Source organism: Streptomyces sp. NPDC055140 (assembly GCF_053607285.1).
The window spans coordinates 56,653-114,323 of the sequence record NZ_JBSGTG010000026.1 but is presented as its reverse complement, the minus strand read 5'-3'; the positions used below and the strand labels follow the sequence as shown (position 1 = coordinate 114,323).

The 57,671-nt window shown below is 69.8% G+C and carries 47 protein-coding genes (2 of these 47 only partly in view); 18 read left to right on the top strand and 29 right to left on the bottom strand.

Features of this window, described 5'->3' with window-relative positions; all coding sequences use genetic code 11:
* The 3 genes from ACWFR4_RS36645 to eccD all read right to left on the bottom strand — a co-directional run.
* Positions 1-1,187, bottom strand: partial view of a polyribonucleotide nucleotidyltransferase gene (locus tag ACWFR4_RS36645; protein WP_453468360.1) — the 5' portion only. Its footprint begins 1,030 nt before the window's first position; the window shows 1,187 of its 2,217 coding nt (coding positions 1-1,187); the start codon lies at positions 1,185-1,187; its stop codon lies beyond the left edge, outside the window.
* Between the two features lie 377 nt (positions 1,188-1,564).
* Positions 1,565-1,852 carry a 30S ribosomal protein S15 gene (gene rpsO, locus ACWFR4_RS36640; RefSeq protein ID WP_100595166.1) on the bottom strand — a complete coding sequence of 96 codons (288 nt, stop codon included), beginning with the start codon at positions 1,850-1,852 and terminating at the stop codon, positions 1,565-1,567.
* A 192-nt stretch (positions 1,853-2,044) separates the two neighbouring features.
* Positions 2,045-3,559: a type VII secretion integral membrane protein EccD gene (gene eccD, locus ACWFR4_RS36635; protein ID WP_453656155.1), complete on the bottom strand. Its 1,515-nt coding sequence runs from the start codon at positions 3,557-3,559 to the stop codon at positions 2,045-2,047.
* A gap of 314 nt (positions 3,560-3,873) precedes the next feature.
* Between eccD and eccCa the strand changes: the two genes are divergently transcribed.
* The 5 genes from eccCa to ACWFR4_RS36610 all read left to right on the top strand — a co-directional run bounded on the left by eccCa (position 3,874) and on the right by ACWFR4_RS36610 (position 11,545).
* A complete protein-coding gene (eccCa, locus tag ACWFR4_RS36630) occupies positions 3,874-7,842 on the top strand; it encodes a type VII secretion protein EccCa (protein WP_453656154.1) in 3,969 nt (1,322 codons plus the stop codon).
* Positions 7,843-7,991: 149 nt separating this feature from the next.
* Positions 7,992-8,441, top strand: a complete 450-nt coding sequence (locus tag ACWFR4_RS36625) for a hypothetical protein (RefSeq protein WP_453465939.1) — start codon at positions 7,992-7,994, stop codon at positions 8,439-8,441.
* Positions 8,441-10,510 carry a hypothetical protein gene (locus ACWFR4_RS36620; RefSeq protein ID WP_453465937.1) on the top strand — a complete coding sequence of 690 codons (2,070 nt, stop codon included), beginning with the start codon at positions 8,441-8,443 and terminating at the stop codon, positions 10,508-10,510. Before ACWFR4_RS36625 ends, ACWFR4_RS36620 begins: the two co-directional genes overlap by 1 nt.
* 122 nt (positions 10,511-10,632) lie before the next feature.
* Positions 10,633-11,046: a hypothetical protein gene (locus tag ACWFR4_RS36615; protein ID WP_453465936.1), complete on the top strand. Its 414-nt coding sequence runs from the start codon at positions 10,633-10,635 to the stop codon at positions 11,044-11,046.
* A 157-nt stretch (positions 11,047-11,203) separates the two neighbouring features.
* Positions 11,204-11,545 (top strand): DUF397 domain-containing protein, encoded by a 342-nt coding sequence (locus ACWFR4_RS36610; protein ID WP_453465934.1) that lies wholly within the window; start codon positions 11,204-11,206, stop codon positions 11,543-11,545.
* A gap of 67 nt (positions 11,546-11,612) precedes the next feature.
* On the opposite strand, the gene ACWFR4_RS36605 is transcribed toward ACWFR4_RS36610, so the two are convergent.
* The 10 genes from ACWFR4_RS36605 to ACWFR4_RS36560 all read right to left on the bottom strand — a co-directional run bounded on the left by ACWFR4_RS36605 (position 11,613) and on the right by ACWFR4_RS36560 (position 23,807).
* Positions 11,613-13,721 carry a protein kinase domain-containing protein gene (locus ACWFR4_RS36605; protein ID WP_453656153.1) on the bottom strand — a complete coding sequence of 703 codons (2,109 nt, stop codon included), beginning with the start codon at positions 13,719-13,721 and terminating at the stop codon, positions 11,613-11,615.
* A 124-nt stretch (positions 13,722-13,845) separates the two neighbouring features.
* Positions 13,846-16,017 carry a protein kinase domain-containing protein gene (locus ACWFR4_RS36600; protein WP_453656152.1) on the bottom strand — a complete coding sequence of 724 codons (2,172 nt, stop codon included), beginning with the start codon at positions 16,015-16,017 and terminating at the stop codon, positions 13,846-13,848.
* A gap of 7 nt (positions 16,018-16,024) precedes the next feature.
* On the bottom strand, positions 16,025-16,981 hold the full coding sequence (locus tag ACWFR4_RS36595; protein ID WP_453656151.1) for a serine/threonine protein kinase: 957 nt from the start codon (positions 16,979-16,981) through the stop codon (positions 16,025-16,027).
* Positions 16,982-17,042: 61 nt separating this feature from the next.
* Positions 17,043-18,533, bottom strand: a complete 1,491-nt coding sequence (locus tag ACWFR4_RS36590; protein ID WP_453656150.1) for an outer membrane protein assembly factor BamB family protein — start codon at positions 18,531-18,533, stop codon at positions 17,043-17,045.
* A 110-nt stretch (positions 18,534-18,643) separates the two neighbouring features.
* Entirely contained in the window at positions 18,644-18,937 is a 294-nt protein-coding gene (locus tag ACWFR4_RS36585; protein ID WP_453465926.1) for a WXG100 family type VII secretion target, read from the bottom strand.
* 55 nt (positions 18,938-18,992) lie between these two features.
* Positions 18,993-19,331 carry a WXG100 family type VII secretion target gene (locus tag ACWFR4_RS36580; RefSeq protein ID WP_382758841.1) on the bottom strand — a complete coding sequence of 113 codons (339 nt, stop codon included), beginning with the start codon at positions 19,329-19,331 and terminating at the stop codon, positions 18,993-18,995.
* 106 nt (positions 19,332-19,437) lie between these two features.
* On the bottom strand, positions 19,438-20,610 hold the full coding sequence (locus ACWFR4_RS36575; RefSeq protein WP_453465924.1) for a S8 family serine peptidase: 1,173 nt from the start codon (positions 20,608-20,610) through the stop codon (positions 19,438-19,440).
* A gap of 136 nt (positions 20,611-20,746) precedes the next feature.
* Positions 20,747-22,462, bottom strand: coding sequence for a WXG100 family type VII secretion target (locus ACWFR4_RS36570; protein WP_453656149.1), 1,716 nt, complete (start codon positions 22,460-22,462; stop codon positions 20,747-20,749).
* Positions 22,459-22,935: a hypothetical protein gene (locus tag ACWFR4_RS36565; protein WP_453465920.1), complete on the bottom strand. Its 477-nt coding sequence runs from the start codon at positions 22,933-22,935 to the stop codon at positions 22,459-22,461. The genes ACWFR4_RS36570 and ACWFR4_RS36565 overlap by 4 nt, the downstream gene beginning before the upstream one ends.
* 344 nt (positions 22,936-23,279) lie before the next feature.
* The gene (locus ACWFR4_RS36560; protein WP_453656148.1) at positions 23,280-23,807 is read right to left on the bottom strand and encodes a hypothetical protein; all 528 of its coding nucleotides are present in this window, start codon (positions 23,805-23,807) and stop codon (positions 23,280-23,282) included.
* A gap of 333 nt (positions 23,808-24,140) precedes the next feature.
* Between ACWFR4_RS36560 and ACWFR4_RS36555 the strand changes: the two genes are divergently transcribed.
* Complete coding sequence (locus tag ACWFR4_RS36555) at positions 24,141-24,743, top strand: hypothetical protein (RefSeq protein ID WP_453656147.1); 603 nt, start codon at positions 24,141-24,143, stop codon at positions 24,741-24,743.
* A gap of 273 nt (positions 24,744-25,016) precedes the next feature.
* Here the strand turns inward: ACWFR4_RS36555 and ACWFR4_RS36550 are convergent, their stop codons facing one another.
* The gene (locus ACWFR4_RS36550; RefSeq protein ID WP_453656146.1) at positions 25,017-25,370 is read right to left on the bottom strand and encodes a DUF4333 domain-containing protein; all 354 of its coding nucleotides are present in this window, start codon (positions 25,368-25,370) and stop codon (positions 25,017-25,019) included.
* A 257-nt stretch (positions 25,371-25,627) separates the two neighbouring features.
* Between ACWFR4_RS36550 and ACWFR4_RS36545 the strand changes: the two genes are divergently transcribed.
* Positions 25,628-26,347 (top strand): hypothetical protein, encoded by a 720-nt coding sequence (locus tag ACWFR4_RS36545; RefSeq protein ID WP_453465912.1) that lies wholly within the window; start codon positions 25,628-25,630, stop codon positions 26,345-26,347.
* 72 nt (positions 26,348-26,419) lie between these two features.
* Here the strand turns inward: ACWFR4_RS36545 and ACWFR4_RS36540 are convergent, their stop codons facing one another.
* Genes ACWFR4_RS36540 through ACWFR4_RS36530 form a run of 3 tightly spaced genes read right to left on the bottom strand, consistent with a single transcriptional unit; the run spans position 26,420 to position 28,641 of the window.
* A complete protein-coding gene (locus ACWFR4_RS36540; protein WP_453467367.1) occupies positions 26,420-26,947 on the bottom strand; it encodes a hypothetical protein in 528 nt (175 codons plus the stop codon).
* A gap of 35 nt (positions 26,948-26,982) precedes the next feature.
* Positions 26,983-28,278, bottom strand: coding sequence for a putative T7SS-secreted protein (locus ACWFR4_RS36535; protein ID WP_453656145.1), 1,296 nt, complete (start codon positions 28,276-28,278; stop codon positions 26,983-26,985).
* A gap of 57 nt (positions 28,279-28,335) precedes the next feature.
* The gene (locus ACWFR4_RS36530; RefSeq protein ID WP_453467371.1) at positions 28,336-28,641 is read right to left on the bottom strand and encodes a hypothetical protein; all 306 of its coding nucleotides are present in this window, start codon (positions 28,639-28,641) and stop codon (positions 28,336-28,338) included.
* A gap of 540 nt (positions 28,642-29,181) precedes the next feature.
* On the opposite strand from ACWFR4_RS36530, the gene ACWFR4_RS36525 reads away from it, so the two are divergent.
* On the top strand, positions 29,182-29,412 hold the full coding sequence (locus ACWFR4_RS36525) for a hypothetical protein (protein ID WP_453467373.1): 231 nt from the start codon (positions 29,182-29,184) through the stop codon (positions 29,410-29,412).
* Positions 29,413-29,425: 13 nt separating this feature from the next.
* Here the strand turns inward: ACWFR4_RS36525 and ACWFR4_RS36520 are convergent, their stop codons facing one another.
* Genes ACWFR4_RS36520 through eccB form a run of 3 tightly spaced genes read right to left on the bottom strand, consistent with a single transcriptional unit; the run spans position 29,426 to position 32,842 of the window.
* On the bottom strand, positions 29,426-30,010 hold the full coding sequence (locus ACWFR4_RS36520; RefSeq protein WP_453656144.1) for a hypothetical protein: 585 nt from the start codon (positions 30,008-30,010) through the stop codon (positions 29,426-29,428).
* A complete protein-coding gene (gene mycP / locus ACWFR4_RS36515; RefSeq protein ID WP_453656143.1) occupies positions 30,007-31,290 on the bottom strand; it encodes a type VII secretion-associated serine protease mycosin in 1,284 nt (427 codons plus the stop codon). Before mycP ends, ACWFR4_RS36520 begins: the two co-directional genes overlap by 4 nt.
* A 13-nt stretch (positions 31,291-31,303) precedes the next feature.
* Positions 31,304-32,842: a type VII secretion protein EccB gene (gene eccB / locus ACWFR4_RS36510; protein WP_453467378.1), complete on the bottom strand. Its 1,539-nt coding sequence runs from the start codon at positions 32,840-32,842 to the stop codon at positions 31,304-31,306.
* 179 nt (positions 32,843-33,021) lie between these two features.
* Here eccB and eccE point away from each other — a divergent pair, with 179 nt between their 5' ends.
* The 8 genes from eccE to ACWFR4_RS36470 all read left to right on the top strand — a co-directional run bounded on the left by eccE (position 33,022) and on the right by ACWFR4_RS36470 (position 44,832).
* Positions 33,022-34,383, top strand: coding sequence for a type VII secretion protein EccE (eccE, locus tag ACWFR4_RS36505; RefSeq protein ID WP_453467380.1), 1,362 nt, complete (start codon positions 33,022-33,024; stop codon positions 34,381-34,383).
* On the top strand, positions 34,383-35,195 hold the full coding sequence (locus ACWFR4_RS36500; RefSeq protein WP_453467382.1) for a hypothetical protein: 813 nt from the start codon (positions 34,383-34,385) through the stop codon (positions 35,193-35,195). Before eccE ends, ACWFR4_RS36500 begins: the two co-directional genes overlap by 1 nt.
* Before the next feature lie 335 nt (positions 35,196-35,530).
* Entirely contained in the window at positions 35,531-38,509 is a 2,979-nt protein-coding gene (locus tag ACWFR4_RS36495; protein ID WP_453656142.1) for an SCO5717 family growth-regulating ATPase, read from the top strand.
* 330 nt (positions 38,510-38,839) lie between these two features.
* On the top strand, positions 38,840-40,744 hold the full coding sequence (locus ACWFR4_RS36490) for an ABC transporter substrate-binding protein (RefSeq protein WP_453467386.1): 1,905 nt from the start codon (positions 38,840-38,842) through the stop codon (positions 40,742-40,744).
* Positions 40,745-40,821: 77 nt separating this feature from the next.
* Entirely contained in the window at positions 40,822-41,898 is a 1,077-nt protein-coding gene (locus tag ACWFR4_RS36485; RefSeq protein WP_100595140.1) for an ABC transporter permease, read from the top strand.
* Positions 41,895-42,839, top strand: a complete 945-nt coding sequence (locus ACWFR4_RS36480; RefSeq protein WP_453463630.1) for an ABC transporter permease — start codon at positions 41,895-41,897, stop codon at positions 42,837-42,839. Before ACWFR4_RS36485 ends, ACWFR4_RS36480 begins: the two co-directional genes overlap by 4 nt.
* On the top strand, positions 42,836-43,837 hold the full coding sequence (locus ACWFR4_RS36475; RefSeq protein WP_453656141.1) for an ABC transporter ATP-binding protein: 1,002 nt from the start codon (positions 42,836-42,838) through the stop codon (positions 43,835-43,837). Before ACWFR4_RS36480 ends, ACWFR4_RS36475 begins: the two co-directional genes overlap by 4 nt.
* Positions 43,834-44,832, top strand: a complete 999-nt coding sequence (locus ACWFR4_RS36470) for an oligopeptide/dipeptide ABC transporter ATP-binding protein (protein ID WP_453463624.1) — start codon at positions 43,834-43,836, stop codon at positions 44,830-44,832. Before ACWFR4_RS36475 ends, ACWFR4_RS36470 begins: the two co-directional genes overlap by 4 nt.
* A 48-nt stretch (positions 44,833-44,880) precedes the next feature.
* Here the strand turns inward: ACWFR4_RS36470 and ACWFR4_RS36465 are convergent, their stop codons facing one another.
* From ACWFR4_RS36465 to rimP, 9 genes are all read right to left on the bottom strand, one after another.
* Positions 44,881-45,834, bottom strand: a complete 954-nt coding sequence (locus tag ACWFR4_RS36465) for a bifunctional riboflavin kinase/FAD synthetase (RefSeq protein ID WP_116509230.1) — start codon at positions 45,832-45,834, stop codon at positions 44,881-44,883.
* A 123-nt stretch (positions 45,835-45,957) separates the two neighbouring features.
* On the bottom strand, positions 45,958-49,410 hold the full coding sequence (locus ACWFR4_RS36460) for a serine protease (RefSeq protein ID WP_453656140.1): 3,453 nt from the start codon (positions 49,408-49,410) through the stop codon (positions 45,958-45,960).
* A 226-nt stretch (positions 49,411-49,636) separates the two neighbouring features.
* Complete coding sequence (gene truB, locus ACWFR4_RS36455; RefSeq protein WP_453463619.1) at positions 49,637-50,545, bottom strand: tRNA pseudouridine(55) synthase TruB; 909 nt, start codon at positions 50,543-50,545, stop codon at positions 49,637-49,639.
* Positions 50,542-51,003 carry a 30S ribosome-binding factor RbfA gene (rbfA, locus tag ACWFR4_RS36450; protein WP_453463616.1) on the bottom strand — a complete coding sequence of 154 codons (462 nt, stop codon included), beginning with the start codon at positions 51,001-51,003 and terminating at the stop codon, positions 50,542-50,544. The genes truB and rbfA overlap by 4 nt, the downstream gene beginning before the upstream one ends.
* Positions 51,004-51,037: 34 nt before the next feature.
* A complete protein-coding gene (locus tag ACWFR4_RS36445) occupies positions 51,038-51,331 on the bottom strand; it encodes a DUF503 domain-containing protein (protein WP_362908661.1) in 294 nt (97 codons plus the stop codon).
* A gap of 141 nt (positions 51,332-51,472) precedes the next feature.
* The gene (gene infB / locus ACWFR4_RS36440) at positions 51,473-54,598 is read right to left on the bottom strand and encodes a translation initiation factor IF-2 (protein ID WP_453656139.1); all 3,126 of its coding nucleotides are present in this window, start codon (positions 54,596-54,598) and stop codon (positions 51,473-51,475) included.
* Positions 54,599-54,744: 146 nt separating this feature from the next.
* Positions 54,745-55,023 carry a YlxR family protein gene (locus tag ACWFR4_RS36435; protein ID WP_266674728.1) on the bottom strand — a complete coding sequence of 93 codons (279 nt, stop codon included), beginning with the start codon at positions 55,021-55,023 and terminating at the stop codon, positions 54,745-54,747.
* A 79-nt stretch (positions 55,024-55,102) separates the two neighbouring features.
* Positions 55,103-56,092 (bottom strand): transcription termination factor NusA, encoded by a 990-nt coding sequence (gene nusA / locus ACWFR4_RS36430; RefSeq protein WP_453463611.1) that lies wholly within the window; start codon positions 56,090-56,092, stop codon positions 55,103-55,105.
* A 2-nt stretch (positions 56,093-56,094) separates the two neighbouring features.
* Entirely contained in the window at positions 56,095-56,607 is a 513-nt protein-coding gene (gene rimP / locus ACWFR4_RS36425; protein ID WP_266559431.1) for a ribosome maturation factor RimP, read from the bottom strand.
* A 183-nt stretch (positions 56,608-56,790) separates the two neighbouring features.
* On the opposite strand from rimP, the gene ACWFR4_RS36420 reads away from it, so the two are divergent.
* Both ACWFR4_RS36420 and ACWFR4_RS36415 read left to right on the top strand, forming a co-directional pair.
* Positions 56,791-57,303 (top strand): hypothetical protein, encoded by a 513-nt coding sequence (locus ACWFR4_RS36420; RefSeq protein ID WP_453656138.1) that lies wholly within the window; start codon positions 56,791-56,793, stop codon positions 57,301-57,303.
* 1 nt (position 57,304) lies between these two features.
* On the top strand, positions 57,305-57,671 hold the 5' portion of the coding sequence (locus ACWFR4_RS36415; protein ID WP_453463606.1) for a ferritin-like domain-containing protein. It continues 116 nt past the right edge of the window; the window shows 367 of its 483 coding nt (coding positions 1-367); the start codon lies at positions 57,305-57,307; its stop codon lies off the right edge, out of view.

Genomic DNA, 57,671 nt, shown 5'->3' with positions numbered 1-57,671 from the left:
GTCACCGGGGAAAGGGTGTCCAGCTGCTGCTCCATACGGAGCATGTTGAGGGTGGTGACGCCCAGGATCTGGGTCTCGCCACGCTCGAAGAGCGCCGAGCCGTGCACGCGCGGGATGGCCTCGACCTCGGCGGCGAGCGTACGGATGTCCGTGACGCCACGGCCGTCGATGCGGACCTTGTCCTTGATGACGCGCTCGCGGACCAGCTTCTTGGTCAGCGCGCGGTACGCAGCGGAGATCTCCTTCTCGCGGCCCTCGAACTGCGGGAGCAGCTTCTCGGCGGCGATCTCCTTGACGCGGTCCAGCTCGGCCTCGCGGTCCTGCTTGCCGGCGATGGTGAGCGCCTGGGCGAGCTCGCTCGTGACCGCGGCGGTCAGGGCCTCGAAGACGTCGTCCTGGTAGTCCAGGAAGATCGGGAACTCGCCGGTCGGCTTGGCGGCCTTGGCGGCCAGCTCCGACTGGGCCTTGCAAAGCACCTTGATGAAGGGCTTCGCGGCCTCGAGACCGGCGGCGACGACCTCCTCGGTCGGCGCCTGGGCGCCGCCCTTGACGAGCTCGATGGTCTTCTCGGTGGCCTCGGCCTCGACCATCATGATCGCGACGTCGCCGTCCTCGAGAACGCGACCGGCGACGACCATGTCGAAGACGGCGTCCTCGAGCTCGGTGTGCGTCGGGAACGCGACCCACTGGCCCTTGATCAGCGCGACACGGGTGCCGCCGACCGGGCCGGAGAAGGGCAGGCCGGCCAGCTGCGTGGAGCAGGAGGCGGCGTTGATGGCGACCACGTCGTACAGGTGGTCGGGGTTGAGCGCCATGATGGTCTCGACGACCTGGATCTCGTTGCGAAGGCCCTTCTTGAAGGACGGACGCAGCGGGCGGTCGATGAGGCGGCAGGTTAGGACCGCGTCCTCGGAGGGACGGCCCTCACGGCGGAAGAAGGAGCCGGGGATCTTGCCGGCCGAGTACATCCGCTCCTCGACGTCCACCGTCAGGGGGAAGAAGTCGAGCTGGTCCTTGGGCTTCTTCGAAGCGGTCGTGGCCGACAGCACCATGGTGTCGTCGTCCAGGTACGCCACGGCGGAGCCGGCGGCCTGACGGGCCAGACGGCCCGTCTCGAAGCGGATGGTGCGGGTGCCGAAGGTGCCGTTGTCAATGACGGCCTCGGCGTAGTGGGTCTCGTTCTCCACTAGCGTTTTCTCCGTTACTTTTCGTCTTTTGTCCCGTTCCGCCCGTGTGGCGGAGGGACGGGGCCGGAGAAGCGCGCCTTGTGTGCGGGCCGGTCTTCGATCGAAGCACCCGGGGTGGACGGGATCCGTCTCCCGGGGGCCACTACCGAGGACCGGCGGCGGCGAGGGTGCGCTTCTCCTCGTGCGGTGATGCGTCGCGGTGATGCGGTGCAACTGGGTGCGGTGCATCGAAGCGGTGCATGCATGTGGTGATGCGTGCGTGGTGCGTGCGGTGGTGCTTTTGTCGTGCGTCCAGACTACAAAGCGTCTATGACACTTCGCACGTACAGCAAAGGGAGCGGCCCCCTGTCAGTGGGAACCGCTCCCTTCACGGCGTCTTAGCGGGCGCCGGCCGCACCGCGGCGGATGCCGAGGCGCTCGACCAGCGCACGGAAGCGCTGAATGTCCTTCTTGGCCAGGTACTGCAGAAGGCGGCGACGCTGGCCGACCAGGATCAGCAGACCACGACGGGAGTGGTGGTCGTGCTTGTGCGTCTTGAGGTGCTCGGTCAGGTCCGAGATCCGGCGGGACAGCATGGCGACCTGGACCTCGGGGGAGCCGGTGTCGCCCTCCTTCTGGCCGAACTCGGTGATGATCTGCTTCTTCGTAGCGGCGTCGAGCGACACGCGTACTCCTCGTAGTCTTTTCGTGGCCACCGAGTGCCCCTGGTCCACATCTCAGGGGAGCTTCCGTTACTCGGGAGGCGAGGTCCGCTGGGCGCAGTCTTCAGATTCCGGGGAAACCGGAGACCTGAGGGCGCGTACACAAACGGCCGTCACACAGCGTACCAGCCACTCCGTGTGCATCCGACCGCCCGGTCAGCCGGTCATCGCGCGGGCCTGTGCGTACACGTCGAAGACGGCGAGCGTCAGCGGGACCAGCGTGAGCAGGACGAACGTCTCCGCGATCTCCATGAAGCGTCCCCAGAAGGGGCTGACTCCGCGGCGGGGCGTGATCAGTCCGATCGACGTGATCAGTGCCGTGGCCACCGCGATCACCGCGACGAGCCAGACCGTGCGGATGTCGAGGGCGGTGCTGTCGCCCTTCCTGAAGAAGTCGTCCAGGTAGTCCAGCGGCGGGTGGAGGGAGAGGCCGAGGCCCAGCAGGACGAGAGAGGCGAGGCCGGCGGCGAGGAGGGAGGCGACCTGCGCGGTGTAGCGGAAGAGCTGGGCGCGCATCAGCATCGCGACGCCGGTGGCGAAGGCGAGGAGCTGGCCCCACACGTCGTGCGAGAAGCCGAGGACGGCCGCGGCGCCGACGGACACCAGGGCGCAGCCGCCGACCAGGCCGACGAGCAGCTCATGGCCGCGGCGGGCCTGGGCCGCGATGCGGTCGGCCTCGACGGGCTCCTGGGTCGCGGGGTCGTTGCCGTACTCGCCGCGGGCCATGCTCGGGGGTTCGAAACCGATGGGGAGGCGGGCGAAGCGCATGGAGAGGCCCGGCAGGAAGGCGAGGGCCCCTACGGAGAGCGGCGCGCACAGGCCGGCGGTCTCCACGGCCGTCAGGTCCGTGAGGATGGCGATGAACGTCGTGAGCACCCCGACGGCCGATGCGAAGACGAAGGCCACGAAGGGACCGTCGCCGCCCGGCGAGACCAGGGTGAGGACCACGGAGGCGAGCAGTACGGCCGTGCAGGCCAGCAGGAACTGGAGCCGTCCGATCCCCTGGTGGTCGGCGAGGGGCAGCAGACCGGAGCCCGCCACCGCCACGTTCGGCAGGGCGCCGAGTCCCAGGGCGACGGCCGAGCCGCGGTCGTCGTAGACCCTGGCGCGCACGCAGGCGAGGACGACGAGGAGAAGGCCGGCCACCGCGGCGAGGACGCCCTGGAGGCTGTTCATGTCGTGGTGCGGCTCGGCCGTCCACGTGACGAAGGCCAGGAGGGCGGGCAGGACGCCGCCGCCGATGAGTCCGGCGCCGCGGGTCAGGTCGCCGTTCCACAGGGTGCGGTCGCGGGTGACGGCCGAGGCGACCGCTTCGGAGACGTCGTCGAAGACGGCCGGCGGCAGCGACTCGGAGAACGGGCGCAGGGTGAGCAGCTCGCCGTCGAGGATGCGCTGCGCGGCGAAGGACCGGGCGCTGTCGAGGACGGTGCCGTCGCGGCGTACGAGGTGGTAGCCGACCGGCGCGCCCTCGGCGGGGCCCTGCTGGGAGAGCCGCAGGATCTCCGGGTTGAGGTCGGCGACCGGGACGTCGTCGGGCAGTGCGACATCGATCCGGCTGTCGGGCGCGACGATGGTGACGCGGCAGAAGCCGAGGCCCGTGCCGGCCCCCGAAGGGGCTCCGGTGCCCGCTCCGCCGGTCGCGCCGGCCGTCGCGGAAGCGGAAGCCGTCATGCTCACCTGCTGTTCCCCCTCAGTTGGTGTGTCCGGTGATGCAGCCGGATGTGGAGGTGTTGTGTACGTCGCTCGCGCGCGTCCCCGCCGCCTGTCAACGAGGCTTCCAGGACCGGCGTTAGCGGGCCCGCTCGCTCCCGACCGCGTGAAATGCCCTGTTTCCCGGGCGGATCCGCGGTCCTCGACTGCACCTCCGGCACCCTACCGCCCACCGTTGTCAGTGGCCGTCAGTAGGATCGCAAATCACGATCGACGTCCGCCTGACACGGGGCGGCGGACGGAACACCTCGGTCCGGCAAGGGAATTGGTGCGAAGTGAGTCACATCGTCGTGAAGCGCCCGCCTCGGGCGCTGCCGTCCGAAGTGCCCACGGAAGAGGTGGTCCTGCAGCCTCCGCCCGAGCTGCCACGTGGGCAGCAGGAAGGCGCGATGATGCAGCTCCTGCCGATGCTCGGCATGGGCGGATCCGTTGTCTTCTTCTTCAACGGCCAGGGTGGGCCGTTCATGAAGATCATGGGCATGGTGATGATCGCGTCGACCCTGGCCATGGGCATCGCGATGCTGGTGCGCTACCGGCGCGGCTCGCAGGGCCAGATGTCGGACATGCGCCGCGACTATCTGCGTTATCTGTCGCAAACCCGGCGCGATGCCACGAAGACCGCGAGGAAGCAGCGCGACGCGCAGTACTACCTGCACCCCTCCCCCGAGCAGTTGTGGGCGCTCGTCGCCGAGGGCAGCCGCGTCTGGGAGCGGCGCACGGGCGACGAGGACTTCGGGCAGGTGCGTGTCGGCCTCGGCCCGCAAGGGCTCGCCACTCCGCTGGTGCCCCCGCAAACCGCGCCCGTGGACGAGTTGGAGCCTCTGACGGCGGGCGCCATGCAGCGCTTCCTCGCCGCGCACGGCACGCTCGAGGACCTGCCGATGGCGGTCTCGCTGCGGGCCTTCTACCACGTGACGGTCAGCGGCGAGCCGCAGACGGTGCGCGGCACGGCCCGCGCCGTCGTCGCCTCGCTCGCGTCGCTGCACTCCCCCGAGGACCTGGTGATCGCCGTGGCGACGGGCCGGGCGGCCGCGCCGCAGTGGGAGTGGGCCAAGTGGCTGCCGCACAGCCAGGCCGCGGGCCAGACGGACGGCGCCGGCAGCCGCCGCCTGATCGCCACCGACCCGATGGAGCTGGAGGCGATGCTGACCACGCGCCTCCAGGGCCGTCCGCGCTTCCACCCCGGTGGGGCGCCCGTCCCCGAGCAGCCGCATCTCGTCGTCGTGCTCGACGGCGTGTCCCTGCCGCCGGTGTCGATGCTGGCCAGCCCCGAAGGCCTGCAGGGTGTGTCCGTCGTCGAGGTCGTGCCCGGCGAGCTGACGACGGGTCGCGGCGACCTCTCGATCGTCGTGCAGCCCCACTCCCTGACGCTGGAGTCGGCGCACGGCGTGGTCTACGAGGGCACGCCCGACCTGCTCTCCTACGAGGCCGCGGACGCGCTGGCACGGCAGTTGGCGCCGCTGCGCATGGCCTCGGGCGGCGACGACGACGAACCGCTCCTGGCGAACCTGGACTTCACGGATCTGCTGAGTCTCGGCGACGCCGCCTCCGTGGACACCAAGCGCACCTGGCGCCCGCGCTCCCAGGCGGAGCGGCTGCGTGTGCCGATCGGCGTCGGCGAGGACGGCCGGCCCGTCATGCTCGACCTCAAGGAAGCGGCTCAGGAGGGCATGGGCCCGCACGGCCTGTGTGTCGGTGCGACGGGTTCCGGAAAGTCGGAGCTCCTGCGCACCCTCGTCCTCGGCCTCGCGGTCACGCACTCCTCCGAGACACTGAACTTCGTGCTCGCCGACTTCAAGGGTGGTGCGACGTTCGCGGGCATGGCCCAGATGCCGCACGTCGCGGCTGTCATCACGAACCTCGCGGACGACCTGACGCTCGTCGACCGCATGGGTGACTCCATCCGCGGTGAGCTCAACCGCCGCCAGGAGATGCTCCGCGACGCGGGCAACTACGCGAACATCCACGACTACGAGAAGGCGCGCGCGGCCGGCGCCCCGCTCCAGCCGATCCCGTCGCTCGTCCTGGTGATCGACGAGTTCAGCGAGCTGTTGACGGCCAAGCCCGACTTCATCGAGATGTTCGTGCAGATCGGCCGCATCGGCCGTTCGCTGGGCGTGCATCTGCTTCTCGCCTCGCAGCGCCTCGAAGAGGGCCGGCTGCGCGGCCTGGAGACCTACCTCTCGTACCGGATCGGACTGCGGACGTTCTCCGCCGCCGAGTCCCGCGCGGCGCTCGGCGTACCCGACGCGTACGAGCTGCCGAACGTGCCGGGTTCCGGCTTCCTGAAGTACGGCACGGACGAGATGGTCCGCTTCAAGGCGGCGTATGTGTCCGGGACCTACCGCTCCGGTTCCGCGCAGACGGCGGTGGCGGGCGGGCCGCTTCCGATGGACCGGCGGCCGGTGCTGTTCACGGCGGCCGAGGTGCCGGTGCAGTACGTCGCCGTGCCCCAGCAGCGCCCCGAGACCGCGCCCACGACCGACGACGCGCTCTCGGACACCGTGCTCGACGTGATCGTGCGCCGCCTCGAGGCCCAGGGTCCGGCGGCCCACCAGGTGTGGCTGCCGCCCCTGGACAGCCCGCCGTCGCTCGACAGTCTCCTTCCCGGCCTCGCCGCAGTGCAGGGCCGCGGTCTCACACAGCCCGGCTACGAGGGCGCGGGACGCCTCATCGTCCCGGCGGGCCTCGTCGACAAGCCGTACGAGCAGCGGCGCGACCCCCTGTGGTGCGACTTCTCGGGTGCGGCCGGCCATATGCAGATCCTGGGCGGCCCACAGTCCGGCAAGTCGACGCTGCTGCGTTCGCTCATCGCCTCGTTCGCCCTGACGCACACCCCGTACGAAGTGCAGTTCTACGGGCTCGACTTCGGTGGTGGCGGTCTGTCGGCCGTCGCCGGGCTGCCGCATGTCGGCGGGGTGGCCTCGCGCCTCGACCCCGAGAAGGTGCGACGCACGGTCGCCGAGGTCTACGGCGTGATGATGCGCCGCGAGGAGTACTTCCGCTCCTCCGGCATCGCCTCGATCGGCGACTTCCGCGCACGCAGGGCGCGCGGCGACATCTCGGTCACCGACCAGCCGTGGGGTGACGTCTTCCTCGTCATCGACGGCTGGGGCAACTTCCGTACGGACTACGAGGGTCTGGAGCCGGCGGTGCTCGACATCGCGGCCCGCGGCCTGGGCTACGGCATCCACCTGGTGCTCACCGCCTCGCGGTCCATGGAGGTCAGGGCGAACATGAAGGACCACCTCATGAACCGCCTCGAGCTGCGGCTCGGCGACACGATGGACTCCGAGTTCGACCGCAAGGTCGCGGCGAACGTGCCGACGGGCGTGCCCGGCCGCGGCCAGTCGCCGCAGAAGCAGCACTTCATGGCGGCGGTCCCGCGGATCGACGGCCTGACATCGGACACGGACCTGGCCGAGGCCACGGCGGCGCTGACCGCCGAGGTGACCCGGCACTGGACGGCGCCCGGCGCCCCCGAAGTGCGGTTGCTTCCACGCGAGTTCGCGGCGGACCGGCTGCCCCCGGGGAACCTGTTCCCGGACCGCGGTGTGTCCTTCGCGCTCGACGAGGACAACCTGGAGCCGGTGTTCCTCGACTTCGAATCGGACCCGTTCTTCCTCATCTTCGGAGAGAGCGAGTCCGGCAAGTCGAACCTGCTGCGCCTGCTCATCAAGCGTCTCACCGAGCGCTACGACGGCGACTCGTGCAAGCTCTTCGTGGTCGACAACCGCCGCGCCCTGCTGGACGTGACCCCGCCGTCGCACCTGGCGGAGTACATCCCCATGTCGAACTCCATGGGGCACCACATGGACGCGCTCGCCGACCTGATGCAGCGGCGTACGCCGACAGCGGAGGTGACAGCGCAGCAGCTGCGGGACCGCAGCTGGTGGCGCGGTCCGAACGTCTTCGTGATCATCGACGACTACGACCTGGTGTCCACGTCGAGCGGGAACCCGCTCTCGGGCCTCACCGAACTACTCCCGTTCGCGCGGGACGTCGGCGTCCGCTTCATCATCGCCCGCTCCTCGGCGGGCGGCGGCCGGGCCGCGTACGAGCCGTTCATCCAGCGGATGAAGGAGCTCGGCGCCCAGGGCCTCGTCCTCGCGGGCGACCCCGGCGAGGGCGACCTCATGGGCGGCGTGCGGCCACGGCCGATGCCGGCGGGCCGTGGCGTCTTCGTCTCGCGCAAGCGGGGGAAGCCGTTGGTCCAGACGGGACTGGTCCCTTCCGACCACTGACGTATAGGGATCGTCATGATTCGGCAAGGTCGCTTGAACTGGCCGAATCTCTCTGGTGAGTTGGATGCGCTGTGTAGTGCCCGTCGCCCTCTTTGAGGGCGACGGGCACTACGGGAGCACATCAGTCACACGGGGGAAGGCGTCATTCGGTGGCCTGGGACGAGTGGGAACAGCTCAAGGCGGAAGCCCTGCACAGGGGGAACGCCAAGATGCAGTTGAACCAGCTTGCCGACCCGGGTGGCGGTGGCGGTGGCGATCCTCAGGGCGATCTGACGGTCAACTTCCCTGATCTGGCCGCAATCGGAGATGCGGCGTTCCGGCTGCGCACCCGCATGGACCGGGAGAGCGACCATGCCCGGATCTCCTCGATGAAGGCCGCCGGGGGTCTCAAGTCGGAGTTCGCCGTCGGCAAGGCCCTGGACCATGTGGCCGAGCGCTGGGTGGACCAGGTCCAGTCCCTCCTCGACGCCTGCGCCCACATCTCGAACCACCTGGATTACACCAAGGGGGCGCACAAAGGCGACGAGGAGCACATCTACGGCGTCATCAGCAGCATCTCCACGCTGGACAAGGGCTTTGACGAGAAGCGAGGTAACTGATGGACCTCGACGCGCTGCGTTACGGCAACTTTTCCGCGCTGGGAGAGGCCGTCGGCGACTGGGAGGAGATGGTCGTCAACCTCAAGTCCCTCCAGGACGACGCGGAGCGTGATCTCAAGGTCAAGGCCGACAGGGCGAACTGGCACGGAGCCAACGCCACGGTCTCGCGTGAGTTCGTGGACAAGACCGCCGGGGAGTTCGCCGATGCGCATACGCAGGCCAACTCCATAGCCAAAATACTCGGCGACACCCGTAGCGAACTGATCGACTATCGGCAGCAGCTGAACGACGCGATCGACCGAGGGCTCAAGAAGAACCTCACGGTGATGGACACCGGGAGTGGCGGGTTCACCGTCACGATGAACATCCACCCCGACCGCGCCGCCAAAGGCACGGAGGTTCCTGATCACAGCCCGCAGGACGTCACCGGCCTCCGCGACGAGGTGCAGCGGATCCTGAGCGGGGCCACCGAGAGCGACACGACGGCCGCCAAGGCGCTCAATCTCATCGTGGACCAGGCCACATACGGTTTCTCAGGGGCTGACTACAGCGACCGGGACGAAGCCGCGAAGGCCATCAAGGAGGCCGATGACCTGGCCAACCTGATGAAGAGCAAGGGGGACGACATGACCCCCGAGGAGTTCGACCGGCTGAACAGCTCCATGGCCAGGTACAAGAACGACCCGCTGTTCCAGGAGGAGTTCGCCAAGACGCTTGGGCCCAAGGGCACTCTCGACTTCTGGGCCGACCTCTCCGACCCCTCGGACGGCGGTGACCTGCAGCGAGCCCGCCGCGACCAGCTCGGCGACTTCCAGAAGAATCTCGGCATGACGCTCGCCGGCGCGACGCAGTCCGACTCGGCCGACATGCAGTCCTGGAAGGACCGCATGGTCGACCTCGGGGGCCAGACGGTCCAGACGAGGGGCGGCAACGTCTACGGGTTCCAGTTGATGAGCAACATCATGCGGACCGGTGACTACGACGACGACTTCATGAACAAGTACGGCAACGCGCTGGTCGCGACCGAGAAGAAGATGAAGCTCCCCGACCACTACTGGCAGGGAGCCGGCGGGCCGCCGACGCCGAAGATGAACTTCATCGGTGAGGACTTCGGCCGTGATCCGATGACGGGCTTCATGACCGGTCTGTCCAACAGTCCGGACGCTGCGACCGAGTTCTTCAACGAGACGCATCCGCAGGACAACGCGGAATGGGTGCTGAAGGAGCGGCACACGTTCGACGACACCCCGCTCGACGACGGTGACGGGAATCAGTCACGGGACGCGACCGGCAAGGCTCTCCTCGCGGCCACGAGCGGCATGAATCCGAACGACCCCGCCGCCACGTACGTGGAGCACACTCCGGAGAACCGCCAGGCCCTCGACCGGTCACTCAAGTACCTGTCCGAGACCGGCGACGACTTCCCCCGCGAGATGCGCGACGACATGGCGAAGGTCCTGGTGAACTACGGGGACGAAACGCACAACACGATGAGTTCCCAGGCCGACCATCCCGACGACCCCAGGCAGCTCGACCGGCACCAGCTCCTCGAAGTGACCAAGCAGATCTCCCGTGACCAGGACTCTTACGGACTGCTGAACGACGGGCTGAACCGCGAGATCGTCCACGACATCAACACCGATCACCCGGGCGATCCCAAAGAAACGCTGCAGCGGGCCGGTGCGACCGTCGGTTTCCTGGAGGAGGCCCGCTATCAAGCGCTGGACACGGACAAGGAAGACCCGTCCTGGAAGGCGAAGTGGGCCTACCACGGCATCGGCGGCGCGGTGAACTTCATTCCGGTGGTCGGCGACGCCGCACAGCGCGGCGTCGACGCACTGACCTACCAGTGGCAGCAGGACGAGCAAGGGCGCATCGACGATCAGAATCACCAGCAGAACGGGAAGACGTTCACGGGCCGAGAAGGACAGCTGGAATCTCTGGCGAAGATCTGGGCCACCGCCAACCCTGGCCAGACGGAGAACAACTCCTACACGCTGACGAACGAGATCAACGCAGCTGCCTTTGACGGCAACGCACGGGCTCGAGGACTGGCAGGCGATCAGTGAGGCAGAGCACATTGTCGAAGCCGTTGGCTGCCGCAGCGATCTTGGCGATGTTGACAGCCGCAGCCTGCACCAGCTCATCGGGGAGAGGCTATGCCGTACCGAAGGCGGCATGCGGAGTCCAGGTGGGATCCAAACTGCTGTCCCCCCTCCTCCCCGACGGCGGGAAGCTGACTCAGCGCGACTACAACTTCGGCCCCACGCAGCCCCGTTGCGAACTGAAGGTCGATGGGAATCTTGTCATCCACTTCTCCGGCGACGTGGTTCCGGCCAGCACCGATGTCATCGCGGTGAACGAACGCGGAATGCAGGGGCTGGGCCATCCGGCAGCTGCGAATATCGGTCAGGATGCCCGCATCGCAGACCGCGGAGCCCTGGCTGTGGACAGGTGTACGTACGGCGGGAAGCAGCAGAAGTTCGTCGCGGACATCGAGTTGAAACAACAGGCAATCCAGGATGTGTCCGAGCGGCGCGATGCGCTGCGCTCACTTCTGAAGGCCTATCTTCCTGCGGCGATGAAGGACGTGGGCTGCCGTTGAGCTCTCCGGTGCAGCTGTAGCGCGCCCGGCGCCGGGCTGCACCGGGGTACCTCGCCGGATCAGGCGGGTGCAAGTCGTCCGACGCCCCGCGCACCTTCGGCTGTCCCAAGTACGCTGGCCACACTGCATGTACGTACATCGGGAAGGGGCCCGGATCATGGCCGAGGCAGCACAGGGCGCCGCACAGGGCGTGGGAAGCGATGCCGCCGGGGAGTCCCCCGAGGAGATCAAGGCGCGCAAGGAGCGGGAGAAGAACGAGCTCTACGCGCTCGACATCTCCGGCGCCGAATGGCACAGCGCCCCCGGCACCGAGGACCACGAGGAGCGCGTCGAGATCGCGTACCTGCCGGCCGGTGCCGTGGCGATGCGCTCCTCGATGGAACCCGAGACCGTGCTCCGCTACACGGAGGCGGAGTGGACGGCGTTCGTGCTGGGGGCTCGGGACGGGGAGTTCGATCTGGAGGATGCGGCGGGGGACGGGGCTCCTGGGAGGCAGTAGGTGCCGCGTCGCGCCGGCCGCGCAAAGTGAAGGCGACGCGGAGTGGGTGCGGCGCGGAGTGGGTGCGTCAGAACACCGGGAGCACCGTCAGGGAGCTGTCGTTCATGACGAACACCCTGTTGGCGTAGGCCGAGAGCCGGTGGTAGTCGGCGTTCGGGAGCGAGTAGGTCCACATGTCCTTGCCGTCACTCTGACGGATGGCGTGCACCTCGACGAGGGGCGAAGGGGCGTTTGAGTCACTGTAGATGACCCACACGCCGGTGCCCTGGGGGAGCAACGGGCTCGCGTTGGTGGCGACTTCGGGCGCGATCCAGAGCTCTTCGCCGTTGCGTCTGTCCAACCGAGTGGGCGTGTCGTCCTCGGAGGAGTAGACCGAGTCCTCCGTGACCGACGGCGGGCCCCACCAGCTCGGTTTGTCGTCCCATTCGGTGTTCTTGGCCTTCCAGATCACCTCTCCGTCGGTGATCCGGCTGGCGCTCAGCGACTTGCCGTTGATGTACACGGTGTCGCCGTCGGCCACAGGTCGGAGCGTGTTCGGCGCGCCCGCGAGCCGGGCCCACGCCTGACGGCCGTTGGCGGTGTTCACGGCGAGGATGTTGCCGTCCGTCGTTGTCAGGACGAGGCGTCCGTGTCCGACCGCGCTGGGCCAGTCGATCTTCTTGCGGAAGTCCGCCGAAACGCGCGCGGTCCAGCGGATCCTGGCATCTGAGCGGCCGATGCTGCGCAGCCGGTCGTCCTTCGTCAGGACGTATACCGCCTCGTCGTCCGCGCACAGCAGCTTCTCGGCCTCCGCGTCGGCGGTCCACTTGGGCTGCCCGGTGGATGGCACATACGTATGCAGCTTTCCGTCAGCGTCAGCGGTGACGACCAGCCGGTCCGACAGCGAGAGGTAGCCGCTCTTGACCCGGGCGTGCGGAGCGGTCCAGCGCTCTTCGCCCCTCAGTACGCCGTACGCCGCGATGCCCCCGCTCATCGCTCCGAAGATGATGACGTCCCGGACGGGGAGCAGGGTCGGGGAATCGATGTCGACCACGTCGGCCAGTTCCCACAGACTCGACGGGGACTCGTTGCCGTGGAAGTCCTTGTCGACCTTGACCGACACCGGCTGAGCGATGGGCGGCCGCACAGCGACGGGGATGTCGAACGGGTCTTCCTTCGCCTTCCCGCTCCCCTGGCGCGAACCGAGCCACCAGGCAGCCGTACCACCACCCGCCGCGAGAACCGTGCCCCCGGCGGCGAGACCGGTGATGAGGCGGCGGCGCGTCACCGGCCGCCGGCCATCCGGCGTGATCTGCGTGGTCAGTTGCCGGAGCGCGCTCTCGCGCTCCTTGATGGCGCCCGCCACCGGGCCGCGCCGCCAGACGCGCTCAGCGCCCCGGGGCGCCGCGAACGCCGTGACGATCTGTGCCGGGACAGGTCTCGTGGTCGCGTCCTTGGCGAGGCAGGGAGCGATGAGCACCTGCAACTGCGGTGCCAGGTCTCCCAGTTGAGGCTCGCCGTGGACGACCTCGTACTGCACGGCCGCCACGTGCGCACCGTCGAAGGCGCGTCGGCCGCTTGCCGCGTACACCAGAAGCGCCCCCAGCGAGAACACATCGGCTGACGGCGCGACGCGCTGCCCCAGGACCTGCTCGGGTGCGCCGTAGCCCGGGGTCACCGGGGTCTGCCCGGTGGTCGTGAGGGTGAGCCCGTGTTCGGGGCGGGCGATACCGAAGTCGATGACGCGCGGCCCGCTCGACGTCAGGACGATGTTCGGGGGCTTGAGGTCACGGTGGATGAACCCGGCCGCGTGAATGTCCGCCAGGGTGCGCGCGACGGAGTCGGCGATGGCGCGAACGGCGGCTTCGTCGAAGGGCCCGTACGCGTCCACGGCCTGGTCGAGTGTCGGTCCGGCAAGGAATTCGGTGGCGATCCATGGCCGGCCGCCTTCGGTGTGCGCGCCGAGGACGGCGGCAACTCCTTTGCTGCGTACGGCCTGTGCGGCCTGAGCCTCGCGGATGAAGCGCTGGGCGAGGTTCGCGTCGTGGGCGAGTTCGGGCCGCAGCACCTTGACCGCGGCGATGGTGCCGGCGCTGTCCTGACCGACGTACACCTTGCCCATGCCGCCTTCACCGAGGACGCCGAGCAGGCGGTAGGGGCCCAGGCGGAGGGGGTCGCCGGTGGCTAGGGGGGTCATGGCGGGGCTTTCTGTTGATGGGGCGGGGCTTGCCGTGCCCGGGAGACGTCAGGGGAGCCGGTTCGACCGCGGACGGAAGACGGGAGACGGAGGACGGAGGACGGGAGACGGGAGAGGCGGGGAGTCAGCGCAGGGGGAACGCCGACGCATTGTCGTCGTCGACAGCGATGATCACCTTGCGTCGTTCGTGGGCGAAGAAGCGGTCCCCCGTGGTCGTGTAGGTCAGGCCGGTCCTGTGCGTCGCGATGTCGATGGCACGCAGCACCACGCCGTTCTTGTAGTACGCGTACTTGGTGCCGATGACAGGCGCCCAGTCGACGCTCGCGTGATCCTCACTGTCACCCTTCTCGGACCACGTCACGTCGCCGCCCGCCGCATCGACCGCGGTCATGCCCACGCCTTCCGCCACGGCGTACAGCACGCCCGCCTTGAGGGACGGCGGCCCGTAGTACGTGCCGCTCTTCGTCTTCCACATCTGCTTGCCGTCACTCAGCCGCAGGCACTGGAGCGGTCCGGCCCCCAGATAGAGGTGCCGCCCGTCCGTCGCGAGGGCCGAGCGCAGGCCGCCGGGAGACTCGACCTCGTACGGCTTGTCCCAGCTGATCTGCCCGGTGCGGACGTCACGTACGACGACGCGGATCTTCCACTCCTGGGTCTCCTGGAGTGTCACCAGACGGTTGCCGACGACCTCGGCGGCGAGGAAGTGCATGCGCCGGCTCTTGTCGGGTCGCTTGGGCAGATCCTTGCGCCACAGGGTCCTTCCGGTGTCGGCGTCGACGGCCCGAAGTGACCAGCTCTGACTGGCAAGCATGCCGTCGTAGTAGTACTTCCCTCGCCCGACGGCCATGTAGAGAACTCCGTCGCTCACGCACAGAAGCTGGTTCGCGCCAAGTGCGCTGTTCACGTCGGACAGCCGGGTGACGGTCTCCTTCGTCGTGCCGTCGGCGAGATCGATGGTCTCGACCGGGAGCGGCGGCGGGGTCTGCGTCTCGGGGTCCCCGGCACCCCATTTCGCCAGCCGGTACGCCCTGCTTCCGTCGACAGCGATCTGCCAGCTCAACTCCCCTGTCCGCGATTGCCACTTGCTCCCGCCGCCCTTGGCCTCGCAGGCGTCGACGCCGAGCAGGACGAGATCATCGACGGCGTGCGGCTGGACAGGGGCGAGGTCCATGGGGTCGTACCCCGAGGCGCGCTGCCACAGTGAGTCGAGGTTCCGCGTCGCGCCGGCCGTCTCCTCGGCGGGCTCGTCATCACCGGCCTGTTGACCGCGCCACCACCACGCGCCCGCTCCGGCCGCCGCGACGGCCGCGAGGCCGCCGCCGGCCAGCAGCAGCCGACGGCGGGACGGGCCGGCGTTCGGTACGGGTACGGCCGCCTCCGGGGTCGCACCGAACGGCGCGGGAAGGCGAGCGGGCGCGAACTGCCACACCTCGGTGGCCCGGCGGCCGACGTCGGCGAGCAGCGCGGTGGGGAGATGATCGGCGAACTCCCCTCCCCTGTCGTACAGTTCGGCCGCCAGCCGGTCGGTCGTGGGCCGTTGCGCCGGATCCTTCGCCAGGCATCGCCCCAGAATCTCCGCCAGCGCGGGCGGTACGTTCGTGAGGTCCGGGTCGCCGTATCGGACCCGGTAGAGCAGGTCGGCGGGCTGGCCGTGGCCGAAGGGGCCCTGGCCGGTGGCGGCGAAGACGAGCACGCCCGCGAGCGCGAAGACGTCGCCCGCCGGCGTGTGCTCCTGCCCGGTCGCCTGTTCCGGGGACATGAACGCGGGCGTGCCGACCGCGGCTCCGGTGCTCGTGAGCCGGTCGTCGCCGATGGCCCGGGCGATCCCGAAGTCGATGACCTTGGGCCCGTACGCGGTGACCATGATGTTCGACGGCTTGAGGTCCCGGTGGACGACGTCGGACCGGTGGAGCTGGCCGAGCGCCGTGCAGAGTGCCGCCCCCAGGACCCGTACGGATGCCTCCGGCAGGGGGCCCGCCAGTTCGACCGCCTCGTCGAGCGGCGGCCCGAGTACGTACTCGGTGGCGAGCCACGGAGTCTCGGCGAGCGGGTCGGCGTCCACGACCGCGGCGCCGAACTGTCCGCCGATGACCCGGGCCGCGTCCACCTCCAGCCGGAACCTCGTCCGGAAGGCGTGATCGGAGGCGATCCGGGCGTGCATCGTCTTCACGGCCACCGTGCGCCCGCCCGCCGAGCGGGCCAGGTACACGGTGCCCATTCCGCCGCTGCCGAGACGTGCGATGAGCCGGTACGCGCCGAACGCGACAGGGTCGTCGTGGGTGAGGGGCGAAGGCATGGGTGCGTCAGTCCTGGCGGTGGGCGGAAACGGGGAGGGGCGGCGCCCACACCGGGCGCTCCTGCGGCACGATCTCCGCGGCGAGGACGGCGGCCGACTGGTGCGCGACGGCCGCGATGACACGGGCTGGGAGCCAGCCCGGGATGAGCAGGGCGGAGGCGCGGCTCGCGGTCTGGAACCCCGACGGGTGGGCTTGACTGTCCGGAGCGAACTCATCAAGAAGTTCGGCCAGTTGGGGACGTGCTCCGGGGTCCCGGGAAAGGCACCGTCCGATGAGGGAGCGTACGGACGATGGCAGTTCGTCCCGCTCGGGCGCGGTGTGCCCGGCGGCCGCGTAGGCGAGGGTCGCGCCCAGCGCGTAGACGTCGCCCAGCGGTCTCGGTCTGCCGCCGGCCGCCTGCTCGGGCGGGAGGCTGCCGGCGTCGAGCCCGGGCAGCCCGGAGCGCGAGGTCCCGTCCGGTGCGGCGGCGCGCACCGCGCCGAAGCAGGTGAGGCGTGGCCCGTCGGCGGCGAGCAGTACGGCGGCCGGGGAGACGCCGGCGTGCGTGAGGTTCTGCCCGTGCGCGACGACGAGCGTCTCGGCGAGGGCGGCACCGAGGGCGCGGACGGTGTGCTCGGGCAGGGGGCCTCGGTGGACGACGAGGGCCGTGGGGAGCGGGAGAGCCGGCAGGTAGGGGCGGGCGTGCCAGGGGGAATCGCCGGGTGCGGCGAGTTCGGTGGCCGGGGAGGCCCAGGGCCCGAGGAGGTACCGGGAGGCGTCGGCCTCGGTCATGTAGCGCTGCGGGTCGCTACCGGGCAGCGGCACACTCACGAGGACGGTGCGGTCACCGTCGGGGGAACGGGCGATGTAGCGGTTCTCGGGGACGGGAGAACGGGATGTGCGGTCGTCGAGGCGTGTGATGGGGGTGTACGGGCCGATACGACGAGGCGCTCTGGCCGCGGATTCCGCATCTGACGTGAGCATGCTGGGGAGGGGTCCCTCTGGTGTAACGGATGTGGGAAAACAGCCGACGGCGATGGCGGCGCTACTTCGGAGGGCGGGCGGCCGCGACGCTTTCGATGCCGACCGCACCCCACGTCCGGACCGGCTTGCCCCCCGGCCCCTCTGCTTGCAGCTCCCTGGAAGCGAAGAAGACTCTGCCCTTTTCGAAGACGATGTCATCGGTCTTCGGGTCCATGAATTTCGCTTCGGGTGGCACATTGAAGTAGTAGTACGGCGTTTCCGTACCCGTCGCAGGGTTGAGGCTCACCACTGATGCAGGGGCGAAGTTGTCAGTGCTTTCCTTGAACGCAAGGAGCTGATCGCCGCTCATGCGAATGGGGTACACCATCTGATCCGCACCCGAATCAAATTTCTCTACGCTTTTCCCCGTAGCGAGGTCGAACGAGACGATCCAGTTGGACCTGTGGTTGATTCCTTCGGTCTGCTCACCACCGGTGATGAATGCCTGCTTGCGCCCGACCACCACCTGACCGCATTTGTCCACAGCGGTCTCCACACCGGTAGTGCTGCAGTCGAGGTCGTAGTGGCCACCCTCAAGACGGATTGTCGACCGGTACTTTCCCTTTGCGTCCAGGGAGATCAGGTCGGAGAGGCCATCCTCGCCGGCCGTGACAGCCAGTACCGGCGGCTCTGCCGACACGAGGTAGACGAGATCGATGCCGCTGGAGACCTTGTACGTCCACAGTGTCTTACCCGTCCGGGGATCGCGTTTTTGCACCCGGTACTCAGGATCGTAGGAACCGGAAGCCCTGTCCGTACAGTCGAGCCGGACGACCAGCGCCCGGCCGCCGGCGTATCCGCCCTCCCGGCAATCAGATGTGCGCTTGCGCTCCCAGAGCTGTTTCCCGCCGGACATGTCGTAGGCCGCCGAACCAGCACTCCATGCCGCGGCGACGACGCCTTGCGTCATGGAAACGTTCGGCACGTCCTCGCCCATGGTGGTCTTCGACGTGGGAATGCTTACCTGCCAGAGCTTCTTTCCCGTGTCGAGATCGAAGAGCGCCAGCTGATTGCAAAGCCCCTTGCTCTTGTCGTTCCTGAAGAGCACAGCGGTACGCCCGTCGACCGTCACGTGCCGCGTCGTGCCGCAGATCTCGCCGGACAAGCCGTAATGCCAGGCTTCTTCGTCGGTGCCGATCCCGATCCCTTCAAGGGTGGAATTCATGCCCTTGACGAGAACCTTGTCGGTCGCCCATGTGCCCGGCATGTTCAGCGTTTTGCCCGGCTTCAGATCGTCGGCCAGCGAGGCCGCCAAGTGCCCTGACCGATCCTTAGGACGATCTTCGACCGTTTCCCGAACCTCGTCCGGTGCCTGCCTCCGCGCCGTGGACACCCCGGCCGAGTCGTCTTTGCCGCCACCGGGGAGACCTGCCCACATCAGCCAACCACCGGCGCACGCCACCACAACCAGAACCACGATCACCGAGACCCACAGCCTCGTACGCCGCTGCCTGCGTTCATCCGCCGCGCGTTGCGACTGGGTGAACGGTGAAGGCGGTGGTCCGTAGGTCATCTCTGATTGTCCAATTCAAAATGCGGCAGCGCTGGAACGCTTCTGTGGCGACACAACATCGGGGTGGGCGCCTCCCGCGCGCGCCCACCCCGCAGTTCTTGCTCTTCGCTTTACAGGAAGAAGCTGGCGGCCTTCTTGTCGCCACCCATGTAGTCACCGCCGGCCTGGTGCACCACGTGGCCGATGCCCTGGAGAGCGACGTGGATGTCGTGGGCTTCCTTGTCCCACTTCCGCTGCTCGTCGCCGTACGCGTTCTGCGCCTCGCCCTCCCAGTAGGCGACGGTGCCGGCGACCAGGTGCTTGATCTCCTGCAGGTCGGTCTCAAGCTGCTTGGCCATGGTCCCGATTTCGGTGGCCGCGGTGTCGAGGGCGCCGTACTTGACGATCATCTCGTCGTGGTTCATATCTACTCCATCTCCCCTGGGTTTCAGACGTACTACTGACGCGTGGGTCGTTCGCTCAGTAGCCGCTGAGCGTGGACTTCGGGGCGCCGTCGTACACGTTGATCTTGTTGACCGCCTGGCGCACCTGGTCCTCGGAGTCGTCCTTGATCTTCCGCGTACCGCTCATCGCGTCGAGGAACTTCACGAGGATGTTGCCGATGTTCTTCATCGACTCGTTGATCTCGTACTGCTTCGTGTTGAACGCGTTGGCGCCGATGCCCTTCCAGTTACCTTCCAGGCTGTCGATCGTCCCCTGGAGGCGGTGCACCGTCGACTTGATGTTGTCGAACTTCTCCGCGATCTTGCGCTCGAGCGCAACCATCTCGGAATCTGAGAGCCGCTGACCCTGTGCCATGTTCGGCCTTCCTCTCCTGAATTACTGATGGAACTTTCCGGATTCCCGTCTGGCCGGGGCGAGGATCTGGCCCCCTGCTCGACGGGCGTTGAACGATGAAGCGGGCTCAGCCGGAGCGCCGAGCTCGCAGCACCGCGAACGCCCCGCCCCCGATCACCACCACCGCGGCAGCGGCTCCGAGGACAATCCACAACTGGTCATTGCCGTCCGAGGACTTCGCACTAGATCCTGCCGCCGAGGTCTCGCCACCTGAAGTGGATTTCGGGGGCTGTGACGAGGCTGGTACGGAAGCGGAGGGGGTAGCGCCGGTAGTGGAACCGGCAACTGACGTCTTTTCGTTGGTGATCGGATCGACATCGGGGGCGCCCGGGTTCCCCTTGCCGGCGATCAAGTTCTGGGCGGGCCTGATCAGTCCGTAGCCGAGATACTTGCTCGGCTGGTTCTTGGGCCAGTCACGACCGGCAGTATCGATCATTACCCGGAGGACCTGGCTGGCCGTCCACTTGGGATGCGCCGACCAGATGAGGGCGGCGGACGCGGAGGCGACAGCGGTCGCCTGACTCGTTCCCTTGCCCGGGCAGTACTGCTTGAAGGTCGCGTCGCACCAGGTGGGGACGTTCACACCCGGCGCCGCCAAGTCGATGTAGTCACCGGACTGGGAGAACTTGCCAACCGTGCCCGTCTTGTCCGCGGCCCCGACTCCCACCACCTCCGGGTACGCGGCAGGGAAACCGATGAAGTTGTCCTTGTCACCGGCGTTCCCCACTGCCGCAAACATCAGTTTGCCCTTCTTGGCAGCGTATTTGACGGCCTTCTCCATTGCGTCATCGGTGAATTCGCGGCCGATCGACATGCTGATGATCTGAGCGTCGCTATCAGCCGCGGCCCTGATCGCCGTAGGCACTGAGGCCGTCTTCTTGAGCTCGGCCTTGTCCGTCAGCGTGGTGAGTGCCGTCCGCACCGGAATGATCCTGGCTCCCGGAGCGAGCCCCTGGAGCCCACCTCCGGCCCCGGACCCGGCGATCAGCTCCGCCATGGTTGTGCCATGACCGTCGTAGTCACGTGTCGCTCCGTACGAGGCTGCGGCGGGAACGTCGTCCGTCAGGACCTTGCCCTTCAGTGAAGGGGTCGCAGGATTAACGCCCGTGTCGACAACCGCGACCTTGATGCCCTTGCCCGTACTCACCTTCCACAACCGCTCGGCCAGCATGTCGTCCAAGTACCACTGCTTGGCGTGCACGTCGTCGGCAACGGCGCTCGGGGCCAGCCCGGTGGACATGACGGCAAGAGCGCCAACCACTGCGCCCACCGCGGACACGCGTCTTCCGACCCGCCTCAGGAGGGGCACAGTCCATCTGCCGCGTCGGCTGGTCCCTGACTTCATGCTTCGTACGTCCTCGCTCATGCTTGGTCGATCACCCGCGCTGCGGCTTCTTGGGGAGATGGGTCTGTTCGTCCTCGACGAGGTAGTCGGGCCGCTGTACGCCATCGCCCTCCTCCTGGTCGGAACTCTGGTTGCCCTCGGGACCTCGTACGAGGCCGGAGCCGCCGGCGGTAAAGCCGTTCCTGCCCGCGCGGGAGGCGGAGTTGCGTCCTGCGGGAGCACCCGTCACGCCATCGGAGTTACCCATAGAACCGCGCGGCATCTGGTTCCTGGCAGCGCCGTTCGTCGCGCTCGGCGCCCCCATGACTCCCCGCTGGCTGATCCCGCCGCTCGAGGTCCGCGAACCGGCGGCTCCCTCGCCGCCGATGACCGTGCCTCTCGGCACCTTGGGACCCGACTTTGCGGACGCACCGGTCGAGGTGGGCCTTCCCCCTACGACGCCACCGTTACTCCGGCCCGCGCCCCTCGGTCCCAGGCCCTGGCGACCGGCCGACGTGCCTGCCTGCTTGGGCGTGCCTCCGGTTACACCGTGGCCCATGGAGGCCGGGCGGCCGCCCGGCATACCGCCCTTGACGCCCGGCTGGCCGGTCGCGTTCGGGCGCCCCATCGGGTTCGTGCCGCCCTGCCCCAGGCCTCGAGCCGACGCGGGTCCGGGGGTTCCGGCTCGCCCCTGTGCGGTCGCGGGATTCCTCGGCACGCCGGTCGTACCGAGCGCCCGTCCCACAGGACCCTTGCCCATGGGATTCGGAACACCCTGGGCATAGGACGGAAGCGGGAGTCCTTGCGGGCCGGTCGTCGGCGTCACGGTCGGGTTGGTGGTGCTTGTCACGGGGGTCGTCGGCGTCTGCTGAGGAAGCGTGTCGACGCTGTCGATCGTCGTGCCGACAGGCCGGTCGGGGAGGGTGAGATCGCCGTGGACGTCCTTGACGGGCGTCGTAGTGACGTCCGTGTGCGGGGCGATCGTGCGATCGTGTGCGACCACGCCTTCGGTCACTGCCGCATGCCGCTGCGTCGTGCCGGACGTCTCGTTTCCGGAGCCCGTCTCCGGCGCGAACGAGCGCCCAGCAGGCTTCGGCACACCCACATTGGGCATCGCCTCGAAAGTGGGAGGCTCGAGCCCCTTGAGCGACTCCTCGGAGACGACGTAGTACGACGACAGCCGGTTCATCTGGTTGATGGCCTCTTGGCGATGGCCCTCAACCTTCGTAGCGGCGGTGTACTCGTCGTTGGTCTCGACCCGCGCAACCACCGGGATGTCGCCGACCGACTTCCGCACGAGACGGCTGTCCCGGGGCGGCATGGCGCTGCGAACGGATGCCAGGCCCGTGCCGGCGGACGTGATCTGAACGCCTGCGGCCTTCGCGTAGTCGGCGAGAGCGTCCGCGTGTCCGGCGAGTCCCTTGCCCCAGATCTGGAAGGCCTTGCCCGCCTCGCCCTGCCAGTCGTCCTCGGCTGCCGTCAGGTGACCGCGGAGTTCGGTCGCCGCATCCGAGATGGCCTTCTGTGCCTTCCACAGGGCATCACCGGCGCCCTCGAGGTCCGCCGGGTTCGTGTTCTCAACGATGTCAATCATGTCGTTGAGGTCGTGGTCCTCGAAGTTCGACTTCTGACCGGGCGCACGAACCCTGCCGAAGCCGAACGCGTCGTGCATGACCTCGGAGATCCGATTGGTCATGTCGGTGACGCCGACCTGGACGTTGCTCTGTTCCTGGCCGGACAGCTTGTCCCAGTCGTCCTTCCCCGTCACAGCCCGAATCCCTTCTTCGACTGCTTCTTGTCGTTCCGCGGCTGCTCAGGCGCGCCCGCCTTCTCGCGCTCCGCAGCCTGCTGGTCATGCTCGATCTTCGACTGGATGGCCCAGAACCGGCGTCGCTGTTCGTCCTCGAGGTTGCCGTAGCCGACCTCCGCGCCATGCGCGGCGATGCCCATCGCCTCGATCTGGAGACTGAGCGTCTTCGACAGCGAGGTGAGTCGTTCGTGAACGATGTTGTACTGCTCGTAGAGACCGTCGGCTTCCGGGAACTTCGTACCCGCACCACGCAAGGAGGTCTGCGCGATCCGCTGGCCACCGGCCTTGGACGGCGCTCCGTCCGAGCCCTCGAACTCGCTCAACAGCGTGTCGACGCGCTGTTTGAACGTCTTGAGCACTCCCGCGCCGACCTTCAGGTCGGCAGCAGCCGCAGCCGAGACCCCGCCCATCGCCATGTCCGCAGGAAGCATGACGTGCCCCCTTCCCCGTTCCCCGTCGGTCCTTCAGTCCGCGCCCGGAGCGCGGTGGCGCGAGCGTCCCTCATCGCGCCTTTACCACTGTAGTCACGCTGTACAACCGAACCAACTGGCCTATGTGTTAAGTCAGTTACGAAACGCTCCGGCCGTATCGCGCTTTCGGGTGCAATCTTCTCATCTCGCCGACACGCGCTCGACGCCCGGCCGGAGGTCGTGGCTCTGATGCGCAGGCACTGCCCGCACGGGGGCCCGGCGCACTCTCCGGCAGGCGAACATTCCTCCATGAAATCTTCACTGTCGTGACTCCCGGGAAGACAAGGGAAGCGGCGTTCAACAATTCAGCCTGATTTCACTTCGCAAGGCGAAGACTTCTTCAGCGCCGCCGTGTATTCCGTGATCAAGTTCCTGAGCGCCGATTCATCCTTGTGTCCCGGTTCGAAGACCCTGATGACCGTGGAGATGTCCTCCTTGACCACGTCCTGGGCCGTGCACCGGGTGACGGATGCGGCGGCCGAGTCCGTGTACGCGATCGTGCGGGCCGCCGCGGATTTGGGGTCGTGGGCGGAGAGTTGGTCCACGGCGATGTCGCGCGCCGCCGCGCCCGGTTCGCGTCGCTCGCGTTCGACGGACAGCACGACCTTCTTGTCCACGGCGACCTCGCAGGTCGTGACGGCCTCGGGGACGGGGTTGTCCGGCTTGACCGACACCTGCTTACCGGGCGGCAGCAACGGCGTCAGTGTTGCCGCCCTGACATGAATGCCGCACAGCGAGGACGGCACGGTGTACTCGCGCTCGGCCGAGTCGCCGCACCCCGCTGCCGCCGCCACCATCACGGCGGTGACGGCGGCCAGAGGCAGGAACCCCACCCCGCGGGCCGGCGTGCGTGATGGCTTTCCGAGTTCCACTGTGCTCCGTCCGAATGGCTGATGCCGGCTGCGGTCCGTGCGGCGCGTTGCAGGTCGTCGGCCGTCTGCATGTCGACTTTCGGGTTGTGGCGCACGGCGTGAACCGCATCCTGGGGATGGGCGTCGACGTGGCACAGGTGTTTGCGGACGGCCACAAGGATGCGCCGGCGATGAGGCGGCTGATCACGGAATACACCAAGTCGGTCGAGCGCTCCAGCGTGTGCCGGTGGCACGAGCTGGGAACTGTTGATGCGGGCAGCGACATCGGGACGACCGGCGAGCGGGATCGCGCCTGTGCCGGACTCAGCACCATTCCCACCGTCGCATCCGCCCGCAAGCGAGTCATTGGAAGACATCATGCAAGGACTCCCGCACGGCAGAGCCCGTTCGGCCTGGGTGGCACTCGGTGCGGCGTTGCTCGTCGCTTCGGTGGCCGGCTGTTCGTCGTCCGAGCCCGAGCGTGAATACGTCACTCCCAAGGAGCTGTGCGGCATCAAGGTGTCCGCCGGTTCCCTGGAGTCGCTGCTGCCGCCGGGGAAGAAGATCGCGGTTCGGCCCGCTTCGGCGGTCGGCGTCAAACGCTGCCGGCTTGAGGTCGATGGGAAGGTCGTGTTCTCCAGCAGTGTGGAGAAGCTGGGCGGCGACACCTCGGCGCGTGATGTCGCCACGTCCGCGCTGGGGGTCGATCCGAACGACACCAGCGCTGACAACGGCCGGTTCATCTACTCGAAGACCGGAGCCGTCGGTCGGGTGGAGTGCCCGAAGTCGGCCGGTGCGGACAGCTCGTTCTGGGTGACGGCACGTGTTTCGGACGATGCGGATGCGGCGGACATGCTCCGGTTCATCAAGGAGTACGCGACGGCGGCCGCCGGTTCAGGGGCCTGCGCCGATGGGTGAGTGCCCTCAGCGGGCCCCCTTGTGGCTCGTCGCCACGAGCTCGTACAGGGCTTGCGGGAGCAAACTTCCCATCTCTCCGCCTTGAAGGGGGCGCGGCAGACGGGGCAGCGCAGGTGTAACTGGACCTCGACGATTCGGCAACTCAGTACGAGACGGCGCCCATCTGAGACCGTGTGCAGGCGCGAGGACTGAGCGGCCGCGCCAGGCCCTCCCGAGCACCCGGCAGCGGCTCTCCCATCTCGCTTCGCGAGAGGCGTGGTGGCTCCGAAAGGGTCAGCTCGCAGCCGGGGAAGGCGTCTCGTCGGCCTTGATGTCGAAGTTGACGTTGTCTCCGTTGACCGAGGAAACCTTGACCGTCACGCCCAGCGTGCTGCCGTCACTCGCCGTCAGCGTGCAGCGGCCGGTGTTGCCGACCTTCCCGACGAGGTCCTTGGGGCAGGTGACGTCCGGCTTCGGCTGGCCTGTGGTGGCGGCGAGCTTTTCGGCGACCGTATCGGCCAACTTGCTCTTGGACACCTTCGGGTCGGACTTCCCCGCACTCACCGACGCCGAGCAGCCGATGAGCAGCGCGCCCGCGGCTACGGCCGACAGGGCCCACGTTGCGGCGGAGAGGCGGGACTTGATCATGGGGTGGAGTCCGTTCCGGTGTTGAGAGAAGCAGGTGACAGAAAGCCGGAGGGGCTGGCCGCCCCTTCGGCGCGCCCAGCATATGGCGCACAGGAGACACCCACTTGGCACACTTCTGTGAAATCCGGGCGAATCGGAACACTTCACGAACTCTTCGCCCTGCCAGCAAACGGTCTTCACTCGCACAATCGCAGGTTGCGGTCACGAGGCCAACCTCGGTTCACAGAAGCACACAGCGTCCGCGATAATCTCGAGCCATGGAACAGCTGGCTGGGATCCTGTTGAAGCTCCTCGTGTACGCGATCATTTTGGGATTGGTCGCGCTCGCCATCAGGGCGATGATGCGCGGTAACCGAGAAGACAAGCGGATCCGGAAGGAATGGGCGGAACTCGAAGGCGTTGCCGCTACGCATGGCTGGAGCTATGAGCGGCGCGCGCGCGGACGGGCCACCGAGTATTGCGGCGTGGGCCCGATGCCGGGCAAAGGCTCGAACCTGACCGCGTGGCACTACATCACAGGGGAGTTCCGCGGCCGCGCCTTCAAATGCTTCGAGTACCGGTACTCGAATCCCTTGTCGGGCGGTAGTCAGGCCGGTGACAGCAGGACGCTCACGTTCGAGTCGATGTTCCTCGTCTCGGCGCCAGGCTCGGGGCCGTTCATGCAGGTGGGGCGACCGAGCAAGCTGGATACGGCGATGGGACGAAGGCCCAGGACACTGCTCGATGTACCGGAATTCGACAAGAAGTTCCGAGTTGCCACGGATGACGAAGCTTTCGTCCGGAATGTTCTCACTGACGACGTGAGGGCCTTCCTCCTCTCCGATCAACGTGCCGAGACGAACCCTCTTCGAGTACGCGACGACGAACTGTTCACGTGGTACACCGGTTATCTGTCTCAGCAGGCGATCGAGGATCGATTGAACTACCTGTGCGACGTCATTGACCGGATTCCCGCCCAGGCCTGGACATCCGCCTGAGAAAAAGCAAAGCGCCCCTTGCCCCGGATCAAGAATGCACCGGGCCAAGGGGCGCTTTGCGTGTGTCGACGGCTAGTTGGCCGCGCCGCCGGCGGAGTCATCGGCCTGCCGCACCGTTCGCAGGAATTCCTTGTAGTCCTCGATGACTTGACCGAGTTGCTGCTGCGTCGCGGTGAGGACGATTTCGATCACTGCGCGCTGAGCCGGGTTCCGCACATCCTCCATGCCGAGGTACACCTGGCTCTGGCACAGCTCGATGGGCTCCCCTCGCAGTGTGGTGGAGAGAACGAGGTTCTGCACGATTCCCGGAGAATCCGTGAGCCCGGGGAGGTCCGGCGTCCCGATCTCGGTCTTCTTGAGGACGCGCACGGGCCCGCCCTGCTCGAGCCGAGGTACCGACTCGTCGGCGATCTGCGAGATGGTGGCGCCATCGTTGCGCATCTCGCCGGAGATGGTGATATTCGCTGTGAACCCGCCGTCGATGGAGGCCGCATGGAGCGCGACGAACGCGACGTTCGGCGCGCCGACCTCGTCCGGCGGTGCCGCCTGCCAGCCGTCCGGCAGAGAAAAGGAAATCTTGACCGGCAACGTGGCCGCCATGGTGGATCCAATCCTTCAGTGAACTTCAGCGCGGGCTAGAACCAGCCGCCGACTGTGCTGTCCCAGGCATCGCCCACGGCGTCGGCACCATCGCTGACCGTGTCGGTCAACTTGCCGGTATCAACGGTGACATTGAAACCGACCTTGCCGCCGAGGCCCAAACCCACTCCGACGTCGCCGCCGATGGTGAACTTGCCGTCCTTCATGCCGAGATCGGCATGCGCTTCGGCTCCCACGCCGGCCCAGGCCTCGCCGTTCACACCAGCGCCGACACCGCCGACGTCGGCAGAGGCGGACCCTGTCGCCTTGGCTCCGGCGAACGCCTCCGCGCCGCCGTGCACTCCGTCTTTGCCGGCGGAGACGTTCGCCGACGCATCGGCACCCACGAAGGCCTTCGCTTCACCTTGGACTGCGGCGACGCCGTACTCCACGCTGCCATTCGCCGACGCCTGGGCGAGATAAGCGGTTCCCGAAACACCGGCCTTGAACCGTCCGTCGGTGACACTCAGGCCGGCCGAACCGTCCACGCCCAGGGCCTGGGCACCTGCAGCGTACTTGTACTTGGCGTCGCCCCATTTCCCGTCACCGTCGATGCCGTCCGACCACACGCTGGCCTTGTCCGACCACTCGGCGAGCTTGATGCTCACCTCGGCCTTCTTGCCGGGTCCGGCCTCATCGTCGGCGCCGGCCGCATCGGTCTTGTCCCGGAAGTACCACTTGCCGTCCTCGCCCTTACCCCACTCCTTTTCCCTGTGGCGTGGGTTGGTCTCGTCACCGAACCACGACACCTTCTCCTTCTTCCACGCGTCGGGCGCGATGGCGCTCTTGCCGACGCCGTGGTCCTCCAACCACTTCTTGGCATCCACACCACTGCGGATCGCGGTAAGCCAGTCAGGGCTGTCCTTGGAGTCGCCCGCGAGGTCGTGGAGCTTTTTGGTGAGCTTCTCGGCCTCTTCCTTGAGCTGCTTCTGAGCACCCTTCAGGAGGGTTTCGGCGCCCTCGTGGTCCCCGGCCTTCCACTTGTCGATCGCTGTTCCGGCCTGCCCCTGTGCCCAGGTCAACGTGGAGGAGTACAAGTGGACGGCCTTGGCGGCCCCCGACATCGCGTCACTCGCGAAGTACCAGTTGGTCTTCTCCTTGGCCAAGGTGGGCCAAAATGCGTCGCTGGCCTGACCGACCCAGCCCTTGATGCGCAGGTCGCGCAAGCCGTCGCCGATCTTCTCGAACTTGTCCGACCAGCTGTTGAAAGCGGTCTCGACGTCGCCGAGCTTGCCGGCTTCCCCCGGGATGAGATCCTTCGGGTCGTCAGTCGACCCGAGCGTCGCTGCCATGAGTGCGGAATCCCTGTTCTTGTTCTTGAGTTTGCGTCTACGCCGGGCTCAACGCCGTCAGGCAAGCGCGGTCTTGACCGACTTCACAGCGTCGCGGATGGCCTCATCCGTGTCCTGGTAGTTACCGTCGGCCTGATCCAGTCCGTCCGCCAAAGTCGCCGCACAGTCGGCCAGGAGCCCGCCCCCCGACTCCCATGTCGCGCAGAAAGTCACCAGCGACGCGGCCGCGTCATCGTTCCCCACTTTGGTGGCCACATCCGCCGCGTCCCCAAGGTCCACCTTCTTGACCGGTTTGAGGATTTCCACCATGTCTTTCGCGCCCTGTTTCAAGACGCCTGGGCCGACTCCGAGATCCGCAGCCACGGCAACTCCCCCTCTTACAACTTCACTTGCACGCACACCCGACAGCACCGGGCAAAGGCACGCTACCAGCGGAAACGCGCCTCAACGTGCCCCCTCACCGCCCCTTCACCACTCCACCCCACGCCCCCTTCCAGCACCGGAGAGCGTCCCGTACGCCCTACGCCGGAAGGCCAACCCCAGGGCGAACGCAAGGAGGGAATCCGCCAGTCTGCCCAACCTGACAAAAGCTAGGAAACAACCCTCTCTCGACAGCCGAGCGGTCAGCAACTCCCCCGGCATCGCACGCGGCCGGCACGGGAAGGCCGGACGCCCCCATCCCGTTCCCATCGCCGCCAACTACCCTGGTTTCATGGATTTGGCCGAATAGGGACGACCGAATCTGCAGGCTTCAGTCGACGCAGTTACACCTGAACCGCCCGCGGGACGACTCGACACCGAAATCCCCGACCGATGCCCCCGGTGGGCGCCGCACGGCGCCCTCGTCGGCCCGATCACCGACGGCACTGGCGGTCCCCCGGTGTCTCGGCGAGGGACGTGGCCATGTCGGCCGTCGGCGTCGGGCCCACCGATGCCGGCGCGGACAACGGCCGGTTCATCTACTCGGAGACCGGGGCCGTCGGTCGGGTGGAGTGCCCGAAGTCGGCCGGTGCGGACAGCTCGTTCTGGGTGACGGCACGTGTCTCGGACGATGCGGATGCGGCGGACATGCACCGCTTCATCAAGGAGTACGCAGCGGCCGCGGCCGGTTCAGGGGCCTGCGCCGAGGGGTGACGGCCGCGCCGGACTAGCAGGTCCCCTCGCGGCTCGTCGCCGCCAGTTCGTACAGGGGGACGGTCTCGGCCGTCCCCTCGCCGCCCGCGACGCCCGGCGCGTCGTAGCCGCCGTCCTTCGACCTCGTGCGCGTGACGGAGACGCAGAAGGACGCGTCGGCGCCGTCGGCCTGGACCATGAAGGCGCCGTGCGATGCCGTGCCTGTCCCGCTGGGTGTGGCGGAGACGCCGCTCTCGGGGGCTCCGCCGCCGCCCCGCCGGACGACCGCGTCCTCGATCATCGACTCGTAGTCGCTGTCTGAGGGGGCGTCCATGCCCAGGTAGGAGTGCGCGTCCAGATCGTCGGTCGCGTACTCGACCGCGTGGCTCAGCTCGTCGTCGCTCCACACCGAGTCGTGGGCGACGGCCCTCAGTTGGAATCCGGAGAGGGCCACGACTCCCGCCAGGACCACGAAGACGATGCGTCCGACAGTGAAGGCGGCGTCAGGGAGTTCGTCCGCCGAAGGGTTGAGGGCGTGCCGCCAGGCGCGTACGCGATCGGCGTTCACGCAGGCCGCCAGCAGGAGCACAGCGGCGAGCGCGAAGCTGATCACGCTCATCGCGTCCATGCCCCGCCGGCCAAGTTCCGGCGTCTGCGCCGCGCGTCCCGTACCGCCACGGCCGCGCCGCCCAGGCCCGCCACGAGCACGGCGGCTCCGACGACCGTGTACGTGGCGAGGCGGGTGTCGCGCTGCTGCGCCGTCTCGCCGAAGTGGAGTTTCGCCGCCGTAGGAGCCTTCTCCCGGGCGAGCCCCTCATGGGGCGACGGGGTCTCGATCGGGTGATCCGGGTCCTCCGTGACGGCGCGCAGCGGGTCGACGACGCCCCAGCCGACGAGGCGGTCGTGGCCGGCGGTCGAGCGTTCCGCGGTCTGTTCGATCTGGGCGACGACCTCGGCCGCCGTCCAGTCGGGGTGCTTCGCCTTGACGAGGGCGGCGACTCCGGCCACGTACGGGGCGGAGAAGCTGGTGCCGTTGTCCGAGCAGTGGCCGCCGCCGGGAACCGTGGAGACCATGTCCACACCCGGTGCCGCCACGCCCACGAAGTAGCCCTGCTGGGAGAACGAGGCGCGTTCGTTGTTGCGGTCGGAGGCCGCGACCGCCAGGACGCCGGGGAACGAGGCCGGGTAGGTCTTCTGCACCTTGCCGTCCAGGCCGTCGTTGCCGGCCGAGGCGACGACCACGATCTTGGCGGCGAGGGCCGAGTTGACCGCCGCCTCCAGCCTCGGGGCAGGCCTGACCGCGTTCGCCGTGTCCTGGGAGATGTTGATGACCTGGGCGCCGACGGACTTCGCGTACAGAATGGCGTCGGCAAGGGACTCGGCCGTGCCGTGGCCCTCCGCGTCGTTCTGTTGGATCGGGATGATCGTGGCCTCGGGGGCCAGGCCGACGAAGCCGGTGCCCTTGGCCGGGCGCGCGGCGATGATGCCGGCGACGCGCGTGCCGTGGCCCACGGTGTCGGTGGTGCCGTTCCCGTTGCCACGCTCGATCTTGTTGCCGTCGGCGTCCTTGAGGTTCGGGGGCAGCATGTTCTTGCCCTTGGACGTGTCGACGGCCCGGGTCAGCTGCGGGTTCTTGACGTCGACGCCCGTGTCGATGACGGCGACCTTGACGCCCTTGCCCTTGGTCTCGCTCCACAGGTCGTCCAGGAGGACGCGCTGGAGCGCCCAGGGGCGGCCCGCGTACTTCGGGTTCTTCGGGCCGAAGGTGCACTGCTCGCCGTCCGCCGCCGCCGGGCTCGCGGGCAGGATCACGGTGGTGGTCACCGTCACGGCCAGCGCGCCGACGAGCGCCGCCTTACGCGTCCACGTCGCCGCGGACTTCCCTGATGCGTACGCCATCGTGTCCCCCGCCCTAGGAGCCCTGCGGCTGGCTGGCCGCTGTCGTGGACAGGCGCGGGCCCGTGGGCAGGAACTGCGACCAGGCGAGCGGGATCGGCACCGGGTCGACCTTGTCGTAGCCGAGCTTGGTCACCGCCTGCTTGGCCTCCGCACGCCGTGCCTTGCGCTCCTTCGCGGTGGTGCCGATGCCCGCGTCGTCGGCGCCGCTGTCGCTGTTGGACTGCATCGCGTAGCGAAGGCCCGTGTCGGTGACCAGGAAGACGGGGCCCACGTTGGTCTCGGTGCCCGTGAACTGACGGTAGAGCTGGCCCGAACCGGCGGTGACGTAGGCGCTGGAGGAGCCGACGGGCAGGGGGGCGGGGAAGTTCTTGCCGGCCCAGGTGCTGAGGGTGGTGCGGCCGTTGTCGGGGTCGACCTTGTCGAGGACGTTGCAGACGGTGTTGCGGCTGCCGGCCGCGGTGGTGGCCTCGTTGACCGTCTTCGGCTCGTACTTCGGCCAGTTGGCGGGCCCGAAGCTCTGGCCGGCGACCACGGCGCCGGGGCTCACCTTGAGCGGCTCGCCGCCCTGGTCCAGGGGAACCAGGTCGGGGCTGTACAGGAGCAGGTGCGCGGTGAAGTCGCTGACAGGGGCGACCTTGCCCGGCAGGACGACGTAATACTGGTTCGGCGTCTTGAGGACCATGCCGACCCGGTTCGCGGAGTCGTCGAGCGTGCTGTTCGCGTTGGCGGAGTCACCGGGGCGGCCCTCCAGCGTCGGGAAGGTGATCGGCGCGCCCTTGCGGAGGGTGTCGAGCCAGTCCCTGGAGACGCGCTGCGGCTCCTGGTTCGCGGCGGCGATGTCGAGGGCGGTCAGGAGTTTCTGCTGGTTTTCCTTCGTGGTCTGCTTGGCGATGCGGTAGGCCGTGCCGGTCGCGTCGACGACGTACTCGGTCTTGGCCTTGTCCGGGCCGACGACGTACATCAGGTCGCCGCCGCTCAGCTTCGACTCGCGGCCCTCCGTCTTGCCCAGGTCCCGCTTCGCGAGGACGAACGCCGCCTTCTGGATGGCGCGGCCGCCCTCGCCCGGGCGCTCGCAGACGGCCCAGCGCTTGGCGGACTCCGCCTCGGAGTCCGGCGGCAGGCGGTCGGGGGCGTACGGGATGCCGATCGTGGCGCCGTGCGGGATCTTGCCGCTGTCGAGCACGTCCTCGGACACCGTCACCGGGGCGTTGTCGCTCGGGTCCACGAGGAGCTTGGCCGACGCCATGTTGAGGACGGGGTGCAGCTGTTTCTTGCCGTCCGTCACCAGGACCACGTACCGCGTCGTCGACTTGCTCGCGACGATCACGTTCTTGTGGAGTTCGTCCCATTGGGGCGGCGCTGTCGGCTTGAACATCCCCCACGCCCCGAACACGGCGAGGACGACGACGCCGACGATCACGCCAGGCAGTACCGCTCGCAGCGGTTTCGGTGCCCCTTCCTCCGATCCGGAGGGTGAGGGCTGAAGGAAGGACGCGAGCGTACGACGCTTCGCGAAGGTGTAGGCGTTGAGTTCGTCCCGCCGTGATGCCATCTGTGTCCGCTTCTCCCCGTGCAGCACTCGGGGGCACCTGCGTCCCCCGCCCTCCGTTGTCAGACCCGGCCCCTACTATGCCTGTTGCGTGGTTGTGCGTGTGGGACGGGTAGGGTGCTGGGGCCTTCAAAGGCCCTGTACGTCAGGGATTTTCGGGAGAGTTCGGGGGGTTTGGAGTGATGGCTTCCGCAACGCGGACCCGATCGCGGTCGCAATCCCGGTCGCGGTCGAGCGGTCGGCCGGGACCGGGAGACGGTGCGCCGGCGGCTCGGTCCGGCGGTGGGGCCGGCTCTCCGGCGGCGCCCGCCGGTCCGGTCTCGCTTCATCTGAAGTCGCGCTCCGGACGGGCCGGTTCGTTCCGGCTCCAGCAGATGGTGATGATCGAGGTCGCCGCCGCGCTGGTCGCCGGCGCCGCAGTCGTCGACAAGCTGGCACTGGTGCCCGCGGGCGTAGTCGCCGTGATCCTCGTCCTGTTCGCCGTCGTACGCCGTCGGGGGCGGTCGCTGCCCGAGTGGCTCGGCACCGTCCTGGCGCTGCGCGCGCGCAAGCGCCGTGCGGCGAGCACACCGGTCCCGCCCGGCACGGAGCCGGGCCTCGCGCCCGCCGTCGAGTGCGACCCCTCGCTGCGGACGTACAGCTACAGCCGGGGTGACGACCGCGATCAGCGACCCATCGGCATGGTCGGCGACGGCGGCTTCCTGACCGCCGTGCTCCAGGTCGAGTCGGACGCCACCGCCCTGCGGGCGGAGCGCTCCCGGCGGCCGCTGCCCATAGGGATCGTGCGGGATGCCCTGGATGTCGACGGGATCCAGCTCGAGTCGGCGCAGATCGTGCTGCACACGCAGCCCGCGCCCGCGCTGCACCTGCCGCAGCAGTCCGTGGCGGTGAGCAACTACGCGCCGCTGCAGGCCCAGACCGGCTCCCCCGCCGTCCGCATCACGTGGATCGCCCTGAAGCTCGACCCGGAGCTGTGCCCGGAGGCCGTGGCCGCGCGCGGTGGCGGCACCGCAGGAGCGCAGAAGTGCGTGGCCCGCGCGGCCCAGCATCTGGCGAGCCGGCTGACCGGCGCGGGCTTCCGCGCCAGTGTGCTGACGGAGGAGGAGCTCACGGCCGCCGTCGCCACGTCGGCGTGCGCCAACCCCATGGTGACGGCGCAGGCCGGGCGGAGCGAGCTGCCGCAGCGCAGGACCGAGGAGTCCGGCCGCAGCTGGCGCTGCGACAACCGCAGACACACCACGTACTGGGTGCGGCGCTGGCCGCAGCTCGGCGGATCCGGGCCCGCTCTGCACCAGTTGGTCGCACTCTTGACCACGGTGCCCGCGCTGGCCACGACGTTCAGCCTGACGCTGTCCCGCGGTGACCAGCGGGACATCCAGCTCTGCGGACACATGCGGATCACGGGACGCAGCGAGAGCGAGCTGACCACGGCCCGGCGGTCCCTGGAGACCGCCGCGCGGCAGGCCAAGACGGGTCTCGTCCGGCTCGACCGCGAACAACTGCCCGGAGTTCTCGCCACGTTGCCCCTCGGAGGTGCGCGCTGATGGCCATGACGTCATCTCCCCCGGCCGGGGCAAGATCCTGGGACGGAAACTCCTGGAACGGCAACGGGAACGGCAATGCGGGCGCGCCTCCCGCGCCGGCCACCGGCGACCGTCCCCGTACCGGGTTCGGGCTCTTCGGGCCGCGGCACCAGCGCCACACGCTCTCCGTAGAGCAGTTGGACTCGCTCGCGCTGCCCATCGGGGACGACGGTGTCGTCGTCGGCGTCGATGCCGACGGCCAGCCCGCTGTGCTCGGGGTGAACCGGCCGACGCCCTACGACATGGTGCTCATCGGTGGCCTGTGGACGGCTCAGGTGCTCGCGCTGCGGGCCGCCGCGACGGGCGCGCGGGTCGCGGTGGAGACCGGGCGGGCGCAGGCCTGGGCGCAGTTGGTGCAGGCGGTCGGTGGCGGCCAGTCCGGGATGACGGTGCACGACGTCGGGCGGGTGCCGCCGCAGGGCGCGTCCGCCGGTGGCCCGGTGCTCGTGGTGCGGGACTGCGGGATGCGGCCGCCGCGCGGGCGAGTGGCCTCCGCGCCGTGGCAGTCCGTGCTGACCCTGCTGCCCTATCTGAGCCCGGTGGCGCCCCGGTTGATGCGCCAGGCGCGGCTCGTCGGGGTCCAGCGGGTTTCGCCGGACGAGGCGGCGGAGATCGGTCGTGTCATCGGACTGCCGCGCGGCGAGTGGGAGTCCCTGCCGACGCTCGCGGACGGCGTCACTCTGTGGTGCACCGACCGCGACCGGCAGTACGTGATGACCCGGGCGACGGACGCCGAGACCGGATTGTTGGGTAACGCACGCCGGATGGACTGAGAGCGGTCGGGAGCCCGCCACAGAGGGTTCCGGCGATCGAACTCGTTCCCCTTTGCGGCTTATTCGGGCAGTTTGTGCGTGGCGGACTAGTGGGTGTTCGTCACTTCCGTATCGCTTGGGCATCACTTGTTGGCCGGGTGTGACCTCCTGGACGGCGTCGGCGGGACGGACGGGCCTGCCGTGCTCGTGGTTTTGGTGATTAGGCTGGGACCAGGACACGCGAGAACCCACGAGCGGCTCGTACGCGTCCCAGGGGAAGAGCGCGGCGGATCGGACGACAGGAACGGTCGCCCCCCACCACGGCACGAGGGTGCTCGACCACACCAGGAGGCATTGTGAACAGCGATCGGGACGAGATCCGCGGGGGCTGGGACACACCCGTCGATGATCACTCCGACGCGGAGTCCGCCACTGAGACGACGGGCGAGTTCACCATCGACTACGCCCCACCGGCCTGGTACACGCAGAACGCGTCGTCCGGCACGGGCGAGACCCCCTCGGCCACACCCGCCACGCCGCCGCCCCCGGTGCCGCCGGCTCCCACTCCTGCGCCCGCGCCCGTGACGCCCCCGGCGCCGCCCGCGCCCTACACGCCGTACACGCCCGCCGCTTCGGCCCCTGAGCCGGACGCGGGTTCGGGGAACGGGGACCTGGAGAGCGGCGCGACGATGCGGTTCTCCGCGGCCGCGCTGAAGCGGGAGTTCGCCGAGCTGGCCGCGCAGGGCGAGCAGAAGACCGAGCCGACGGCCGAGGAGCAGGGCGAGGACGCCGCGTCCGGCAGCTCCGACTCCGGTGACTTCGCTGTGGTCGCCGCGGCCGGGCCCGCCGGGGACGACGAGGTGGCGAGCGCCTCCGCGGAGTCCGCGGAGGACGGGGACACCGACACCGACACCGCTCAGGCCTCGGCCGACAGCGCCGACTCCGAAACCGCCACTGACGACGCGTCCCAGGCGGAGGGCTCGGAGAACACCGGCTCTGACACCGCCGAAGCCGCTGCTACGGACGCATCGGCCGACGCGGGCGCGGACACCGGTACGCCCGCCGCCACCGACACACCCGCAACTCCGGACGCACAGGACGCACCCGCCGCCTGGGCCCCGCCGCCCGTGCCTCAGGACGGTATCCCGCCGCTTCCCCCGGCGTTCCAGCCCGCCGCCCCCACGTCGGCCCCGCAGTGGCCCGCGCAGCAGCAGCCGCAGCCCGGCGCGCCGGTTCCGGCCCAGGCCGCGCCGCCGGCCTGGCCCGCGCAGAACACCCCGCCCGCGCCGCAGGGTGGTTACGGCTTCCCCCAGCAGTCGGCCCCCGGCGACCCGCAGCAGCCCGCACCTCCGGCACCACAGCAGCAGGGCTACGGGTTCCCACAGCCGACGCCGCCCGCACCCGCCGCACCGGGCCAGCCTGCCCCGCAGGGTGGTTACGGGTTCCCGCAGCAGCCCCAGCCCGGAACGCCCAACCAGCCCGCCCCGCAAGGCGGTTACGGATTCCCGCAGCAGCCCCAGCCCGGAACGCCCAACCAGCCCGCCCCGCAAGGCGGTTACGGATTCCCGCAGCAGCCCCAGCCCGGCGCGGGCTACGGGTTCCCGCCGCCGCAGCCCGGAGCACCCGCTCAGGGGCACCCGGCCGGGCCCAACACCCCGGCCCCGCCCGCCCCGCACCTCCCGGCGCAGCAGAACCCCCAGCAGCCGCCGGCGCCGCACACGCAGCAGCCCGGCCCCCAGCCCCCGGTCGCGCAGCAGCAGCCGCATCACCAGCAGCCGCCCGCGCCGCAGGCCCCGGCCCCCTACCCCGGCCAGCCCGATCAGCAGGTCCAGGGTCAGCCCGGCCAGTTCCAGGGCCAGCCCGGCCAGCCCTTCCCCGGGCAGGCGCCCCCCGCCGACCCCCGTGCCGGCGGCGCCTGGCCGCAGCCCATTCAGCACGACCAGCGCACGCCCACGAACGTCGGCGGTGCGCCGCTCGGCTACACTGCGGCCGTTGAGCTCTCGGCCGACCGCCTGCTCAACAACAAGAGGCAGAAGGCGAAGAGCGCCCGCCCCGGCGGCAACAACTCGCGCTTCAAACTCGGCGGCAAGAAGGAGGAGGCCGAGCGGCAGCGGAAGCTGGACCTGATCCGCACGCCGGTCCTGTCCTGCTACCGGATCGCCGTCATCAGCCTCAAGGGCGGCGTGGGCAAGACGACCACGACGACCGCGCTCGGTTCGACGCTCGCCACGGAGCGCCAGGACAAGATCCTCGCGATCGACGCCAACCCGGACGCCGGCACGCTCGGCCGCCGCGTGCGCCGTGAGACCGGGGCGACCATCCGAGACCTGGTGCAGGCGATCCCGCACCTCAACTCGTACATGGACATCCGGCGGTTCACCTCGCAGGCGCCGTCCGGCCTGGAGATCATCGCGAACGACGTGGACCCGGCGGTCTCGACGACGTTCAACGACACGGACTACCGCAGCGCGATCGACGTGCTCGGCAAGCAGTACCCGATCATCCTGACCGACTCCGGCACCGGCCTGCTGTACTCCGCGATGCGCGGAGTCCTCGACCTCGCCGACCAGTTGATCATCATCTCGACGCCGTCCGTGGACGGCGCGAGCAGCGCCAGTACGACGCTCGACTGGCTGTCGGCGCACGGGTACGCGGACCTGGTGTCGCGTTCCATCACGGTCATCTCCGGGGTCCGCGAGACCGGCAAGATGATCAAGGTCGACGACATCGTGTCGCACTTCGAGACGCGGTGCCGCGGCGTCGTGGTGGTGCCGTTCGACGAGCACCTGGCGGCCGGCGCCGAGGTCGACCTCGACATGATGCGGCCCAAGGTGCGCGAGGCGTACTTCAACCTCTCGGCGATGGTCGCGGAGGACTTCCCGCGGGCCCAGCAGCAGCAGGGCCTGTGGACGTCGGACGGCAATCCGCCGCCCACCATGGCTCCTCCGGTGCCGGGTCACCAGCAGCAGCCGTATCCCGTGCAGCAGCCCTACCCGGGCCAGCCGTATCCGGGGCAGCCGGGCGCGCCCCAGCCGCCCGCGCCGGGTCAACAGCCTGCTCCGGGGCAGCAGTTCCCGGGCCAGCCCTACCCCGGCCAGCCGTATCCGCAGCAGCCCGGCCAGGCCCAGGCCGGCGGCCCCGGTCAGCCCCCGCAGCCGGGTCAGCAGCCGGGTCAGCCCGGCCCCCCGCAGATGTGGCAGCAGCAGCCCTCCGCCCCGGTCCAGCCGGGCCAGCCCGCGCCCGGTCAGCCGCCCGCCCCCGGCCAGGCCGCCCCCGGTCAGCCCGGCCAGCCCCTTCCCCCGTACACCGCACAGCCCCAGCCGCCTCAGCAGTAACAACGCTGATATCCCGGCCCCCTGGGCACACGAAAGGCCCGCACCGACACAACGGTGCGGGCCTTTTCCGTGCCTATCGAAATTCCGTCAAACAGCCACCAGGCACCCATTGTTGAGCGCAACGGGCATCACGCCCTGGCCTGCCAAGCGTCAGAGGTCTCGACCAATGTGCGTGAAATGCAGGTCAACTCGTTATTTCCGCAGGCCACATGGGGTTCATGTGCCGTTGACGTGCGCAGACTGCCGCTGATAGACACACACATCAACCAGCTGGCGTCCCATGATCAACCTGCCACTCCTGCGCGAGCAACGACGCGAGGTCACCGACCCATGGACACAAAAGATCAGCCCAAGAGAGCACACGCTCCGCTCTTCTCCCGTTCCCCACGGCGCGCGCCCCGCCGGACCCTGCGGGTCCTCCTGGCGGCCGGCGCCGCGGCGTTCACCCTGACGGCCGGCCTCGCCACGCCGCTCAACCCCGCACCCCAAGAGGCCAAGGCGGCCGACGGCGGCAAGAAGGTCCTCACCGTCGCCCTCGCCCAGAGCGTCGACTCGCTGAGCCCGTTCCTCGCCCAGCGACTGGTCAGTACGAGCATCCACCGGATGATGTACGAGTACCTGATCAACTACGACCCCAAGGACAACCACGCCGTCCCGGGCTTCGCCACCGACTGGAAGCCGTCCGCGGACAAGCTCACCTGGACCTACACCATCAGGTCCGACTCGAAGTGGTCCGACGGCAAGCAGGCCACCGCCGCCGACGCCGCCTTCACCTTCAACAAGATCATGACGGACGAGGGCGCCGCCACCGCGAACGGCAGCTTCGTCTCCAACTTCAAGAAGGTCACCGCCCCCAGCGCCACCCAGCTGGTCATCGAGCTGAAGAAGCCGCAGGCCACGATGGCCGCGCTCGACGTCCCGATCGTGCCGGAGCACATCTGGAAGAACGTCAAGGACTTCTCGAAGTTCAACAACGACAAGACCTTCCCGGTCGTCGGCAACGGCCCGTTCGTGCTGACCGACTACAAGGTCGACCAGTACGTGAAGCTGAAGGCCAACAAGGACTTCTGGCGCGGCGCGCCCAAGTTCGACGAGGTCGTCTTCAAGACGTACAAGGACCAGGACGCCGCGGTCGCCGCCCTGCGCAAGGGCGAGGTCTCCTTCGTGGCCGGCTCCCCCGCCCTGACGCCCGCTCAGGCGGCGTCGCTCAAGGGCGAGCAGAACATCAAGGTCAACGAGGGCCCCGGCCGCCGCTTCTTCGCGCTCGCCACGAACCCGGGCGCGCAGACCAAGGACGGCAAGAAGTTCGGCAACGGTAACAAGGCCCTTCTCGACCAGAAGGTGCGCCAGGCGCTGTTCCTGTCGATCGACCGCAAGACGATCGTCGACAAGGTCTTCCAGGGCCACGCCGTCGAGGGCGAGGGCTACATCCCGCCGCGCTTCGGCGACTACTTCTGGAAGCCGTCCGGCAGCCAGGCCCTCGGGTACGACCCCGACAAGGCGGGCAAGCTGCTCGACGAGGCCGGCTACAAGATGAAGGGCAGCGAGCGCGTCGGCAAGGACGGCAAGCCGCTGAACCTCCGCATCCTGTGCCACGCCACGGACCCGAACGACAAGGCGATCGGCAAGTACCTCAAGGAGTGGTGGGGCAAGCTCGGCATCGGCCTGAAGGTCGACTGCCTCGACGACGTCTCGGTGCCCTGGTACGCAGGTGAGTACGACCTCGCGTTCGACGGCTGGTCGGTCAACCCCGACCCGGACTTCGTCCTCGGCATCCACACCTGCGCCGCACTGCCCGTCAAGGCCAAGGAGAGCGCCCAGACGGACAACTTCATCTGCGACAAGACGTACGACGACCTGTACAAGAAGCAGCTCGCCGAGTACGACCCGGCCAAGCGTGCGGACATCGTCAAGCAGATGGAGTCGTGGCTGTACGACTCCGGGTACATGAACGTCATCGCGTACCCGAACGCCGTCGAGGCCTACCGCACCGACCAGATCAAGTCGATCCAGACCATGCCCACCGCGGCCGGCAACATCTACGGCCAGGACGGGTACTGGAGCTGGTGGTCGGCCGTTCCGGCGGACGGCAAGAGCGACTCGAAGGGCAGTGGCGGCGGCGGTTCCGGCTCGACCGGCGTGATCATCGGTATCGTCGCGGCCGTCGTCGTCCTCGGCGGCGGCGGGCTGTTCCTCGCGCGGCGCCGCCGCAGCTCGGCGGACGACCGCGAGTAGCAGCACCCGGTCAGGAGAGAACGCGTCACGTCCGTCCGCAGGCGTCGCAAGTACCGCACGAGTAACGAGAGTTCCACATGACAGCAGAGAGCACTCCGGCGCTCGTGCAGAGTGCGGACACCGACGGCCCGGCACAAGCCGGGCCGTCGGCGGCCCGCGGTCCACGTGCGCGCAACACCAAGGCCTATCTCCAGTACGTGGCGGGCAAGATCGCGGGGGCGATCGTGTCGCTCTTCGCGGTCCTGGTCACCAGCTTCTTCCTGTTCCGCCTGATCCCCAGCGATCCGGTGAAGCAGATGACCGGCGGGCGCCGTGTCTCGGCGCAGCAGCTCGAATCGCTCCGCCACCAGTTCGGCCTCGACCTGCCGATGTGGCAGCAGTTCACCAACTACATCGGTGACGCGCTGACCGGCGACTTCGGCACGTCGTACCAGTTCCACACCCCGGTCATCGACAAGATCACCGAGGCGCTCCCGGCGACGCTGCTCCTGACCGGCACGGCGTACGTCCTCTACACCGCGCTCGGCATCTGGCTCGGCACACGCACCGCCTGGCGCAATGGATCGCGCAGCGACCGCTTCAACACCGCGTTCGCCCTCACGCTCTACTCGATCCCGTCGTTCTGGCTCGGTCTGCTGCTCATCATCGTCTTCTCGGTGGGGCTGGGCCCGATCCCGGGTCTGTTCCCGACGGGCGGTCTGGAGTCGGGCGGCGAGAGCGGGTTCGCGTACGTCTTGGACGTCGCGCACCATCTGGTCCTGCCGGTGGTCACGCTGGTGGCGGTCGGCTACGCGCAGACGCTCCTCGTGATGCGCTCCTCGCTGCTCGACGAGATGGGCAGCGACTATCTGACGACGGCGCGCGCGAAGGGTCTGCGCGACGACGTCGTACGCCGCAAGCACGCCGTCCCGAACGCGATGCTGCCCACGTTCACGCTGATGTTCGTGAACCTCGGGCACGTCGTGGCCGGTCAGATCCTCGTCGAGACGGTCTTCTCGTGGCCCGGCCTCGGCGGCCTCTTCTACTCGGCACTCAGCGTGCCCGACCTGCCGCTCGTCCAAGGGCTGTTCTTCGTCTTCGCCACCGCGGTGATCCTGGCGAACACCCTCGCCGACGTGCTGTATCCGCTGCTCGATCCCCGGGTGGGCCGATGACTGCCGACACGAACGACCTCGACTCCGCGCAGCTCCCGCCGCCGGCCGAGAAGAGCGCGCGGGCCTTGGCGCGCGCCCGCAAGCGCCGCTCCGTCGCCCGCTTCTGGCGCGAGTACCGCACCCATCGAAGCGGGCTGTGGGGTCTCGCCGGGCTGATCCTGATCGCCCTCATCGCGATCTGCGCGCCCCTGCTCGTCGGCGCGGACTCGCAGAGCGTCACCGACGCGCCCGGCGGCGCCCTTGAGGCGCCCAGCGGTGAATTCCCGCTCGGCACCGACCAGTTCGGCCGCAGCGTGCTCGCCCTCCTGGTGTGGGGCGCGCGCGTGTCCCTCACCGTGGGCCTGCTGGCCGCGTTCCTGTGCGTGGCGATCGGCACGGTCGTCGGCATCGTCGCCGGCCACTTCCGCGGCTGGTACTCGACGGTCCTGATGCGGGTCACCGACTGGTTCCTGGTGATGCCGACGCTGGTCCTCGCGATCGCCCTCGCCACCGTGATGTCCCGCTCCATCTGGACGGTCATCCTGGCGATCGGCGTGACGACGTGGCCGACGACGGCCCGCCTGGTCCGTGCCCAGACCCTCGCCGTGGAGTCGCGGCCGTACATCGAGCGCGCCCGCGCACTCGGCGGCGGACACAGGCACATCATGCTCCGCCACGTCCTGCCGAACGTGATGCCGCTCGTCCTCGCGCAGACCACGCTCGTGATCTCCAGCGCGATCCTCACCGAGGCCACCCTCGCCTTCCTCGGCCTCGGCGACCCGACGATCACGTCGTGGGGCGGCATGCTCCAGGACGCGCGCGAGGCGGGCGCGGTCAGCGCGGGCGACTGGTGGTATCTCGCGCCTCCCGGACTCGCCATCGCGCTGGTCGCGCTCGCGTTCACGCTGTGCGGCCGCGCCATCGAAGCCGTCCTCAATCCGAAGCTGGGGGTGGCCAGGTGAGCCTTCTCGACGTCAGAAACCTCGAAGTGACGTACGCGGGCGGGGCACGGGCCGTCCGCGGTGTGAACCTCAGCGTCGGCGCGGGCCAGAAGCTCGGCATCGCCGGCGAGTCCGGCTGCGGCAAGTCGACACTCGCCCTCGCGCTGCTGCGTCTTCTGCCGGCCGGCACGAAGGTCTCCGGCGAGATCCTGCTCAACGGCGAGGACGTCCTCACGATGAAGTGGGGCCAGGTCAGGGCCGTGCGCTGGGCCGGCGCCTCGATCGTGTTCCAGGGCGCGATGCACTCGCTCAACGCGGTGCACCGCATCGGCGACCAGATCGCCGAGCCGATCCTGCTGCACAAGAAGGCGACGCCCGCGGGCGCGAAGAAGAAGGTCGCGGAGCTCCTGGAGCACGTCGGCCTGCCCGCCGCGCGCGCGGACGCGTATCCGCACGAGCTGTCCGGTGGCCAGCGCCAGCGCGTGATGATCGCGATGGCGCTCGCCTGCGACCCGGGCCTGATCATCGCGGACGAGCCGACGACGGCGCTCGACGTGATGATCCAGGCGCAGATCCTGCGCCTGATCGAGCAGCTCGTGTCCGATCAGGACCTCGGCCTCATCATGATCAGCCACGACCTCGCGGTCCTCTCGGACACCTGCGACCGGCTCGCGGTGATGTACGCGGGCCGCGTCGTCGAGGAGGGCCCCGCCTCCGAGGTCTACGAGAACGCGCAACACCCGTACGGGAAGGCCCTGTCGGCGGCGTTCCCACGGATCGGCGATGCCGCGTCCCGGTTCGCGCCGCGCGGTCTGCCCGGCGACCCGCCCGACCCGTCGGCGCTGCCCACGGGCTGCACGTTCCACCCGCGCTGCCCGGTGGCGCTCGACAGCTGCATCACCGAGGACCCGGTACTACGGGCCGCGGCCACGGGCCGGCGGGCGGCCTGTGTGCACGTGGGCGGCGCCACCGATCCGGACGACGCCGCCGGCGCCGAGGCAAGGAGCACCACAGCATGACCAGTACGTCCCCCCTGCTCACGGCCGGCGCGCTGCACGTCACCTTCCCCGGCCGCCGTGGCGCGGACCCCGCGCGCGCCGTGGACGGCGTCGACCTCGACATCGCGCCCGGCGAGATCGTGGCGCTGGTGGGCGAGTCGGGCTGCGGCAAGACGACGCTCGCCCGCTCCCTGCTCGGCCTGGTACCGCCGACGTCCGGCAGGGTCACGTTCGACGGGAAGCCCCTCGACTACTCCTCGCGCGCCCTCAAGGCGTACCGCAAGCGTGTGCAACTGGTCCTCCAGGACCCCAGCGGTTCGCTGAACCCCCGGCACACGGTGTACGACGCGGTGGCCGAGGGCCTGCGCATCCACGGGTACGCGGGCGACGAGCGCGAGGCGGTGGCGAACGCCTTGTCACGAGCGGGACTTCGCCCACCGGACCGCTTCTTCCTGCGCTACCCGCACGAGCTGTCCGGTGGCCAGCGGCAGCGCGTGGTGATCGCGGGCGCGCTCGTCCTCGACCCCGAACTGATCGTCGCGGACGAGCCGGTGGCGTCCCTCGACGCGTCGGTGCGTGGCGAGATCCTCGCGCTGCTGCTCAGGCTGCGCGACGAACTGGGCCTGTCCGCCCTCGTGGTGACGCACGACCTGGGTCTCGCCTGGAACATCGCGGACCGGGTCGCGGTGATGTACCTGGGCCGGATCGTGGAGACGGGAACGGTGGAGGAAGTCCTGACGGCACCTCAACACCCGTACACGCAGGCTCTGTTGTCGGTTCTGCCGGAGGCGCCGGGTGATCCGGTCGTCCTCACGGGTGAGCCGCCGGACCCGTCGCGCATCCCGTCCGGCTGCCGTTTCCACGCCCGCTGCCAGATCCTGGCGTCGGGCGAGGCGCAACGGTCCGGTGTCGCGGACCGCTGCCGCGGGGAGGACCTGCCGGTGCTGTCGGGCGCGAGCACGACCCAGGTGGCCTGCCACTGGGCGTCGGCCCGAGCCGGCCGGTCCGGCATGTGAGGTTCGGGGGTCCGGGGGCAGAGCCCCCGCGACCTCTGCCGATCCCGCCTACTCCCCCTCGTACGCCTCGACCAGTTCCCGGGACCGCTTCACGTCGTCCGCGATGGCGACCAGGAGCGCCTCGATCGAGTCGAACTTCGCCATGCCGCGCACATAGGCGAGGAAGTCGACGGCGACGTGCAGCCCGTACAGGTCGAGGTCCACGCGGTCGATGGCGTAGGCCTCGACCGTGCGCTCGGTGCCGTCGAACTGCGGGTTGGTGCCCACGGAGATCGCGGCGGGCATCGCCTCGTCCCCGACGTGCAGCCAGCCCGCGTAGACGCCGTCCGCCGGGATCGCGGTGTGCGGGAGCGTCTCGACGTTGGCGGTCGGGAAGCCCAGCTCACGGCCGCGCTGGGCGCCGCGCACGACCACGCCCTCGACGCGGTGCGGGCGGCCGAGGATCTCGCGCGCGCCCTCCATGTCGCCTTCGGCGACCAGCCGCCGGGTCAGCGTGGACGAGAAGGGCTCGCCGCCGCCCGCCGAGCCGCTCACGTACAGGTCGACGACCTCGACCTCGAAGTCGTACGTCGTGCCCTGCTCGGCGAGGAACGCGACATTGCCCGCGGCGCGGTGGCCGAAGCGGAAGTTCGGCCCCTCGACGACGAGGCGGGCGTGCAGCTTGTCGACCAGGACCTTCGCGACGAACTCGGCCGGCGACAGCTTCGAGAACTCGGTGGTGAACGGCAGGATCAGCAGGGCGTCGACGCCGAGCTCGGCCATCAGTTCCGCGCGCCGGTGGTGCGGGGCGAGCAGCGGAGGGTGGCTGCCGGGGCGCACGACCTCGCTGGGGTGCGGGTCGAAGGTGACCACGACGGCGGGCACACCGAGCTCGCGGGCCCGTTCGACGGCCCGGCCGATGATCAACTGATGGCCGCGGTGCACTCCGTCGTAGGAGCCGATGGTGACGACGCTGCGCCCCCAGTCCTGGGGGATGTCCTCCAAGCCACGCCAGCGCTGCACGGTGATTGCTCCTCGCGAACCTGTGTACGACTGTTACGTCTCTTTGCCGAATACGCAGGTCTAAGAGTGCCATGCCAAGCACCCACGCCCCGCATCGGGAGGCGCCGTACCGGCCCGGGCAGGTCAGGCGGGTACGCCTACCCCGGCCAGACCCCCGATCACGCGGCGGGCGCTCGGCCCGACGAGGGCGGCCCACTCGCGCGGCGCCCCCGCCAGCCACTGGACGAGAAGGGCGGCGAACCCGGGCACCGAGTCGGCGAACTCGACGAGGGCGCGGTCGAAGCGGGCAGCTCCCTCCGGGGTGCGGACGAGCCGTTGTCCGGTGCGCCGCACCAGGTCGCGGGTGCGGGTCGCTCCGGCGCCCCCGGCGCTGCGGACTGCGGTCCGCAGAACGGCGTCGAGCACATCCGGGTCGTCCTCGTGGGCGAGCAGTACGTCGAGGAGTTCGCCGCGCAGGGCCCGTGAGGCGCCGGTGCCGGGTGCGGCGAGGACGGGCGCGAGCGCGGCCCGTCCGGCGACCGGACAGGTCCGGAGCAGCCCCGTGACGAGGGGAAAGAGCACCGCCCGCCCGGCCGGCCCGTGCTCCAGGCACCGGTCGACGTACGCGGCGACGTCCTGAGCGGCGTCGGGCCGGTCCGCCGAGAGGTCCTCGACGAGGGCGGCCGCCCGCCGCGCGAGCGCGGGCGCGGTCACGCCGGCGAGTGCCCCCAGCACGTCGGCCGCACCGCCCGGCTCCCGCACACGGGCCCGGAAAGCGCGGAGCACCGGCTCCGGGTGTGTGGCAAGGGCGGCGGCGAGCGCGCTCACGGGCAACTGGGCATCGCCCTCCGCGAACCGCTCCAGGGCGCGCTCCAGATAGGTGTCGCGGCTCTGCGGATCGCGCACGAGGAGGGCGAGCGCGGCGCCGTGCCGGGCGCCGTCGGTGGTGCGGGCCAGCAGGGCGAGCGCGGCGTAGCGCAGCAGGCCGCGATCGGCGTCGGTGGTGACGTGCGGGGCGACCCGCAGCGCGTAGGTGAGGGCGGACGCGCGGCGGGCGGGACGCTCGTCGTGGGCCCAGCGGTCGACGGCGCGGCACAGCGCGGACGGCTCCTCGTCGGCGAGCACGGCGAGGAGTTCGTCGGCGTGCGGGTGCGCGCAGTCGGCGAGGGCCTCGGTGAGGTCGTCGACGGCGCGGTGCCGGTGGGTGTGCAGGAGCGCCTGGGCCGCGGTGCCGACGGTCGCGTCGGGCAGGGCGGGCAGCGGCCGCGCGTCGTCGAACCAGCGGGTGAGGTGGACCTGGACGCCGGCCGGGTCCGCGGTGAGCAGCTCGGCGACGGTGTCCAGGTGGCGGTCGTGGCTCCCGGGCGGCGGATCGTGCACGACGAGGCGGCGCAGAAGGCCGAGGCGGTCGGCGTCCGCGACGGGGATCCGGCGCCAGAACGAGGGGGCGAGGCGTCCGCGGTCGGCGAGCGGTTCGAGCACCCCGAGATAGGGAGTGGCGTCGGGCACACGCAGGAGCGCCTCCTCGACGAGGTGGGCCGCCCACCAGGAGGCGTCGGCGTCGCCGGGCGTGAGGGACCTGAGCGCCAACTCGGCCAGATGCGCGCCCAGTTGGGCCGGTCCCTGCTGGCGCTCGACGAGGAGCAAGGCCTGGACGACGGGGCCCGCGCGGTGCCGGGGCACGGGCACCGTGGGCGCGGCCCGGCCGGCGTCCCGCTCGCGGTACACGAGCGCCCGCAGCGCCTCGTCCAGGTCCAGGTGCATGCCCTGGATCCAGTCGGCGACCTCCTCGTGCGCGAACCGGTAGCCGCGCCCCGCGGGGACGAGTACGCCTTCGGTGAGGACGGCCGGGGCCCACGCCGTGACACCCCCACCTCGGCGTCCCGGCAGCGCACCCCAGGGGAACACCTCCTCGAACGCCTCCCGGTCCAGCTCGCCCTGCCCCGGCCCCAGGCAGCGCCGCGCCGCCTCGTGGACCTGACCGGACACCCGGGCGGCGAGCCTGCGCACGGCCGTGCCGCGCAGCCCGTTCACAGCGGCGAGGCGCACCGCCACCCGCAGGCACATGAGGTCGAGATACGCGGCGAAGACGGCGTCCCGGTCGGCGCTGCCCGGCACGGGCCCGGACAGCGCGGCCCGCACCTCGGCGAGGAGCCTCAGGGCGAGCGGATGCCGTGCGTCGCGGCCGGCGAGCGCGTCCTCGGGCAGCCCGTACCGCTCCCGCGCCACGCAGGCCTGGTCGCCGGTCAGCTCCCCCAGCAAGACGCAGGCGGGCAGCCGCCCGGTCCGTCCGTACAGCACACCAGGCGGGAACAGCTCGCCCGCGCGCTCCCAGTACTCCCCCCGGCACGCCACGACGAGCCGCACGCCGGTCTCCCGCAGCCAGCGCGCCGTGCCCTCGGTCCACTCCGCCAGCCGGTGCGCCAGGACGGGCGGCATCTCCTCGGGCCCGTCGAGCAGCAGCACCAGGGGCCGGCCGGCAGCGCGTGCGGGCGCCGCGATCCGCTCCGGCGACACATCGCCGACACCGCCGGACTCCGGGCCCCCGGGCTCGCCGGTCTGTCCGGGGACGGCCCCGGACAGTGACGCCGCGACGATGCGCCCGGCCCTGACCAGCGCCCGCCTCGCGGCGTCGGCCACGCTCCGGTCGTCGCCGTGCAGGTCCGCGCCGCGCAGCCAGAGGGTGGGGGCGGGGTGGGCACCGCGGCCGCGTCGCGCGGCACAGGCGGCGAGCTCCGTCGTACGGCCGCTGCCCGGCGCCCCCACGAGGGCCAGGACCGCCGCGCCGGACGCCTCGAACGCGGCGAACTCCCTTGCCACTTCAGGCCGTTCGACCGGCTCCGGGTCGAGGACCGCACCCGGCCCGTCTGACCCGACCGACGTGGCCGTCAGCTGGAGCGCGCCCGCCAGATTGAGGTCCTCCCCGTACACCGGCACGGTGGCCGCGTTCCGCGCGAGGAGCGCGGCGAGCGGCCCCTCCGGGTCGGCGGCAGCGGCCTCCCGCAGCGGCACGGCGAATCCGGCGGCGCGATGCCCGGCCTCGAGCGCGGTGCCGAGAACGGCGAGGACGGTGCCCGAAGCGGCGTCGACGACAGGTCCCCCGGCCGCCCCTCCTCCGAGCCGCAGCGCGTCTCGGCCGTCCGTGCCGATGGCCAGCTCCATGGCCCCGGGAACGATATGGAAGCGGTCGGTCGCGGTGTACGTGACGTCGGCATGACCGAGGACGCGCGCCTCCCGCCAGCCCCCGGCGGCGATCCGCACATAGGCCCCCGCTCCGGCCGGGCCCCGGACGGCCACCGGCAACGGCCGCATCCCAAGGCCCTCCGTCGCGTCGGTGCGAATGAGCGCGAGGGCCGATTCGGGCAGCAGGACGACGTCGGCGGCGCCCACGACGCAGGTGATCCCGCCGGGTGCGCGCAGCACGACGCGGCCGAGTCCGTCGACCACTTCATGGCTGGTGACGACGGTGCCGTGGTCGTCGGCGACGAAGCCGGCGCCGCGCGGGCGTCCGGCCAGATCGAAGACATGGACGAGGGGCGGCCCGGTCCCGGGACCCGTCGCGTCCCGGTCGCCGGCCCGGGGGCCACGTCCCGCCATCGTCGAACCTCCCGCCACGCCCCGTAGGACCGACGGTAGGCGCGCGGTGATCAGCGGAACAGGCGCCGGAGCGAACGCGCCCCCTTCCACTCCCTCGGTTCACTCCGAGCGCCCACCCGAAGGGGTGAACAGATCGGGGGTGATGGATAGACCCTTGGAGGGGGGATCGTGGAGCGGCACGCGGCTGACTGAGCGCGCCGCTCCACGGCGGGGGCCGGCGAAGAGATCAGCCGAAGACGGCGAGGCTCTTCGCCTTGCCCTTCGACTCCTCCACGAGCGCGAGGAACACGCCCTCGGGGTCGAACACGGCGACGGGCCCGGCGCCCGCGTACTCGCCGGGCACCTCCAGACGGACCCCGTTGAGCAACAGCTTGGCGCGCTTGGTGTCCACGTCCCAGCGGGGGAACGCGGCGGTAGCGGCGTCCGCGACGGGCATCACGGTCAGCTCCTCCTGGAGCTGGTCGAGGGTGCGCGCGGAGTCGAGCTTGTAGGGGCCGACCCGCGTGCGCCGCAGCGCCGTGAGGTGACCGCCGACGCCCAGGTCCGCGCCGAGGTCCCTGGCGAGGGCCCGGATGTACGTCCCGGACGAGCAGACCACCGAGACGACCAGGTCGAGGACCGGGGTACCGTCCTCGGCGACCGCGTCCCTTATGTCATAGACGGTGAAGGACGAGACGGTGACCGGCCGCGCCGGGATCTCGAACTCCTCGCCCTCACGGGCCCGCTTGTAGGAACGCACACCGTTGATCTTGATGGCGCTGACCTTGGACGGCACCTGCATGATGGCGCCGGTCAGCTTGGCGACCCCGGCGTCGATCGCGTCGCGGCGCACGCCGGACGCGTCCGTGGACGACGTGAGGTCGCCCTCGGCGTCGTCGGTCAGCGTGTTCTGGCCGAGCCGGATCGTGCCCAGGTACTCCTTCTCGGTCAGCGCGAGATGGCCGAGCAGCTTGGTCGCCCGCTCCACGCCGAGGACCAGGACACCGGTCGCCATGGGGTCGAGCGTGCCCGCGTGGCCGACGCGGCGGGTCTTCGCGATCCCGCGCATCTTGGCCACCACGTCGTGCGAAGTGAAGCCCGACGGCTTGTCGACAATGACAAGACCGTCGGGCGTCGGGGTGTTCTTCTGCGTCATTCCGAGGCTTCGCCGTCCTCGTCCGCGCCGTCCTCGTCCTCGGGCTTGCGGTACGGGTCCGCACCCCCGGCGAACTCGGCGCCTGCGGACGCCTCCCGGACCTTCTCGTCCGAGATCCTGGCCTTGTCGAGGAGGTCATCGATGGCCTTGGCGTTGTCCGGCAGGGCGTCCGCCACGAAGGCCAGGGTCGGCGTGAACTTCACACCGGCCGCCTGGCCCACCGCCGAACGGAGTACGCCCTTGGCGCTCTCGAGGCCGGCCGCGGCAGCGGCACGCTCCTCGTCGTCGCCGTAGACCGTGTAGAAGACGGTCGCCTCCCGAAGGTCACCCGTCACCCGGGTGTCCGTGATGGTCACATGCGTACCGAGCCGCGGGTCCTTGATCCCGCGCTGGAGCTTCTTGGCCACCACCTCTCGGATGAGGTCCGCCAGCCTTTTCGCCCGCGCGTTGTCGGCCACTGCGCCGTCTCCTTCTTCGCCTTGCTCTTAAAGTTCAGTCTTCGTCGCCGTGGAGCCTGCGTCGAACGGAGAGCAGCTCCACCTCGGGACGGGCGGCGATCAGACGCTCGCACCGGTCCAGTACGTCGGTGAGGTGCCCCGTGTCCCCGGAGACCAACGCCAGGCCGATCTCGGCCCTGCGGTGTAGTTCCTGATTCCCGGTCTCCGCCGCACTCACCGCGTACTTGCGCTGGAGTTCGGCGACGATCGGGCGGATCACGGAGCGTTTCTCCTTCAGCGAGTGGACGTCGCCGAGGAGCAGATCAAAGGACAGAGTCCCCACATACATGTGTGTCCGGATGTCCCGCCGGTTCGGGTTCGTGGCCCCGCCAACCACTTGGCAGGGACACCAGAACCGTACACGCAACGGCCGGGGCCGATCGACGGGATTTCATCCCGCCGACCGGCCCCGACCTTCACCGTGCGCGGATCAGGCGCGCGGCTTCTCGCGCATCTCGTACGTCGCGATGACGTCGTCGATCTTGATGTCGTTGAAGTTTCCGAGGTTGATACCGCCCTCGAAGCCTTCGCGGATCTCGGTGACGTCGTCCTTGAAACGACGCAGACCGGAGATGTTGAGGTTCTCCGCGATGACCTTGCCATCGCGCAGCAGGCGCGCCTTGGTGTTGCGCTTGACCTCGCCGGACCGGACGAGCACACCGGCGATGTTGCCCAGCTTGGACGAGCGGAAGATCTCGCGGATCTCCGCCGTGCCGAGCTCGACCTCTTCGTACTCCGGCTTGAGCATGCCCTTGAGGGCCGCCTCGATCTCCTCGATGGCCTGGTAGATCACCGAGTAGTAGCGGACGTCGACGCCCTCGCGGTCCGCCATCTGGGCCGCGCGGCCCGCAGCGCGGACGTTGAAGCCGATGACGATCGCGTCGGAGCCGGTCGCCAGGTCGATGTCCGACTCGGTGACCGCACCCACGCCGCGGTGCAGGACGCGGATGTCGACCTCTTCGCCGACGTCGAGCTGGAGCAGCGAGGACTCGAGAGCCTCCACCGAACCGGACGCGTCGCCCTTGATGATGAGGTTGAGTTCCTGCACCAGGCCGGCCTTGAGGGCCTCGTCCAGGTTCTCCAGGGAGAACCTGACGCCACGCCGCGCGAAGTTGGCGTTGCGCTCGCGAGCGGCACGCTTCTCGGCGATCTGACGGGCCGTACGGTCCTCGTCGACCACCAGGAAGTTGTCGCCGGCACCCGGGACGTTGGTGAGACCCAGGACCAGGACGGGGGTCGACGGACCCGCTTCCTCGACGTTGTTGCCGTTGTCGTCGAGCATCGCCCGGACACGGCCGTACGCGTCGCCGACCACCATCGTGTCGCCGATGCGCAGCGTGCCGCGCTGGACCAGGACCGTCGAGACGGCACCGCGGCCACGGTCGAGGTGGGACTCGATCGCAATACCCTGCGCGTCCTGCTCCGGGTTGGCCCGCAGGTCGAGCGAGGCGTCCGCGGTCAGGACCACGGCCTCGAGCAGGGAGTCGATGTTCAGACCCTGCTTGGCGGAGATGTCGACGAACATCGTGTCGCCGCCGTACTCCTCGGCCACCAGACCGAACTCGGTGAGCTGACCGCGCACCTTGGTCGGGTCGGCACCCTCGACGTCGATCTTGTTGACCGCGACGACGATCGGCACGTTGGCCGCCTTCGCGTGGTTGAGCGCCTCGATCGTCTGCGGCATGACACCGTCGTTGGCCGCCACCACGAGGATCGCGATGTCGGTCGACTTCGCACCACGGGCACGCATGGCGGTGAACGCCTCGTGACCCGGGGTGTCGATGAAGGTGATGCGGCGCTCTTCGTCGTTGACCTCGGTGGAGACCTGGTACGCACCGATGTGCTGCGTGATACCGCCGGCCTCGCCCGCGACGACGTTCGTCTTGCGGATGGTGTCGAGCAGTCGGGTCTTACCGTGGTCGACGTGACCCATGACGGTCACGACCGGCGGACGCGCGACGAGGAACTCCTCGCCACCCTCGTCCTCACCGAACTCGATGTCGAAGGACTCGAGCAGCTCGCGGTCCTCCTCCTCGGGGCTGACGATCTCGAGGATGTAGTTCATCTCATCCGCGAGGAGCTTCAGCGTCTCGTCGGAGACGGACTGCGTGGCAGTGACCATCTCGCCGAGGTTCATCATCACGGCGACGAGCGACGCCGGGTTGGCGTTGATCTTCTCCGCGAAGTCGGTGAGGGAGGCACCGCGCGACAGACGGACGGACTGTCCGTTGCCGCGAGGCAGCATGACGCCGCCGACCGACGGGGCCTGCATGGCCTCGTACTCCTGGCGCCTCTGCCGCTTCGACTTGCGGCCACGACGGGCGGGCCCGCCGGGACGGCCGAACGCACCCTGTGTGCCACCACGGGCACCGGGACCGCCGGGACGGCCACCACCGGGACGACCGGCGAAACCGCCACCGCCACCGGGACGACCGGCGAAACCGCCACCGCCGCCACCGGGACCTGCCGGACGGCCGGCGAAGCCGCCGCCGCCACCACCGGGACGACCGGCGAAGCCGCCGCCGCCACCGGGACGACCGCCGCCGCCGCCACCCGGACGACCGCCGCCGCCACCGGGACCACGGCCACCGCCGGGGCCACCACCGGGACGCGGGGTGCCCGCGGCGGGACGCTGCGGCATCATGCCCGGGTTCGGACGGTTACCGCCGGGGGCACCACCCGGACGCGGAGCGCCGGCCTGCGGACGGGGCATGCCGCCCGGAGTCGGACGGGCGCCGCCCTGACCCTGCGGACGCGGGGCGCCACCGGGGCCACCCTGCGGACGCGGGCCGCCGGGGCCACCCTGGCCGCCACCGGGACGCGGGGCACCGCCGGGACGGGGCGCCTGGGGGCGCGCCATGCCGGTGGAGCCACCAGAGGTGAACGGGTTGTTACCGGGACGCGGACCGGCGGGACGACCGCCGGGACGCTGGCCCTGACCCTGACCCTGACCGCCGGGGCGCGGGGCACCCTGACGCTCGCCACGGTCGCCACGGTCGCCACGACCCTGACCCTGAGCACCCTGGCCGGGACCGGCCGGACGGGCGCCACCGGGCTTGGGGGCACCGGGACGGGCACCCGGACGCGGACCGGCTGCCGGGGAGGCCGCGGGGGCCTGGGCAGCGGGAGCGGCCGGAGCCGCGGGCGGCGCCGTGAACTCGGGCGCGGCCGGGGCCGGAGCCGCGGGACGCGGAGCCGGCTTCGGGCCGGGCGTCGGACGCTGACCGGCGGCCGGGGTCACCGGGGCGGCGGCAGCGGGCTTCTCCGCGGCGGCAGGCTTGGGAGCCGGCGGGCGCGGAGCAGCAGGCTTTGCGGCCTGCGCCGGAGACGGGGCCGGGCGAGCCGGCGAGGGCTTCGCGGGCGCGGCCTTGCGGGCGGCGGGCTTGCCGCCGCCACTGCCCTGCTGGAGGGCGTCAGTCAGCTTGCGTACTACAGGCGCCTCGATCGTCGAGGACGCCGAACGGACAAATTCACCGAGTTCTTGGAGCTTGGCCATGACGACCTTGCTCTCCACCCCGAACTCCTTGGCGAGTTCGTATACCCGGACCTTAGCCACTTCGCTCCTTTTAGGTCCGGGTTACGCCGGACCGTCGCTACTTCATGGGCGTACTCATCGCGTGCTCATCGAGTGCTCATCGCAATCTCGACCTACTTCCAACTCGCGGGGGTACCAGGACCGCACGGGGTCCCGTACGGCACGTTCTACGGTGTTACCTGCTCGACGCGGTGGCGCAGTGCCTCCGTATCGAACGGTCCAGGGGCTTTGAACGCCCGCTGGAACGCCCGGCGGCGGACCGCCAGGTCGAGACAGACCAGGGCGGGGTGCACATACGCACCCCGGCCGGGCAGCGTACCGCGCCGATCGGGGACACATTCACCCTCGATCACCACGATGCGCAGCAGATCGCTCTTGGCCGTTCGCTCCCGGCATCCCACACACGTGCGCTCTGGGCATGCACCGGCATGCGTCCGGCCAGACACGCTTAAGTCTACCTCCCCGCACCGACCTCACCCCTTTGGGGCAAAAATCGAACGGTTGTTGTCGTGATCTTTGTGGTGGCTACTCCGCCGGCTGCTGCTCGGTGTCCGGACGGATGTCGATCCGCCAGCCCGTGAGCCGCGCGGCGAGGCGGGCGTTCTGGCCCTCCTTGCCGATGGCGAGCGACAGCTGGTAGTCCGGCACGATCACCCGTGCCGAGCGGGCAGCCATGTCCACGACCTCGACCTTGGACACGCGCGCCGGGGACAGTGCGTTGGCCACCATGTCGGCCGGGTCGTCGGACCAGTCGACGATGTCGATCTTCTCGCCGTTGAGCTCGGCCATGACATTGCGCACACGGCCGCCCATCGGGCCGATGCAGGCGCCCTTGGCGTTCAGGCCGGAGCGGGTCGAGCGGACCGCGATCTTCGTGCGGTGCCCGGCCTCGCGCGCGATGGCGCAGATCTCCACGGAACCGTCGGCGATCTCGGGGACCTCGAGCGCGAACAGCTTCTTCACCAGGTTCGGGTGCGTGCGCGACAGGGTCACGGAAGGACCGCGCACACCCTTCGCCACGCGCACCACGTACGAGCGAAGGCGCATGCCGTGCTGGTACTCCTCGCCCGGGACCTGCTCCTGCACCGGCAGGATGGCCTCGAGCTTGCCGATGTCGACGAGCACGTTCTTCGGGTCGCGGCCCTGCTGGACCACGCCTGTCACGATGTCGCCCTCGCGGCCGGCGTACTCGCCGAGCGTCGCGTCGTCCTCGGCGTCGCGCAGCCGCTGCAGGATGACCTGCTTCGCGGTCGTCGCGGCGATACGGCCGAAGTCGGACGGGGTGTCGTCGAACTCCCGGGCCTCCTGGCCCTCTTCGAGGTCCGCCGGGTCCTCCTTCGCCCACACCGTCACATGTCCGCTCTCACGGTCGAGGCGCACGCGCGCGTGGCGACGGCTTCCCTCGGTGCGGTGGTAGGCGATGAGGAGGGCCGACTCGATCGCTTCGACCAGCAGGTCGAAGGAGATCTCCTTCTCCCGCACCAGACCCCGCAGGGCACTCATGTCGATGTCCACGGCTACGCCTCCTCTGCATTCTCTTCGTTCTTGTTCTTACGGTTGAACTCGACCTGGACGCGCGCCTTGGCGATGTCGTCGAAGGTGAGCCTGCGGGCGGTGGGCTTGCGCCCCTTCACGCCAGGCACTTCGAGGTCCAGACCCTCGTCGTCGACCTTCAGGATCCGCGCGACGAGCTCGGTGTCGGCGCCGTCGGCCAGCTGGAACTTCACCAGGCGGTCGACCGCACGCAGGTAGTGCCTGTGCTCGGTCAGCGGCCGCTCGGCGCCGGGGGTGCCGACCTCGAGGTCGTACTCGCCCTCGCCCATGGCGTCCGTCTCGTCGAGCTTCGCCGAGAGCGCGCGGCTCACATCGGCGACCTGGTCCAGATCGGCTCCGGAATCGGAGTCGACGACGACTCGCAGCACGCGCTTACGTCCGACCGATGCCACTTCGATCTCTTCGAGATCGAGGCCCTGGGAGCTCACGAGCGGTTCCAGTAGTGACCGCAGCCTCTCGCTCTGGGTGGTGCTCATCCGGGTGACTCCTCGGCCGCGTGTGCTGTTGTGGTCTCGTCGTGCGTCAGGTCAAAGGGTATCCGGTCCAGGGGGGTGTTGCCGTCCACCGGGCAAGGGCCGAAGGTACGGTGATCACCGGGCCTGCCGCCCGCCGCTCCTGCTGAATCCTTCCTGCCATCCTTCCTGCCGAGGACGTCTGCCGTGCCGTTGACCACTGGGGCCCCCGCGGGGCCGCGTAGAAGGAGCCTGCTGGCCTCGGCGGCCGGGGCCGCGCTCCTGACGGGCTGTTCCGACGCCGAGGACGCCGCGTCGGACGGTGCCAGGGGCGCCCGCAGCGCCTCCGCCACACAGCGGATCAAGGCGCGCGCCGCCCGCGACAGCGGCGATCTGCTCGACCGTTACGAGGCGGCGCTCGCGACCCATCCGGCCCTGGCCGCGCGGCTCGGCCCATTGCGTGACGAGGTGGCCCGGCACGCGAAGAGCTTCGGTGCGCCGGCGCGCCCGGCCGCACCGGCCTCTCCCTCTCCCTCGCCGTCGCCGTCCGCCTCACCGGCCTCCGAGAAGGACACGGTGAGCGCGCTGGCGAAGGCCGAGCGGGAACTCGCCGACCGCCGTGCCGCCGCCCTGGTCGAAGCCCCCGCCGAACTGGCGCGCCTGCTCGCCTCGGTGGCCGCCGCGGGTGCCGGCCACGCGTATCTGCTGACGAAGGACTGACATGGCCGACATGCGCGACAAGGACGACAGCGACAAGCGGCTCCTCACCGCGGTCCAGGCCGCGCTGGCCGCCGAGCACGCGGCCGTGTACGGCTACGGCGTCGTCGGCGGCCGGATCAGCGAGGCCCGCAGGCCCGAGGCGCGCACCGCGTACGACTCCCACCGCGCGCGCCGCGACGACCTGCGGCGCACGGTCCGCGACCTCGGCGGCGACCCCGAGCCGTCCGCGGGCGCCTACGCGCTGCCCTTCCCCGTGCCGGACCCGGCGGCGGCCGCGCGGCTCGCGGCGGACATCGAGGACCGTGTCGCCGGGGTCTACTCCGACCTGGTGCGGGCCTCCGAGGGCGCGCGGCGCAGGGGGGCGGCGG

What these genes read in the sequence shown, in the direction of transcription:
- ACWFR4_RS36595 (WP_453656151.1), bottom strand. Translation starts at nt 16,981, where the DNA reads ATGCTCACGTCAGATGCGGAATCCGCGGCCAGAGCGCCTCGTCGTATC.
- ACWFR4_RS36500 (WP_453467382.1), top strand. Translation starts at nt 34,383, where the DNA reads ATGGCCATGACGTCATCTCCCCCGGCCGGGGCAAGATCCTGGGACGGA.
- ACWFR4_RS36605 (WP_453656153.1), bottom strand. Translation starts at nt 13,721, where the DNA reads ATGACCCCCCTAGCCACCGGCGACCCCCTCCGCCTGGGCCCCTACCGC.
- eccD (WP_453656155.1), bottom strand. Translation starts at nt 3,559, where the DNA reads ATGACGGCTTCCGCTTCCGCGACGGCCGGCGCGACCGGCGGAGCGGGC.
- ACWFR4_RS36600 (WP_453656152.1), bottom strand. Translation starts at nt 16,017, where the DNA reads ATGCCTTCGCCCCTCACCCACGACGACCCTGTCGCGTTCGGCGCGTAC.
- truB (WP_453463619.1), bottom strand. Translation starts at nt 50,545, where the DNA reads ATGACGCAGAAGAACACCCCGACGCCCGACGGTCTTGTCATTGTCGAC.
- mycP (WP_453656143.1), bottom strand. Translation starts at nt 31,290, where the DNA reads ATGGCGTACGCATCAGGGAAGTCCGCGGCGACGTGGACGCGTAAGGCG.
- ACWFR4_RS36460 (WP_453656140.1), bottom strand. Translation starts at nt 49,410, where the DNA reads ATGGCGGGACGTGGCCCCCGGGCCGGCGACCGGGACGCGACGGGTCCC.
- ACWFR4_RS36540 (WP_453467367.1), bottom strand. Translation starts at nt 26,947, where the DNA reads ATGGCGGCCACGTTGCCGGTCAAGATTTCCTTTTCTCTGCCGGACGGC.
- ACWFR4_RS36490 (WP_453467386.1), top strand. Translation starts at nt 38,840, where the DNA reads ATGGACACAAAAGATCAGCCCAAGAGAGCACACGCTCCGCTCTTCTCC.
- ACWFR4_RS36610 (WP_453465934.1), top strand. Translation starts at nt 11,204, where the DNA reads ATGGCCGAGGCAGCACAGGGCGCCGCACAGGGCGTGGGAAGCGATGCC.
- ACWFR4_RS36485 (WP_100595140.1), top strand. Translation starts at nt 40,822, where the DNA reads ATGACAGCAGAGAGCACTCCGGCGCTCGTGCAGAGTGCGGACACCGAC.
- eccE (WP_453467380.1), top strand. Translation starts at nt 33,022, where the DNA reads ATGGCTTCCGCAACGCGGACCCGATCGCGGTCGCAATCCCGGTCGCGG.
- ACWFR4_RS36565 (WP_453465920.1), bottom strand. Translation starts at nt 22,935, where the DNA reads ATGCTTCCTGCGGACATGGCGATGGGCGGGGTCTCGGCTGCGGCTGCT.
- ACWFR4_RS36480 (WP_453463630.1), top strand. Translation starts at nt 41,895, where the DNA reads ATGACTGCCGACACGAACGACCTCGACTCCGCGCAGCTCCCGCCGCCG.
- ACWFR4_RS36620 (WP_453465937.1), top strand. Translation starts at nt 8,441, where the DNA reads ATGGACCTCGACGCGCTGCGTTACGGCAACTTTTCCGCGCTGGGAGAG.
- eccB (WP_453467378.1), bottom strand. Translation starts at nt 32,842, where the DNA reads ATGGCATCACGGCGGGACGAACTCAACGCCTACACCTTCGCGAAGCGT.
- ACWFR4_RS36575 (WP_453465924.1), bottom strand. Translation starts at nt 20,610, where the DNA reads ATGTCCACCGGGCTGGCCCCGAGCGCCGTTGCCGACGACGTGCACGCC.
- ACWFR4_RS36535 (WP_453656145.1), bottom strand. Translation starts at nt 28,278, where the DNA reads ATGGCAGCGACGCTCGGGTCGACTGACGACCCGAAGGATCTCATCCCG.
- ACWFR4_RS36470 (WP_453463624.1), top strand. Translation starts at nt 43,834, where the DNA reads ATGACCAGTACGTCCCCCCTGCTCACGGCCGGCGCGCTGCACGTCACC.
- ACWFR4_RS36525 (WP_453467373.1), top strand. Translation starts at nt 29,182, where the DNA reads ATGTCGGCCGTCGGCGTCGGGCCCACCGATGCCGGCGCGGACAACGGC.
- ACWFR4_RS36585 (WP_453465926.1), bottom strand. Translation starts at nt 18,937, where the DNA reads ATGAACCACGACGAGATGATCGTCAAGTACGGCGCCCTCGACACCGCG.
- ACWFR4_RS36545 (WP_453465912.1), top strand. Translation starts at nt 25,628, where the DNA reads ATGGAACAGCTGGCTGGGATCCTGTTGAAGCTCCTCGTGTACGCGATC.
- ACWFR4_RS36580 (WP_382758841.1), bottom strand. Translation starts at nt 19,331, where the DNA reads ATGGCACAGGGTCAGCGGCTCTCAGATTCCGAGATGGTTGCGCTCGAG.
- ACWFR4_RS36590 (WP_453656150.1), bottom strand. Translation starts at nt 18,533, where the DNA reads ATGACCTACGGACCACCGCCTTCACCGTTCACCCAGTCGCAACGCGCG.
- rimP (WP_266559431.1), bottom strand. Translation starts at nt 56,607, where the DNA reads ATGAGCACCACCCAGAGCGAGAGGCTGCGGTCACTACTGGAACCGCTC.
- ACWFR4_RS36550 (WP_453656146.1), bottom strand. Translation starts at nt 25,370, where the DNA reads ATGATCAAGTCCCGCCTCTCCGCCGCAACGTGGGCCCTGTCGGCCGTA.
- ACWFR4_RS36445 (WP_362908661.1), bottom strand. Translation starts at nt 51,331, where the DNA reads ATGTATGTGGGGACTCTGTCCTTTGATCTGCTCCTCGGCGACGTCCAC.
- ACWFR4_RS36520 (WP_453656144.1), bottom strand. Translation starts at nt 30,010, where the DNA reads ATGAGCGTGATCAGCTTCGCGCTCGCCGCTGTGCTCCTGCTGGCGGCC.